The sequence below is a fragment of the Actinoplanes aureus genome, assembly GCF_015704865.1.
GTDB lineage: Bacteria > Actinomycetota > Actinomycetes > Mycobacteriales > Micromonosporaceae > Actinoplanes > Actinoplanes aureus.
The window spans coordinates 282,601-340,271 of record NZ_JADQTO010000006.1; the positions used below are offsets into that span (position 1 = coordinate 282,601).

General features: G+C 72.6%; 44 protein-coding genes (1 of these 44 running past the window's edge). 35 read left to right on the forward strand and 9 right to left on the reverse strand.

Annotation, left to right across the window (positions count from 1 at the left end; genetic code table 11):
• The first annotated feature begins 99 nt into the window (after window positions 1–99).
• From I4J89_RS15345 to araA, 4 genes are read left to right on the forward strand one after another with little or no spacing between them, the layout of a single operon-like run.
• Complete coding sequence (locus I4J89_RS15345; RefSeq protein WP_196414624.1) at window positions 100–1,626, forward strand: sugar ABC transporter ATP-binding protein; 1,527 nt, start codon at window positions 100–102, stop codon at window positions 1,624–1,626.
• On the forward strand, window positions 1,623–2,645 hold the full coding sequence (locus I4J89_RS15350; protein ID WP_196414625.1) for an ABC transporter permease: 1,023 nt from the start codon (window positions 1,623–1,625) through the stop codon (window positions 2,643–2,645). Before I4J89_RS15345 ends, I4J89_RS15350 begins: the two co-directional genes overlap by 4 nt.
• Window positions 2,642–3,670 carry a galactofuranose ABC transporter, permease protein YjfF gene (gene yjfF / locus I4J89_RS15355; RefSeq protein WP_196414626.1) on the forward strand — a complete coding sequence of 343 codons (1,029 nt, stop codon included), beginning with the start codon at window positions 2,642–2,644 and terminating at the stop codon, window positions 3,668–3,670. Before I4J89_RS15350 ends, yjfF begins: the two co-directional genes overlap by 4 nt.
• The gene (gene araA / locus I4J89_RS15360; protein WP_196414627.1) at window positions 3,667–5,151 is read left to right on the forward strand and encodes an L-arabinose isomerase; all 1,485 of its coding nucleotides are present in this window, start codon (window positions 3,667–3,669) and stop codon (window positions 5,149–5,151) included. Before yjfF ends, araA begins: the two co-directional genes overlap by 4 nt.
• A 123-nt stretch (window positions 5,152–5,274) precedes the next feature.
• Here araA and I4J89_RS15365 read toward each other — a convergent pair whose 3' ends face one another.
• Window positions 5,275–5,991: a laminin G domain-containing protein gene (locus tag I4J89_RS15365; protein ID WP_196414628.1), complete on the reverse strand. Its 717-nt coding sequence runs from the start codon at window positions 5,989–5,991 to the stop codon at window positions 5,275–5,277.
• 248 nt (window positions 5,992–6,239) lie between these two features.
• Between I4J89_RS15365 and I4J89_RS15370 the strand changes: the two genes are divergently transcribed.
• Window positions 6,240–6,944, forward strand: a complete 705-nt coding sequence (locus I4J89_RS15370) for a hypothetical protein (protein WP_196414629.1) — start codon at window positions 6,240–6,242, stop codon at window positions 6,942–6,944.
• Between the two features lie 3 nt (window positions 6,945–6,947).
• Here the strand turns inward: I4J89_RS15370 and I4J89_RS15375 are convergent, their stop codons facing one another.
• Window positions 6,948–8,588 carry an amidohydrolase gene (locus tag I4J89_RS15375; RefSeq protein WP_230858970.1) on the reverse strand — a complete coding sequence of 547 codons (1,641 nt, stop codon included), beginning with the start codon at window positions 8,586–8,588 and terminating at the stop codon, window positions 6,948–6,950.
• Window positions 8,589–8,688: 100 nt separating this feature from the next.
• Between I4J89_RS15375 and I4J89_RS15380 the strand changes: the two genes are divergently transcribed.
• From I4J89_RS15380 to I4J89_RS15395, 4 genes are all read left to right on the forward strand, one after another.
• Window positions 8,689–10,218 (forward strand): AAA domain-containing protein, encoded by a 1,530-nt coding sequence (locus tag I4J89_RS15380; RefSeq protein WP_196414631.1) that lies wholly within the window; start codon window positions 8,689–8,691, stop codon window positions 10,216–10,218.
• Window positions 10,215–10,937, forward strand: coding sequence for a helix-turn-helix domain-containing protein (locus I4J89_RS15385; protein WP_196414632.1), 723 nt, complete (start codon window positions 10,215–10,217; stop codon window positions 10,935–10,937). The genes I4J89_RS15380 and I4J89_RS15385 overlap by 4 nt, the downstream gene beginning before the upstream one ends.
• Before the next feature lie 63 nt (window positions 10,938–11,000).
• Entirely contained in the window at window positions 11,001–11,555 is a 555-nt protein-coding gene (locus I4J89_RS15390; RefSeq protein WP_196414633.1) for a TetR/AcrR family transcriptional regulator, read from the forward strand.
• A gap of 30 nt (window positions 11,556–11,585) precedes the next feature.
• On the forward strand, window positions 11,586–13,766 hold the full coding sequence (locus I4J89_RS15395; RefSeq protein WP_196414634.1) for an MMPL family transporter: 2,181 nt from the start codon (window positions 11,586–11,588) through the stop codon (window positions 13,764–13,766).
• Between the two features lie 589 nt (window positions 13,767–14,355).
• Here the strand turns inward: I4J89_RS15395 and I4J89_RS15400 are convergent.
• The 6 genes from I4J89_RS15400 to I4J89_RS15425 all read right to left on the reverse strand — a co-directional run bounded on the left by I4J89_RS15400 (window position 14,356) and on the right by I4J89_RS15425 (window position 20,820).
• Entirely contained in the window at window positions 14,356–15,447 is a 1,092-nt protein-coding gene (locus I4J89_RS15400; protein WP_196414635.1) for a glycoside hydrolase family 53 protein, read from the reverse strand.
• Window positions 15,444–16,538: a glycoside hydrolase family 53 protein gene (locus I4J89_RS15405; RefSeq protein ID WP_196414636.1), complete on the reverse strand. Its 1,095-nt coding sequence runs from the start codon at window positions 16,536–16,538 to the stop codon at window positions 15,444–15,446. Before I4J89_RS15405 ends, I4J89_RS15400 begins: the two co-directional genes overlap by 4 nt.
• 95 nt (window positions 16,539–16,633) lie before the next feature.
• Complete coding sequence (locus I4J89_RS15410; protein ID WP_196414784.1) at window positions 16,634–17,662, reverse strand: LacI family DNA-binding transcriptional regulator; 1,029 nt, start codon at window positions 17,660–17,662, stop codon at window positions 16,634–16,636.
• Window positions 17,663–17,664: 2 nt separating this feature from the next.
• Window positions 17,665–18,498, reverse strand: a complete 834-nt coding sequence (locus I4J89_RS15415; RefSeq protein ID WP_196414637.1) for a carbohydrate ABC transporter permease — start codon at window positions 18,496–18,498, stop codon at window positions 17,665–17,667.
• Window positions 18,498–19,466, reverse strand: a complete 969-nt coding sequence (locus I4J89_RS15420; RefSeq protein ID WP_196414638.1) for a carbohydrate ABC transporter permease — start codon at window positions 19,464–19,466, stop codon at window positions 18,498–18,500. Before I4J89_RS15420 ends, I4J89_RS15415 begins: the two co-directional genes overlap by 1 nt.
• A 55-nt stretch (window positions 19,467–19,521) precedes the next feature.
• Complete coding sequence (locus tag I4J89_RS15425; protein ID WP_196414639.1) at window positions 19,522–20,820, reverse strand: ABC transporter substrate-binding protein; 1,299 nt, start codon at window positions 20,818–20,820, stop codon at window positions 19,522–19,524.
• A 210-nt stretch (window positions 20,821–21,030) separates the two neighbouring features.
• Between I4J89_RS15425 and I4J89_RS15430 the strand changes: the two genes are divergently transcribed.
• The 22 genes from I4J89_RS15430 to I4J89_RS15535 all read left to right on the forward strand — a co-directional run bounded on the left by I4J89_RS15430 (window position 21,031) and on the right by I4J89_RS15535 (window position 50,607).
• A complete protein-coding gene (locus I4J89_RS15430; protein WP_230858971.1) occupies window positions 21,031–23,274 on the forward strand; it encodes a beta-galactosidase in 2,244 nt (747 codons plus the stop codon).
• 67 nt (window positions 23,275–23,341) lie between these two features.
• On the forward strand, window positions 23,342–26,119 hold the full coding sequence (locus tag I4J89_RS15435; RefSeq protein WP_196414640.1) for a helix-turn-helix transcriptional regulator: 2,778 nt from the start codon (window positions 23,342–23,344) through the stop codon (window positions 26,117–26,119).
• Between the two features lie 113 nt (window positions 26,120–26,232).
• Window positions 26,233–26,847 carry a Pvc16 family protein gene (locus I4J89_RS15440; protein ID WP_196414641.1) on the forward strand — a complete coding sequence of 205 codons (615 nt, stop codon included), beginning with the start codon at window positions 26,233–26,235 and terminating at the stop codon, window positions 26,845–26,847.
• Window positions 26,844–27,566: a carboxypeptidase-like regulatory domain-containing protein gene (locus I4J89_RS15445; protein WP_196414642.1), complete on the forward strand. Its 723-nt coding sequence runs from the start codon at window positions 26,844–26,846 to the stop codon at window positions 27,564–27,566. The genes I4J89_RS15440 and I4J89_RS15445 overlap by 4 nt, the downstream gene beginning before the upstream one ends.
• A gap of 12 nt (window positions 27,567–27,578) precedes the next feature.
• Window positions 27,579–29,867: a phage tail sheath family protein gene (locus I4J89_RS15450; RefSeq protein ID WP_196414643.1), complete on the forward strand. Its 2,289-nt coding sequence runs from the start codon at window positions 27,579–27,581 to the stop codon at window positions 29,865–29,867.
• Window positions 29,868–29,880: 13 nt separating this feature from the next.
• On the forward strand, window positions 29,881–30,336 hold the full coding sequence (locus I4J89_RS15455; RefSeq protein ID WP_196414644.1) for a phage tail protein: 456 nt from the start codon (window positions 29,881–29,883) through the stop codon (window positions 30,334–30,336).
• 10 nt (window positions 30,337–30,346) lie between these two features.
• Window positions 30,347–31,969 carry a phage tail sheath subtilisin-like domain-containing protein gene (locus I4J89_RS15460; protein WP_196414645.1) on the forward strand — a complete coding sequence of 541 codons (1,623 nt, stop codon included), beginning with the start codon at window positions 30,347–30,349 and terminating at the stop codon, window positions 31,967–31,969.
• A complete protein-coding gene (locus I4J89_RS15465; protein WP_309238331.1) occupies window positions 31,966–32,481 on the forward strand; it encodes a phage tail protein in 516 nt (171 codons plus the stop codon). The genes I4J89_RS15460 and I4J89_RS15465 overlap by 4 nt, the downstream gene beginning before the upstream one ends.
• An 11-nt stretch (window positions 32,482–32,492) precedes the next feature.
• Window positions 32,493–32,678, forward strand: a complete 186-nt coding sequence (locus tag I4J89_RS15470; protein WP_196414646.1) for a putative phage tail protein — start codon at window positions 32,493–32,495, stop codon at window positions 32,676–32,678.
• Window positions 32,675–33,343 carry a CIS tube protein gene (locus tag I4J89_RS15475; protein WP_196414647.1) on the forward strand — a complete coding sequence of 223 codons (669 nt, stop codon included), beginning with the start codon at window positions 32,675–32,677 and terminating at the stop codon, window positions 33,341–33,343. The genes I4J89_RS15470 and I4J89_RS15475 overlap by 4 nt, the downstream gene beginning before the upstream one ends.
• A 6-nt stretch (window positions 33,344–33,349) precedes the next feature.
• On the forward strand, window positions 33,350–34,573 hold the full coding sequence (locus I4J89_RS15480) for a phage late control D family protein (protein ID WP_196414648.1): 1,224 nt from the start codon (window positions 33,350–33,352) through the stop codon (window positions 34,571–34,573).
• Window positions 34,570–35,289 (forward strand): phage baseplate assembly protein V, encoded by a 720-nt coding sequence (locus I4J89_RS15485; protein ID WP_196414649.1) that lies wholly within the window; start codon window positions 34,570–34,572, stop codon window positions 35,287–35,289. Before I4J89_RS15480 ends, I4J89_RS15485 begins: the two co-directional genes overlap by 4 nt.
• 43 nt (window positions 35,290–35,332) lie before the next feature.
• Window positions 35,333–35,752 carry a GPW/gp25 family protein gene (locus I4J89_RS15490; RefSeq protein ID WP_196414650.1) on the forward strand — a complete coding sequence of 140 codons (420 nt, stop codon included), beginning with the start codon at window positions 35,333–35,335 and terminating at the stop codon, window positions 35,750–35,752.
• Complete coding sequence (locus I4J89_RS15495) at window positions 35,749–37,863, forward strand: putative baseplate assembly protein (protein ID WP_196414651.1); 2,115 nt, start codon at window positions 35,749–35,751, stop codon at window positions 37,861–37,863. The genes I4J89_RS15490 and I4J89_RS15495 overlap by 4 nt, the downstream gene beginning before the upstream one ends.
• Entirely contained in the window at window positions 37,857–39,887 is a 2,031-nt protein-coding gene (locus tag I4J89_RS15500; RefSeq protein ID WP_196414652.1) for a putative baseplate assembly protein, read from the forward strand. The genes I4J89_RS15495 and I4J89_RS15500 overlap by 7 nt, the downstream gene beginning before the upstream one ends.
• Window positions 39,884–41,827, forward strand: a complete 1,944-nt coding sequence (locus I4J89_RS15505) for a phage tail protein (RefSeq protein WP_196414653.1) — start codon at window positions 39,884–39,886, stop codon at window positions 41,825–41,827. Before I4J89_RS15500 ends, I4J89_RS15505 begins: the two co-directional genes overlap by 4 nt.
• Before the next feature lie 22 nt (window positions 41,828–41,849).
• On the forward strand, window positions 41,850–43,118 hold the full coding sequence (locus I4J89_RS15510; RefSeq protein ID WP_196414654.1) for a hypothetical protein: 1,269 nt from the start codon (window positions 41,850–41,852) through the stop codon (window positions 43,116–43,118).
• Window positions 43,115–44,761, forward strand: coding sequence for a hypothetical protein (locus I4J89_RS15515; protein ID WP_196414655.1), 1,647 nt, complete (start codon window positions 43,115–43,117; stop codon window positions 44,759–44,761). The genes I4J89_RS15510 and I4J89_RS15515 overlap by 4 nt, the downstream gene beginning before the upstream one ends.
• Complete coding sequence (locus I4J89_RS15520; RefSeq protein ID WP_196414656.1) at window positions 44,761–45,912, forward strand: hypothetical protein; 1,152 nt, start codon at window positions 44,761–44,763, stop codon at window positions 45,910–45,912. Before I4J89_RS15515 ends, I4J89_RS15520 begins: the two co-directional genes overlap by 1 nt.
• 5 nt (window positions 45,913–45,917) lie before the next feature.
• Window positions 45,918–46,511 (forward strand): hypothetical protein, encoded by a 594-nt coding sequence (locus I4J89_RS15525; protein ID WP_196414657.1) that lies wholly within the window; start codon window positions 45,918–45,920, stop codon window positions 46,509–46,511.
• The gene (locus I4J89_RS15530; RefSeq protein WP_196414658.1) at window positions 46,511–48,448 is read left to right on the forward strand and encodes a hypothetical protein; all 1,938 of its coding nucleotides are present in this window, start codon (window positions 46,511–46,513) and stop codon (window positions 48,446–48,448) included. Before I4J89_RS15525 ends, I4J89_RS15530 begins: the two co-directional genes overlap by 1 nt.
• Before the next feature lie 2 nt (window positions 48,449–48,450).
• Complete coding sequence (locus tag I4J89_RS15535) at window positions 48,451–50,607, forward strand: ATP-binding protein (protein WP_196414659.1); 2,157 nt, start codon at window positions 48,451–48,453, stop codon at window positions 50,605–50,607.
• A 410-nt stretch (window positions 50,608–51,017) separates the two neighbouring features.
• On the opposite strand, the gene I4J89_RS15540 is transcribed toward I4J89_RS15535, so the two are convergent.
• Window positions 51,018–51,248: a hypothetical protein gene (locus I4J89_RS15540; protein ID WP_196414660.1), complete on the reverse strand. Its 231-nt coding sequence runs from the start codon at window positions 51,246–51,248 to the stop codon at window positions 51,018–51,020.
• On the opposite strand from I4J89_RS15540, the gene I4J89_RS15545 reads away from it, so the two are divergent.
• The 4 genes from I4J89_RS15545 to I4J89_RS15560 form a co-directional block, all read left to right on the forward strand.
• Complete coding sequence (locus tag I4J89_RS15545) at window positions 51,238–54,327, forward strand: phage tail protein (protein ID WP_196414661.1); 3,090 nt, start codon at window positions 51,238–51,240, stop codon at window positions 54,325–54,327. The two genes, I4J89_RS15540 and I4J89_RS15545, sit on opposite strands and share 11 nt — an antisense overlap.
• 6 nt (window positions 54,328–54,333) lie before the next feature.
• Window positions 54,334–54,951: a hypothetical protein gene (locus I4J89_RS15550; protein ID WP_196414662.1), complete on the forward strand. Its 618-nt coding sequence runs from the start codon at window positions 54,334–54,336 to the stop codon at window positions 54,949–54,951.
• Between the two features lie 150 nt (window positions 54,952–55,101).
• Window positions 55,102–56,697 (forward strand): methyl-accepting chemotaxis protein, encoded by a 1,596-nt coding sequence (locus tag I4J89_RS15555; RefSeq protein WP_196414663.1) that lies wholly within the window; start codon window positions 55,102–55,104, stop codon window positions 56,695–56,697.
• Between the two features lie 16 nt (window positions 56,698–56,713).
• Window positions 56,714–57,671, forward strand: partial view of an NACHT domain-containing protein gene (locus I4J89_RS15560; protein WP_196414664.1) — the 5' end (the start) only. 2,243 nt of this gene lie beyond the right edge of the window; the window shows 958 of its 3,201 coding nt (coding positions 1–958); its start codon is at window positions 56,714–56,716; its stop codon lies off the right edge, out of view.

The window sequence follows — 57,671 nt, forward strand, 5'->3', positions numbered from 1 at the left end:
CCCCCCCCCCCCCCCCTGTGGCCGGGGGGCGGGCGGGGGGGGGGGCGCCCCCGCCCCCCCCCCCCCCCCCCCCCGCGGCAGCGCGAAACGGAGCACGAATTGGGCGCGCAGTCACCGGTCCTCGAGATGACCGGGATTAGAAAAGTCTTTCCCGGCGTCGTCGCTCTCGACGGCGTCGATTTCCGCCTGTTCCCCGGCGAGATCCACGCTCTGATGGGCGAGAACGGCGCCGGCAAGTCAACCCTGATCAAGGTGCTGACCGGCGTCTACGAGATCGACGGCGGCGACATCAAGCTCGCCGGCGAGCCGGTGCGGATCTCCGGACCGCTGCAGGCCCAGCAGGTCGGGGTCAGCACGGTCTATCAGGAGGTCAACCTCTGCACCAACCTGTCGGTGGCGGAGAACATCTTCATCGGGCGCGAGCCGCGCCGGTTCGGCCGGATCCAGTGGGGCGTGATGCGGCGGCGTGCCGCGGAACTGCTCGGCCGCCTCGATCTGAACCTCGACGTGTCGGCGCCGCTGAGCACCTACTCGCTCGCGATTCAGCAGATGGTCGCGATCGCGCGCGCGGTCGACGTCTCGGCCCGCGTTCTCATCCTGGACGAGCCCACCTCCAGTCTGGACTCCTCCGAGGTCGAGCAGCTGTTCGCGGTCATGCGCCGGCTCAAGGCCGACGGGGTGGCGATCCTGTTCGTCTCGCACTTCCTGGACCAGATCTACGAGGTCTCGGACCGGCTGACGGTGCTGCGCAACGGCCAGCTCATCGGGGAGTACCGCACGGCCGAACTGCCGCAGGTGCAACTCGTCGAGAAGATGATCGGCAAGGAGCTCGCCGCGCTGGAGGACCTGGAGGACAAGGCGCAGCGGACCCGGGAGAAGGCCGCCGAGGCCAAGCCGGTCATCGAGGCCAGGGGACTCGGGCGGACCGGCGCGATCGCACCGTACGACCTGACCATCCACGAGGGTGAGGTGGTCGGGCTGGCCGGGCTGCTCGGCTCCGGGCGTACCGAACTGGCCCGGCTTCTCTTCGGCGCCGACAAGGCGGACGAGGGTGAGCTGCGCGTCGCCGGCAAACCGGTCAATCTGCGCAGCCCGCAGCTGGCGATGAAGCGTGGCATCGCCTTCTCCTCGGAGAACCGCCGCACCGAGGGCATCATCGGCGACCTGAGCGTCCGGGAGAACATCATCCTGGCGTTGCAGGCATCCCGGGGCTGGACCCGGCCGATCCCGCGCAAGCGGCAGGACGAGATCGTCGAGAAGTACATCAAGGCGCTTCAGATCCGGCCGGCCGACCCGGAGCGCCCGGTCCGCAACCTCAGCGGCGGCAACCAGCAGAAGGTGCTGCTCGCCCGCTGGCTGATCACCGAGCCGAAACTGCTCATCATCGACGAGCCGACCCGCGGCATCGACGTCGGCGCCAAGGCGGAGATCCAGAAGCTGGTCGCCGAGCTGTCCGACGGCGGCATGGCGGTGCTGTTCGTCAGCGCCGAGCTGGAGGAGGTCCTCCGGCTCAGTCACAAGATCGAGGTGCTGCGGGACCGGCGGCTGGTCGAGGAGCTGGAGAACACCTCCGACGTCGACGCGGACCGCATCATGCGGACGATTGCCAGTGGAGCAACCTCATGACCGCCATCCTGAAGAACCGGTTGTTCTGGCCCGCCGCCATTCTGGTGGTGCTGCTGGTCGTCAACATGTTCACCTCCAACCAGTTCGTCACCGTCCGGGACGGTCACCTCTTCGGCACCTTCATCGACATCCTCCGCGGCAGCGCGCCGCTGGTCCTGGTCGCGCTCGGCATGACGCTGGTCATCGCCACCGGCGGCATCGACCTGTCGGTGGGCTCGGTGATGGCGATCTCCGGTGCTGTCGCCTGTCTGCTGATCAGCGACCTGGGCAATCAGAACAGCGTGGGGTCGGTGTTGCTGATCATCGGCATCGCGATCCTGGTGTCGCTGGTGCTGGGCCTGTGGAACGGCGCTCTGGTCGCGGTGATCGGCATCCAGCCCATCATCGCCACGCTGATCCTCATGGTGGCCGGCCGCGGTATCGCCCAGCTGATCACCGACGGTCAGATCATCAACGTCCAGTCCGGACCGTACGCGACGATCGCCTCGGGCTTCTTCCTCGCGCTGCCGGTGGCGTTCCTGATCGCCGCCGCCGCGGTCGCGTTGATCACCCTGCTGACCCGGCGTACCGCGCTGGGCCTGCTGCTGGAGTCGGTCGGCGGCAGCCCGACCGCGAGCCGGCTGGCCGGCATCGGCGCCCGGCGGATCACGATCATGGTGTACGTCGTCTCCGGCGGGTTCGCCGGTCTGGCCGGCCTGATCTACAGCGCCAACATCAAGAGCGCCGACAGCATCTCGGCCGGCAACCTGATCGAGCTCGACGCCATCCTCGCCGTGGTGATCGGCGGTACCGCGCTGATCGGTGGCCGGTTCTCCATCGCCGGCACGGTCCTCGGCGCGATCCTCATCCAGACCCTGGGCGTCACCGTGGTCGCGGTCGGTGTTCCGGCCAAGGCCACGCTGCTGTTCAAGGCCATCGTGGTGGTCGCGCTCTGTCTGTCCCAGTCCCCGACCTTCCGGCAGAAGGTGTTCGGGCGCTTCAAGCCGCGTCCCGCCGTCCGAGCGGAGGTTCCCGCGTGACCACCATCGACGTCACTCCGGAGACCGGCAAGAAGCCCGAGTCACCGGCCAACCCACGCCGCCGGGTCTACCGGCCGAACACCAAGTACATCCCGATTCTCGCCACCCTCGCCCTGCTGGTGATCATGTACACCAGCGGCGTCGTGAACTACGAGAACTTCGGGCAGCCGAGCGTCCTGGTCAACCTGTTCCGCGACAACGCGGTCCTGCTGGTGGTCGCGGTCGGCATGACCTTCGTGATCCTGACCGGCGGCATCGACCTGTCGGTGGGCGCGGTCATCTCGATGACCACCACGCTGACCGCGACGCTGCTGCAGGGCGGCTGGCCGCCGCTGGTCGTACTGGTTCTGGTGCTGCTGCTCGGCTCGCTGCTCGGCGCCGGTCAGGGCGCGGTGATCCACTACTTCAAGGTGGAGCCGTTCATCGCCACCCTGGCCGGCCTGTTCCTGGCCCGGGGCATCGCGCTGTTCATCAACCAGAGCTCGATCCCGATCCGGGACGAGACGTGGAAAGCGATCTCGGAGTACCGGATCGAGATCGCCGACGGGGTCGTCACCAAGCCGATCGCCATCGTGGCGCTGGCCGCGGTGCTGATCGCCGCCGCGGTGCTGGCCTGGACGCGGTTCGGCCGCAACGTCTACGCGATCGGCGGCAACGCCGACTCGGCGCTGCTGATGGGCCTGCCGGTCGGCCGGACCCGGATCGCCGTCTACACCCTGAGCGGTTTCTGCGCGGCCCTCGGCGGCGTGCTGTTCAGCATCAACTCCACCTCCGGCTGGGCCTTGCAGGGCAACGGCCTGGAGCTGGACGCGATCGCCGCGTGCGTCATCGGTGGCGTCCTGCTGACCGGCGGCTCGGGTTACGTGTTCGGCACCCTGCTCGGCGTGATGGTCACCGGTCTGATCCAGACGATCATCATCTTCCAGGGTGACCTGAACTCGGCCTGGACCCGGATCATCGTCGGCGTCCTGCTCTTCGCGTTCATCGTCATGCAGCGGCTTGTCACCAGAAAGGTGAAGCAATGAGCAACGGGGAAGTCTGGTTCCTCACCGGCAGCCAGGGACTTTACGGCCCGGAGACCCTGGAGCAGGTCGCTTCGCAGTCCCAGGAGATCGCCCGCGCCCTGGACGGTCAGCTGGACGCCGACGTGGTCTGGCAGCCGGTGCTGACCACGGCGGAGCAGATCCTGGACGTCTGCCGGCGGGCCTCCTCGACCCCCGGCGTGCTCGGTGTGATCACCTGGATGCACACGTTCTCCCCGGCCAAGATGTGGATCGCCGGGCTGGACGCGCTGCGCGCCCCGCTGCTGCACCTGCACACCCAGCACAACGTGGCGCTGCCGTGGGAGTCCATCGACATGGACTTCATGAACCTCAACCAGGCCGCGCACGGCGACCGGGAGTTCGGGTTCATCGAGAGCCGGCTCGGCGTACCCCGCAAGACGGTGGCCGGGCACGTCAGCAACCCGGCAGTGGTCGCCCGGATCTCCACCTGGGTGAAGGCCGCCCGCGGCTATGCCGCGATGCGCGGCCTGAAGCTGGCCCGCTTCGGTGACAACATGCGCGACGTCGCGGTCACCGAGGGTGACAAGGTCGAGGCGCAGCTGCGCTTCGGTGTCTCGGTCAACACGTACGGCGTGAACGACCTCGTCGCGGTCGTGGACCAGGTGCTGGACACGGAGATCGACAAGCTGGTCGCGGAGTACCAGGACACCTATGAGGTGGTCCCGGAGCTGCTCGGCGAGCGGAACGACTCACTGCGCTACGCGGCCCGCATCGAGCTGGGCCTGCGGCAGTTCCTCACCGAGGGCGGGTTCCGGGCGTTCACCACCAACTTCGAGGACCTGGGCGGGCTGCGCCAGCTGCCCGGCCTGGCCGTGCAGCGGCTGATGGCCGACGGGTACGGCTTCGGTGGCGAGGGCGACTGGAAGACGTCGGTGCTGGTGCACACGCTCAAGGCGATGGCACCGGGCGGGGCAACGTCCTTCATGGAGGACTACACCTATGACCTGACGCCGGGCAACGAGGTCATCCTCGGCGCGCACATGCTCGAGGTGTGCCCGACCATCGCCGCCGGCACCCCGCGGCTCGAGATCCACCCGCTCGGGATCGGCGGCCGCGAGGACCCGGTCCGGATGGTCTTCGACGCCGCGCCCGGCCCCGCCGTCGTGCTCGGTCTGGCCGACCTGGGCGAGCGGTTCCGGCTGGTCGCCAACGAGATCGAGGTGGTACCGCCGACCGAGCCGCTGCCCAAGCTCCCGGTCGCCCGGGCGGTGTGGAAGCCGGCGCCGTCGCTGTCCACGTCGGCGGAGTGCTGGCTGACCGCCGGCGGCCCGCACCACACCGTGCTCTCCTCGGCGGTGGGCGCGGAGGAACTGGCGGATCTCGCCGAGATGGCCGGCACCGAGCTGCTGGTGATCGACCAGGCGACCACGACCCGGTCCTTCGTCAAGGAAGTGCGGTGGAACCAGGCCTACCACCGCCTGGCGCGCGGCTTCGGCCGCTAGAAAACCCCAGTGGGGTACGCGTGAGGGCCGTCCCGCCGAACCGGGACAGTCCCGCCGTGCCACGCGATCTCGCTGCCTGGTCCCGGCCCCGGCGCGGCCGCCGGGACCGGCAGCGGGACAGCCTCAGGCGGCCTCGACGATGACGTAGTCGAGGTCGCCGGCGTAGTAGTCGCAGCCGACCTCGACCTGGTCGCAGTCCATCTTGCCGCCGATGGAGACCGGCCAGGTGTTGGCGATCGGGCCGGTCCAGCCGGCCCGGGAGTCGACCTGCTGCCCGTCGATCAGTAGAACCACGCCGCCCCGGAGGCGGGCGCACTTGACCACGTGCCAGTAGCCGTCGTTGATCCGGTTCGGGGCGACCAGCTCGATGGTGCCCGCCGAGCCCCGGAACATGCAGTCCACCCGGCCGTTGGGAATCTGCAGCTTGAAGCTGCCGCCGGCGACGGTGGCCTGGCCCTTCTGGATGATGTTGCCGAACTTGCCGGTGGTGCGCAGCCGCAGCGTCACCGCGAAGTCCCGGCTCTCCGGGTTGAGGGCCGCGTGGTGCGGTACGACGACCAGGTGGCCCGGACGAGCCGGCGGGGTGTCCGGTTCGAGGCGCTCGAAGCGGTAGCCGCCGTCGGCCTCGGCGGACATCCCGGTGCCGACCTCGTCACCGATGCGGCCGTGCATCCCGTGGCCGCTGCTGTCCAGCATGCGGGTGGCACCTCTGGGCTCGTTCATCCCCCAGACCGCGACCTCGTAGGGCGAGACGACGGTGGCGCCGGCCGGCACCGTCCCGCCGGTCATGAGGACGGTCAGGGCGGCGGTCAGCAGGACCAGTGAACGGCGGCATCCCATGGCGCGTCCTCAAGGGGTGTGGGGTTAGAACGTATCGAGCCTAATGGGGTTCATGTACTTTTTGTCCCCGATCGCCAAAACGGCTCCGCAGCGTAGGCATCCGGTCACCGAAGCTCTCTCGCAAACGCCCGGTTCGGCTTGGTAGCATCCGCCGATCATGGTCAGCGCCCCGGCCGGGAATTCCGGGGCGGCGCCGGTCGCCACCGGCGCTTTCGCAAGGCTGACCAGCAGAGAAGGATCGTGTCGAAGTGCTGCTCAATGGGACGAACGGTGAGACCTCGGAGCACGCGGTGATCGGACCCACCCCCGGCCTGCCGAACCAGGCGCTGCAGGTGCTGGCCCTCGCCCAGCGCACCGCCGAGGAGCACGTCGCTAGTGCACAGCACCACGCGGACAAGATCCGTACGGACGCCCTCGCGGCCGCCGAGCAGATCGCCCGCGACGCGCAGAACCACGCCAACAACGTGCGCCGCGAGGCGGACCGGGTGCTGGCCGAGGCTCGTGCCGCCGCCGAGCAGATCGCCCGCGACGCGCAGGCCCACGCCGAGGAGGCCCGCCGCACCGCCGAGCGGATCGTGGCGGACGCCCGGTCCCGGGCCGAGACCATCGGCGCGGACGCGGTGGCCGGCGCGGAGCAGCTGCGCCACCAGGCCCAGCAGCGCTACGACGACGTCGTCGGCAGCCTCGGTGCCAAGCGGGAGTCCCTCCAGCAGCAGATCGAGGCCCTCGAGGACTTCGACCGCGAGTACCGCAGCCGGCTCACCGCCTTCATGCAGGGCCAGCTGCGCGCCCTCTGGATGGACGCGCCGCAGGTCACCGGCGAGATCCTGGAGGAGGAGCCGATCGCCGAGGAGCTCGAGGCCGGCCCGGCGCACGCGCGGCACGCCCAGCCGGCCCGCGTGCTGGACGACGAGGACGAGCTCGACGAGGACGACGAGCCCGCCAAGAAGTAGGCGTCAGGCGTCCCGGGCCGCGTACACCCGTCGTCCGTCGACGTAGGTGAGCGCGACCCGGGTCTCGCCGATCTCGGCGGCCGGTGCGGCGAACGGGTCGCGGTCCAGCACGACCAGGTCGGCCCGGTTGCCCGGGCGCAGCGTGCCGGTGTCGTCGAGCCGGTTCACGTACGCCGACCCGGCCGTGTACGCCGTCAGCGCGGTCCCGAGATCCAGCGCCTGCTCGCCGAGGAACGCCTCGTAGCCGCCGCCGTGATGCGCCCGGTTCACCGCCACGTGGATCGCCTGCACCGGGTCGGGCGTGGTGACCGGCCAGTCGCTGCCCGCCGCCAGATGCGCACCGGCCCGCAGCAGATCGCCGAACGGGTACTGCCGCCGCACCAGCGACGGATCCAGGAACGGAATGGTCAGATCGTCCATCTGCGGTTCATGCGACGCCCAGTACGCCTGCAGGTTCGCCGTCGCACCCAGCGCCCGGAACCGCGGCACGTCGCGCGGATGCACCACCTGCAGGTGCGCCAGGTGCGGGCGGGTGTCGCGGAACCCGTTCGCCGCCCGGGCCGCCGCCACCGCGTCCAGCGCGTCCCGGACCGCCCGGTCGCCGAGCGCGTGGAAATGCGTCTGGAAGCCGAGCGCGTCCAGCTCGGTCACGTAGCCGGGCAGCGCCGCCGGGTCGATGAACGACAGCCCCCGGTTCGTGGTGGCGCACCCGCACCCGTCCCGGTACGGCTCGGTCATCGCCGCGGTGAAGTTCTCCGCCACCCCGTCCAGCATCAGCTTCACGCTGTCGCTGCGCAGCCGCCCGACCGTGAACCGGTCCCGCTTCGCGACCAGATCCGGGATCTGCTCGGCGCCGAAGTCCCGGTCCCACCACAGCGCGCCGACCACGCTCGCGGTCAGCAACCCGTCCACGGCCGCCGTCCGGTACGCGTCGGACACGTCCGGATAGCCGTTGGTCCCGCACATCATGGCGTCCTGCCAGGCCGTCACTCCGAGCGAGTGCAGCAGCTCCTGCGCCCGGAGCAGCCCGGCCAGCCGTTCGCCCGGGGTCACCTCCGGCAGCAGCGCCGCGACCAGCTGCATGGCCCCTTCCTGGAGCCCGCCGGCCGGGCTGCCGTCGGGCGCCCGGTCGATCCGGCCGTCCGCCGGATCGGTGGTTTCCGCGGTGATCCCGGCCATCGACAGGGCCCGGCTGTTCACCCAGGCGCCGTGATGATCCCGGTTGATCAGGTAGACCGGCCGGTCGGGAACGACCCGGTCCAGCAGCTCACGATCCGGTACGCCACCCGGGAAGCTCTCCATGGACCAGCCGCCGCCCGCGATCCACTCGGACTCGGGGTGCCGGTCCGCGTACTGCCTGACCCGCCGCAGGTACTCGTCCGGATCGGTGGTGCCGGACAGATCGCACTGATTGAGCTCGACCCCGCCCATCACCGCGTGCACGTGGGCGTCCTGGAACCCCGGGAGCAGCAGCCGGCCGCCCAGGTCGACGGTCTCGGTGCCGGGGCCGGCCAGGTCGCGTACCTCGTCGGTGCCCACGGCGAGGATCCGGCCGTCGCGGACGGCGAGCGTGGTGGCGTGCCCGCGTGCCGGGTCGGCGGTGAACACCGGCCCGCCGGTGAAGATCAGGTCAGCATGCTTCATGGTCATAGCCTGCCCGATCGGGCTTCGGCCCGGCATCGGCGCCGGGCCACGTCGAAAGGTCATCTTTGGCCCGGGTCGGCGGCGCAACTATGGTGGGCGGATGGCGTCGACCTCTGTCGATCTAGAACGCGACGAGAACGACGGCTTCTGCGCGGCCCTGGAGGTCGCCCTGGCCGCGCAGGCCGGTGCCGAGCGGGTCCCGGCCCAGCGTGACGCCGGTCTTGGCGAGCGGATCCAGCGCGACGCGATCGTCCGGCTGCGTGCCGGTGCCACCGCCAACCCGGGCCTGCTGGCGCTGCTGGCCGCCGCCCGGTACGCGCCGGTGCCGCCCGGTGGTCAGGAGGATGACGTGGTGCGGCGCGCGCTCGCCGTACCGGATCTGCTCTGCCTGCACGCGCCGCCGGGCGTGGCCCGGACGGTCACCGTCCTGGAGATCGTGCGAGCCGCCGCGGAGCGCGGCGAGCGGGTGCTGGTCACCGCGCCCACCTCGGCGGCGCTCGACGTCCTGGCGGCCCGGCTGCCGACCGAGCCGACCGTGGTCCGTACCGATCAGCGCCGCAACGGGCACGGCACGCCGTCGGCCGAGCTGACCGTGGTCCGTACCGATCAGCGCGGCAACGGGCATGGCACGCTGGCGGACGCGGCGGCCGAGACGCAGCGCCGGATCCTGGCCCGCACGCAGGCCGCCGCGCACGGTCTCGAACCCTGGCTGGGCGACCCCGCGCCGGCGACCGGCTGGCTGCGGCGGCTGACCACCGCGCTCGACGAGGCGGCGCAGGCGCGTGAGCAGGCCGACCAGGCGATCGCCGAGCGCGACGCCACCGCCGCCGCGGCCCGGGACCGGCTCGGCGGGGCGATCCGTGAGGAGCGGCGGGCGGTCGAGGTGGCCGAACGTGGCGTCACGCTCGCGGCCGAGTCGGTGGACCGGCTCGGCGACGCGCTGCGCCGGGCCGAGAGTTACCGGTTCGGCCGGTGGCGGGCCGAGCGGCTGCGCGGGCGGCTGGCCCAGGCCGTCCCGGCGGCGGCCGCCGCGCGGATGGCGCTGCGGCGGGCCCGGGAGGAGTACGCGGACCGCGAGTCCGGCCTGGAGAAAGAGGTGGAGCAGGACGGCGCGGTACGGGCGGCGGCCGACCGGGCGGCCTTCGCGGACCTGGCCGCGCACCGCGCCCTCGAGTCCGCCGAGCGTGCGGCCCACCAGCTGACCCGGCTGCTCGCCGCGGTGCTCCCGGCGCCGGAGTGGACCGCCGACGCCGCCGGGCTCACCGCCTTCGCCGGCCGCTGCCGGGAGCTGGAGCCGGTGCTGCGCGGCCGGGCCGTCCTGATCCGCGAGTGGCGGCAGCGGGCCGCCCGGCCCAGCCGGCAGCTGTACCACGAGTTGCTGCGGTACGCGGACGTGGTGGCCGCGACCTGCCTGGACGTCGGCCGCCCGGAGTACGGCGAGCTCGAGTTCGACCTGGTCGTGATCGAGGACGCCGGCCGGGTTCCGGTGCCGGCCGCGCTCGTGCCGCTGGTCCGGTCCCGCCGGGCGATCCTGGCCGGCGCGGTCAGCCACCGGGGTGCGCCCGCCGGCAGCGTCCTCGACCTGCTCGACGCCCGCGCGCCCGAGGCCAACCGGATCCGTCTCCGATGACCCTCCCGCTGCGGGAGGTGGCCCGGCGGGTGGACGCCCTGCCCGGTGTCCGACCGCGCCGGATCGTCCCGCTGCTGCTGCCGATGTGGGCCGCCGAGGTCACCGCGACCGTACGCGAGAACCACCCCTACGACGTCCTGGACCGTTACCTGTCCCGGGCGATCGCCGAGGGCGGCCTGTCGGACACCGCCGGGCTGGCCGGCTTCCTCGGCGTGGAGCCCGCCCTGGTGTCCCGGGCGGTGCGCTTCCTCGCCGGGATCGGGCATCTGCGGCGCGACGGTGACACGGTGACGCTGACCGAGCTTGGCCGGCAGTCGGTCGCCGAGGGGCGGCGTTACCAGCTCGCCCACGGCCGCCGGCTGTTGCTGCGGTTCGACGGGTTCGCCGGTGCGCCGGTGCCGTACGCCTGCGTGACCGGCTCCATCTGGTTGAGCGAACCGGAGCTGACCCTGCCCGACGGCACCCGGTTCCGGCCGGTTCCCGGCGCCGCCGCGCTGCCGGAGTCCGCCGTCGCCGAGCTGCTGAGCCGCCCGGACGTCGCCGACTTCACCGGCCCGGTGGTGCCGGTGGCGGTGGAGCAGACCGGTATCCGCCCGGACTGGCTGCCGGTGTACCTGGTCGAGTGCGAGGACGAGCCGCTGGTCTTCGGCGCGGCGATGGACGGGCCGGATCCGTACCTCGCCGGGTTTATCCCTTTCGTGGAGGGGAAACCTCTCTAAGGTGTGGGGACCGCCACGGTCCCTGACGGACCAGGTTGGTCCAGTACGGTCTACGGTGGTCCTATGCCGCGCCCGACAAAGCAGCAGATCGACGACGAGATCCTGGACGCCGCCGCGAGCCTGTTCGCCCGGCACGGGTTCAAGGAGACGTCGGTGCAGCGCATCGCCGACACGGTCGGCTATTCGAAGACCGGCCTGCTGCACCGCTTCCCCACCAAGGAGGCGCTGCAGGAGGCGGTCATCACGCGCTGCGTGGGCCAGATCCGCGACACCGCCGCCGGGGTGGCGGACCTGCCGACCGGTCCGGAGCGGGACCGCGCCGTGATCACCGCCGTGGCGCGGCTCGCGCTCGCCCAGCGCGGTGTCGTCGCGCTCCTGCTCTCCTCCCTGCTCAGCGAGCCGGAGAGCGAGATGGGCACAGCATTGCAGGCAGTCGGGCAGGCAGTCGCGGAGGCCTTCGGCGACGACTTCCTCGGCGACCAGACCCGCGCCGTGCGGGTCACCGGGGCGCTCGGCGCGCTGGCCGTCGCCAGCGTCGCGCTCCGCGACCACTTCACCTCCGACGTGATGACCACCCTCGTCGAGGTCGGCTACGACGCGCTCGGGCACCGAGCCTAGGTTCCACACCAAACCGAAGGATTCCCGCACATGGCAACGTTGTTGCACCGTCTCGGGCTGGCGTCCGCACGGCACCGGATCGCCGTCACCATCGCGTGGCTGGTGGCCCTGGTCGCCGTCGGCGCCGGCGCGGTCACCCTCTCCGGCACCACGGCCAACACCTTCAGCATTCCCGGCCAGGAGTCGACCACCGCGCTCGACCTGATGACGGAGAAGTTCGGCGCGGCCTCGGCGGGCGCCACCGTCCAGGTGGTCTTCGAGGCGCCGGACGGCCAGAAGATCACCGACCCGCAGAACGCGGCGACGGTCGCCCAGACCGTGGCGTCCCTCGGCAAGCTTCCCGGCGTGGTCTCGGCGAGCAACCCGCTGGACCCGGCGGCGCCGACCGTCTCCCGGGATCAGGGGGCCGCGTACAGCACGGTGACCTACGGGGTGCAGCCCTCCGAGGTGACCGACGACGAGCGGGCCGCGCTCATCAGCGCGCTCGACCCGCCCCGGGCCGCGCTGCTCACCGTCGAGGCCCGGGGTGAGGCGCTCAGCAACCCCGCGGACATCGGCGGTGCCTCCGAGATCCTCGGTGTGGTGGTCGCGCTGATCGTGCTGGCCCTCACGTACGGTTCGCTGGTCGCCGCCGGGATGAACCTGCTGACCGCGATCGTCGGCGTCGGCATCGGCGCGGCCGGCATCGTCACCCTCACCGGCTTCGTCGACCTCCAGTCCACCACCCCGATCCTCGCGGTGATGCTGGGCCTCGCGGTCGGCATCGACTACGCGCTGTTCATCGTCACCCGGCACCGGCACGAACTGCGCCGCGGCCTCCCGGTCGAGGCGGCCGCCGCGATGGCCGTCGGCACCGCCGGCGCGGCCGTGGTCACCGCCGGCCTCACCGTGGTGATCGCGCTCGCCGGCCTCTCCGTCGTCGGCATCCCGTTCCTCAGCGAGATGGGTATCGCCGCGGCCGCCACCATCGTCATCGCGGTGCTGATCGCGATCACCCTGGTGCCGGCCATCCTGGGCTTCATCGGAGCCCGGGCCCTGCCGCGCAAGCTGCGTGGCGTACCGGCCGGCGAGGAGATCCCGGCCGGCAGCGGCTTCATCCAGGGCTGGGCGGCCATGGTCACCCGGCAGCGCTGGCTCAGCCTGATCGTGGCGGTCGCCGCGCTCGCGGTCATCGCCATCCCGTTCTTCTCGATGAAGACCACCCTCAACCAGCGGCCGGCCGAGGGCAGCACCCAGTACTGGGCCCAGCAGATCATCGACACCCGGTTCGGTCCCGGCGTGAGCAGCCCGCTGCTGATCCTGGTCGACGGGCCGGACGCGGTCTCCTACGCCGGCGAGGTGCAGAAGCAGGTCGCCGCCCTGCCCGACGTCGCCCTGGCCACCCCGGCCCAGCCGAGCCAGGACGGTACCGCCGCGCTGATCACGATCATCCCGGCGTCCGGTCCCGAGGACCAGAAGACCGTCGACCTGGTGCACAACATCCGCGACACGGTCGCCGACACCAGCGGCGCCGAGGTCTACGTCACCGGCAACACTGCGGTCAGCATCGACGTGTCGCAGAAGCTCAACGACGCGCTCCCGGTCTATCTCGCCCTGGTCGTCGGGCTCGCGTTCGTCCTGCTCGTGCTGGTCTTCCGGTCGATCCTGGTGCCGGTCGTCGGCGTACTCGGCTTCCTGCTCACCATCGGCGCGGCCTTCGGCGCCACGGTCGCGGTCTTCCAGTGGGGCTGGGCCGCCGACGCGGTGAACGCCGGCTCCACCGGCCCGATCCTCAGCCTCGCGCCGATCATCATCGTCGGCATCCTGTTCGGCCTCGCCATGGACTACCAGGTCTTCCTGGTCTCCCGCATGCACGAGGCACACGCCCACGGCGCCGCACCGCGCGACGCGATCACGACCGGCTTCCGCCAGGCCGCCCCGGTGGTCATCGCGGCCGCCACCATCATGTTCGCGGTCTTCGCCGCGTTCGTCCCGGAAGGCAACGACACCATCAAGCCGATCGCCTTCGCTCTCGCGGTAGGCATCGCCTTCGACGCCTTCATCGTCCGCATGATCGCCGTCCCGGCCGCCCTGGCCCTGCTCGGCCGCGCGGCCTGGTGGCTCCCGGCCTGGCTCCGCTGGCTCCCGGAGCTGGACGTGGAGGGTGCCGCCCTCGAACGCAGGCCCCCCACCATCGACCCGCCGAAGGCCTCAGCCCCCGCCACCGCCTAACCCATCCCGCCACCGCCTGACCATCCCGGCGCCGTCCCTTCAGGACGGCGCCGGCCCCTTTTCGGTACGAGTCCGGCCGTCCCGCCGAATTCCACCCGTCCCCGACCTCCCGCGCGACCTCCGCAAACCGCCCGGCCCCAGCGCGCCCGCCGGGCCCAGGCAGGCGGCCGCGGCAGCTACGGCCGGCGGGGCCGAGCCGTCGCTGGCGCACGTTTCGAGGTGTGGTGGGTGCGTGGGCTACGGCTGGCGGGCCGTCGCTTGCGCACCTTATGGAGGAGCGGGTGGGGCGTTGTGCTCGCCGGAACCGGGGGGCCGGGCACGCACTCGCGGCCGGGTTCGGCTGGCGTGCGGGTGCCGGATCGGGTTTGGGGCGGGGCCGCTGGGGGTGTGCCTTGGCCGGCGGTCGCGTTGGGGGCGGGAGTGGGCAGGTGGCCGCGTGGCAGGGCGGGACTGCCGTTGATTCGGCGGGACGGTGGATTACGCGTACCGGAAAAGGTGCCGGCCCGGTGGGATGCCGGGCCGGCGGGGAAGTGATCAGCTGGAGCGGTGTCTGGCTATGGGGTCCGGCGGAGGCCGGGGCGGTGTCTGGTCATGGGGTCCAGCGGAGGCTGGGGTTGACGTTGCCGGTCCAGTCGAAGGTGGCCATGTTGTCCCAGCCGTCGCCGGTGTCGTTGATGTTGGCCGGGTCCCAGCCGTTGCCCTTGATGGCGTACCAGGTGGGTTCCCAGTAGAAGACGCCGATGGCGCCGGCGTTGCGGGCGGTGTTCTGCACCCAGCTGAACTGCTGGGCCTGGCCGGCCCAGGTGGACGGGATGTTGTCGCAGAGGACCGTGCCGGGGATGGAGTTTCTCTCGCTGTCGGCGTCGGCGCTGGTGAACTGGTAGGCGGTCTCCGCTATGACGACCGGCTTGCCGTAGCGGGTGCGCATGTCGGTGATGACGTTGTAGAGATTGGCCAGCGTGCCGTGCCACATGCAGTAGTAGGAGAGCGCGGTGATGTCCCACTGCACGCCGGCGGCCCGGATGCCGTCGTAGAACCAGCGGGCGTTGGTGAGACTGTCGGAGTTCGCGGTGTGGATCATGACCTGGGTGGAGCCGTTGCACGCCTTGGTGGCGTTGTAGCCCTGTTTGAGCAGGGACGCGAGCGGGGCGAAGTTGCTGTTCACGACCTGGCCGCGGGGCCAGAGCATGCCGACGTTGATCTCGTTGCCGATCTGCACGCTGTCGGGGGTGGTGCCCTGCGCCTTGAGTGCGGTGCAGACGTCGTAGGTGTAGTTGTAGACGTCGGTCTGCAACTGGGTGAGGCTGTGCGAGGCCCAGGCGGCGGGCGGGTACTGCTTGCCGGGGTCGGCCCAGGTGTCCGAGTAGTGGAAGTCGATCAGGAGCTTGAGGCCCTTGGCCTTGATCGCCTTCGCCTGCTGGAGGACCTTCGCCTTGTTGTTGTAGCCGCTGGCCGGGTTGTTCCAGACGCGCAACCGCATGTAGTTGGCGCCCGCGCCCTTGAGGATGTCGTAGGGGTCGGTGGCGGTGCCGTTGCGGTAGTACCGGGCGCCGAGGTCGAGGCTGCGCTGGAGCGACGACACATCGGCGCCGAGCATGGTCAGCGGCGCGGCTTGAGCGGGGGAGGGCGTGAAGGCCAGCACGGCCGCAGCAATCAGAAATATCCGGAAAATGCGCATCATCGCTCCCAGCGGATGTACGGGTTGACCCGCCCCGAGTCGTCAAAGGTCGCCATGTTCTCCCAGGCGTTCCCGGACGTCTCGATGTCCTCGGTGTCCCAGCCGTTCCCGTCGATGGCGGTCCAGGTGGGCTCCCAGTAGAAGGCGCCGAGCGCACCGGCCTCGCGGGCCACGTCCTGAACCGCCTCGAACTGCCGCGCCTGCCCCTGCCGGGTCGCCGGGATCCCGTCGCACGGTGCCGGGGACAGGATGATGTTCTCCAGGTGGTCGAAGTTCTCGGTGGTCCACGGGTACGCCGTCTCCGCGATCACCACCGGCTTGCCGTACCTGTCCCGGGCGTCGGTGAGGACCGTGCGCAGGTTGTCCAGGCTGCCGTGCCACATGCAGTAGTAGGACAGCGCGGTGATGTCCCACTTCACGCCCTGCGCGGTGATCCCGTCGTAGAACCAGTGCGCCGCGTCGATGTTGCCGGCCAGCGCGGTGTGGATCATGACCTGGGTGGACCGGTGGCACGCCTTCGTCGCGTCGTAGCCGGCCTTGAGCAGGCCCGCCAGCGGCCCGAAGTCGCTGTTGTCGACCCGGCCCACCGGCCACAGCATGCCGACGTTGATCTCGTTGCCGATCTGCACGCTGTCCGGGGTGGTGCCCTGCCGCTTCAGGCTGGTGCAGACGTCGTAGGTGTAGTCGTAGACGTCCTTCTGGAGTTGCGCGAGGTCATGTCCCGCCCAGGCGGACGGGATGAACTGCTTGCCCGGGTCGGCCCAGGTGTCCGAGTAGTGGAAGTCGATGAGCAGCTTGTGGCCGGCCGCCTTGATCGCCCTGGCCTGGCGGAGGACCTGTGCCTTGTTGCTGTAGCCGCTGGCCGGGTCGTTCCAGATGCGCAGGCGCATGTAGTTGGCGCCGGCCTTCTTGAGGATGTCGTAGGGGTTGTCGCGCTTGCCGCGGAAGTCGTAGAACTTCGCGCCGAGTTCGAGAGCGCGCGGCAGCGTCGAGACGTCGGCGCCGCGCATGGTCAGGCCGGGTTGATGGGCGTGGGCGGGGGTCGGGGAGAGGGTCACCGCGAGGACCGCGGCGACGAGGGCGGCGAGTTTCATTACGCTCCTTTGTGGATTAAAAGGACGGAATGAGGTCGGGAACCGGCCTCGATCGAGGGGGAGAGCGAGGCCGGCCCGGGGGGCCCGAGAAGGACTCAGGCTGGGGAGGAAGAGCGGATCACCAGGCTGGTGGGCACGGTGATGGAGAGCGGGGTACGCCCGGCGATGACGTCGACGAGGAGGCGGACCATCTCCTCGCTGATGCGTTCCAGCGGATGCCGCACGGTGGTGAGCGGCGGTTCGGTGGTGGCCGCCAGACCCGAGTCGTCGAAGCCGACGACCCGCACGTCACCGGGTACGTCCCGGCCGGCCTCGCGGAGCACCGGCAGCGTGGCGGCGGCCATCGCGTCGGAGGCGGCGAAGACCGCGTCCACCTCCGGCACCCGGTCGAGCAGCGCGCGCATGCCGGCCGCGCCGCTCTGCCGGCTCCAGTCGCCGTGCACGATGTACGCCGGGTCGGCCGTGATCCCGGCCGCGGCCAGCGCGTCGGTGTAGCCGCGCAGCCGGTACACCCCGCCGAAGGTGTCCTGCGGCCCGGTGATCGTGGCGATCCGCCGCCGGCCGGCCGCGAGCAGATGCTCCACCGCCGAGCGCGCGCCACCCCAGTCGTCGGCCGACACCGAACTGATCTTGTCCTCGAAGCCCAGCACCTGGCCGCAGGCGACGATCGGCACCTGGGCCTGCACCAGTTGCTTGAGCAGCGGGTCACCGGAGTGCGGGGAGACCAGCAGTACGCCGTCGACGTGCCCGCCGTTGAGGAACGCGATGGTCCGGCTGCGCTCCTCCGGCGTCGACGCGATCATCAGGATCAGCGTCAGCTCCCGGTCGGAGAGCGCCTGTGCCACCCCGCGCAGCAGCACCGAGAAGTTCGGGTCCTCGAAGAGCAGGTGCTGCGGCTCGGTGAGCAGGAAGGCGATCGACCCGGAGCGGCCGGTGGCGAGCGACCGGGCGTGCTGGTTGGTGGTGTACCCGGTCCGGGAGATGGCGTCGCGGACCGCGCGGACCGCTTCCGGGCTGACCCAGTCGCGCCCGTTCAGGACCCGCGACACGGTCGCGTAGGACACCCCGGCCTCGCGAGCGACGTCGCGGATGGTCGGGCGTTTCCGGGACACGTTCGGGATCATAGTCATGCCTTGACACCGCCGGCGGCCAGGTCGACCTGCCAGTACCGCTGCAACGTGAGGAACAGGGCGATCAGCGGGATGATCGACAGCAGTGCCCCGGTCACCACCGACGTGTACATGGCCGGCTGGGACGCTCCCTGGTTGAGCAGGCCGCTCAGCCCGACCGTGATCGGGTAGAGCTTGTCGTCGCCGAGCATGATGTACGGCAGCATGAAGTTGTTCCAGATCGCCACGAACTGGAAGAGGAAGACGGTCACCAGCCCGGTACGCATCATCGGCAGAACCACCCTGCCGAACGTGCGCCAGTCGCCGGCGCCGTCGATGCGGGACGCCTCCAGGATCTCGGTCGGCACCGACGCGGCCGCGAAGATCCGGGCCAGGTAGATGCCGTACGGGCTGATGAAGCTGGGCAGCAGGACGGCCCAGTAGGTGTTGGTCATGCCGACCTTCGCCAGCAGCAGGTACTGCGGGATGGCCAGGATGACGCCGGGCACCAGGACACCGGCCAGGATCACGTTGAAGACGAAGCTCTTGCCGCGGAACTCGAACTTGGCCAGGGCGTACCCGGCCATCGCCGAGATGAGCGTGGAGACGCCCGCGCCGATGCCGGCGTACAGGGCGGTGTTCGCCATCCAGCGCCAGTACAGGCCGTCCCGGTAGCCGCTCAGCTCGGCGATGTTGTCGAACAGGTGGACGCTCGGGGCGAGCGTGAACGTGGAGAACAGCTCGCCGGCGCTCTTCGACGACGCGATCAGCACCCAGAGGACCGGGAGCAGGCAGTAGGCGGCGCCCAGCAGGAGAAGGGTTGTGGCGACCGGACTTCTACGAAGATTCATCAGTCCTCCTGGTTGAAGGCCCGGCGCCCGACGAGCTTCAGGAAGCCGAAGGACAGGATGAACGTGGCGAGCGCGATGATCACCGAGGTGGCGGCCGCCGCGTAGATGTCGTTGCGGACGAAGGCGTCCCGGTAGACCTTCATCAGCGGCGTCCACGTCGTGGAGATCGTGTTGCTGAGCGGCTTGAGCGTCATCGGCTCGGCGAAGACCTGGAGCGTGGCGATCAGCGAGAAGACGAACGTCATCACCAGTGACGGCATCACGATCGGGATCTTGATGCGCCAGGCGATCGACAGTTCGGAGGCGCCGTCGATGCGGGCCGACTCGTACAGGCTGGTCGGGACGGCCCGCAGCGCGGTGTAGATGACGATCATGTTGAAGCCGGTGCCGCCCCAGACCGCGATGTTCGCGACCGCCCAGAGCGTCCCGGACGAGGACAGGATGTTCGGGGCGGCGAACCCGGCCGCCTCGAACGCGTCGGCGAACGGGCTGACCCGGGGCAGGTAGAGGAAGCCCCAGAGCAGCGAGGCCACCACGGCCGGCACCGCGTACGGCAGGAAGATCGCGACCCGGGAGAACTTGCCGACCGACTCCCTGGTCCGGTTGGCGTCCAGCAGCAGCGCGAAGAGCAGGGCCAGCCCGAGCATGGTGGGCACCACGATCACGCCGTACGCCGCGACCCGCCCCACGCTGGGCAGGAAGTCCGGGTCGGACAGCGACCGGGCGTAGTTGCTCAGCCCGGCCCACACCTCGGTCCGCGACTTGGAGCCGAGGCCCAGCCCGCTGACCTTGACCTTGCGCAGACTCAGGTATCCGGCGTACCCGATCGGCGCGGCGAGGAAGAGTACGAAGAGCACCAGTGCCGGAGCGAGGAAGGCGTACGGCACGCCGCCGCGCCGGGCCTTTCTCGCCACCGCGGGCGCCGCCGGGGCGGGGGTGGAGATGCGGGTGGGGGTGATCAGCGACATCGCCGAGACTTCCTTTCGGATTCCCGGGCGGGGCGTGCCCCGCCCGGGAGTCGACTCATCCGGCGACGTTGAAGCCGCTGTTCTTCATGTCGTCGACCGTGGTCTTCTGCATGGTCGCGAGCGACTCGGTGAAGGCGGCGGCCTTCTTCGACTCGGCGGCCTTGCCGAAGGCGTCGTTGAACGCGCTGTACGCGACGTTGACGTTCGGGCCGTACGTGAACGGCTTGGTGGCCTTCGCGGCCTCGGCGGCGATCGTGTAGAAGTCCGGCTGGTCGGCGAAGAACGCCGGCGGGGAGGTGAGCACGCTGGTGGCCGCGGTCGCCGCCGGGTAGACGTTCGCCGTGGTGGCCAGCAGCTTCAGGGCCTCGGGGTCGCTGTTCAGCCAGGCCACGAACTGGGCGGCCTGCTTCTTGTGCTTGGTCTGGGTGGTCACGCTGGTGGCCGAGCCGCCCCAGGCGCCGGTGGCCGGGCCGGCGGCGTCCCACTGCGGCATGGGAGCGGCCTTCCACTTGCCCTTGGTGTCCTTGGCACTGCCCTCGAGCACGCCGGGCGCCCAGACCGCGCTGACCCAGCCGACCTGTGTGCCGTCGTTGAGGGCGGTGTTCCACTCCGGGGTGTACATCGGCTTGTTGTCGATGACGCCCTTCTCGACCAGCCCACCCCAGTACGCGGCGACCTTCTGGGTGGCCGCGTCGTTGATGTTGACGGTCCAGGAGTCGCCGTTCACGCCCCACCAGGAAGCGCCGGCCTGCTGGGCGAGACCGGTGAACAGGCCCGCGTCGGTGGCCGAGAAGGTGCCCAGGTACTGCTTCGGGTTCGCGGTGTGGATCTTCTCGGCGGCCGCGGCGTAGTCGTCCCAGGTCTTCGGTGCCTGCAGCCCGTTCTTCTCGAAGATGTCGGCGCGGTAGAAGAACATCAGCGGGCCGGAGTCCTGCGGTACGCCGTACACCGCCTCGGAACCGAGGGTGACGCCGTTCCAGGAGCCTTGCGGGAACTTGTCCTTGAGCGAGCCGGCCTCGCCGGCGATGTCGGCGATCGCGTCGGCGGAGACCAGCGTCGGGATCTTCTGGTACTCGGCCTGCATGACGTCCGGCGCGCCGCTGCCGGCCTTGATCGCGGTGAGCAGCTTGGTCACCGCCGGGTCGCCACCGTCCTGCTTGTTGACCGTGACCTGGATGTTCGGGTTCTTGGCGTTCCAGGCGGCGACGACCTTGTCCATGTTCGGCGCCCAGCTCCAGTAGGTCAGGGCGACCTTCTCGTTCGACTCGGTCGAGGTGTCGTCGTCGGAGCTGCCGCAGGCAGCGGTGACGGTGAGCAGAGTCAGGGCAGCCACGAGCGGGGCGAATTTCTTCATCGATCCTCCTTGATCGGCTTGGCCGGGGAGCGGAAAGCCGTGGACGGAAGCCGCCGGCAGGCATTCGCCTCGGTCGGTTCCTGTGACCGGTTACAGTGCTGCTGTTACGGCGATGTGTCAAGACCTTGCATCCGACCCGTTACGCCTGTGTATCGTTCGGGCTCGCCGGGCTGTGACCGGTTACAGTCAAAAACGCAAGGAGCTGATCCCATGCCGCTCTCCGTTCGCCATCAACCCTGGGCGACGCCACTGCGCCGGCCGCGGATGAGCAACGACGAGGACGTGCGGGCCGGGCTCTCGCTGACCAACCGCTACCTGATCCGGGACGGACGCCCGGTCGTCCCGGTCTCCGGCGAGCTGCACTACAGCCGGGTGCCCCGGCACCGCTGGGCGGAGCGGCTGCGGCAGATGAAGGCCGGTGGCGTCACCGTGGTGGCCACCTACGTCTTCTGGCTGCACCACAGCGAGCGCCGGGGTGCGGCCCGCTTCGACGGGAACCTCGACGTGGCCGCCTTCGTCGAGTGCGCGGTGGAAACCGGTCTCGACGTGGTGCTGCGGATCGGACCCTGGTGCCACGGCGAGTCCCGCAACGGCGGCTTCCCCGATTGGGTGCAGCAGGCGCCCGTGCGGCACCGTACCGACGACCCGGGGTATCTCGAGCTGGTCACCGAGTGGTTCCGGCAAATCGGACAGGAAGTCAAGCCGGTCATCGACAAGATCATCGGTATCCAGCTGGAGAACGAGCTCTACGACCAGCCGCGACACCTGGTCACGCTCAAGCGCCTGGCCCGCGAGGCGGGCATGTCCGCACCGCTCTGGACCGCCACCGCGTGGGGCGGCGCCGACCTGCCGGAGGCCGAGGTGCTGCCGCTCTACGGCGGCTACGGCGACGGCTTCTGGGTGGACGCCGACGCGCCGTGGGACCCGACCTTCCGGGACCATTACTTCTTCTCGCACGTCTGGGACGACGCCGGCATCGGCGCGGACGTGCGGCGCGCCCAGGCGATCGAGGCCGCGTCCGGCGGCCCGCGCACCCCGTCCGAGCTGTTCCCGGCCGCGACCTGCGAGCTCGGCGGCGGCATGGCGACCGCGTACCACCGGCGGCCGCGGCCGTCCGCGCTCGACGTCGCCGCCGTCGCGCACTGCAAGATCGGCAACGGCTCGGCCTGGCAGGGCTACTACATGTACGCGGGCGGCACCAATCCCGGCCCGGATCTGCAGGAGTCGCACGCCACCGGCTACCCGAACGACATCGCCCGCCTCGGCTACGACTTCCACGCCCCGATCGGTGAGGCCGGCACGCTCGCGCCCAGCCACGCCGAACTGCGCCGCCAGCACGCCTTCCTCGCCGCGTTCGGCGCCCAGCTCGCCGAGATGCCGTCCAGCCTTCCCGAGGTGCGCCCGTCCGGTGTCGAGGACGCGTCGACCCTGCGCTGGGCGCTGCGCAGCGACGGGCGGAGCGGGTTCCTCTTCGTCTCGTGGCACCAGCCGCACTTCCCGCTCCCGGCGTACCGGGGCGCCCGCTTCCGGGTGGTGCTGGAGGACGGCGAGCTGGAGCTGCCGTCCACACCGGTCGACGTGCCGCCGGGCACCCTGGCCCGCTGGCCGGTCAACCTCACCGCGGGTGGCGTCACGATCGCCTGGGCCACCGCGTCCGCGCTCACCCTCCTGCCGGGTGACGTCCCGACGCTGGTGCTGATCGCGGAGGCCGGCATCGAGCCGGAGATCGCCCTCGCCGGCGGCGAGATCCGCCAGGTGACTCCGGGCCTCGAGCCGGTCCGGCTGGGCGGCCTGGACGTTCTGGTCCTCCCGGCGGAGACCGCCGGATCGGTCTGGGTGGCCGAGGACGGCGGGCGGCGGCTGCTGCTGAGCGACGACGAGCTCCAGTGGGACGCTTCCGGCCGGGTGCGGGTCAAGGCCGTCAAGACTCCTTCGGTACGCGTATACGACCCGTCCTCGCAGTCCTTCATCGCAGCGTCCCTCGGCCTCGCGTCGGAGGCACTGGCCGTGGGGGTGGACGTCGAGCGGGTGCGTCCGGCGGCCGCCACGGTTCCGGTCAGCTACGGCAAGCACGACGGCCGTCCCTCGGCGCCCGCGCCCGAGGTCTTCGACGAGCTCGCCGCCGTCTACCGCCTGCGGCTGCCGGAGTGGGCGGCCGAACCGGAGCGGGACGCGCTGTTGCGGATCTCCTGGGCCGGTGACGTCGCCGAGCTGCGTGTCGACGGCCGTACCTTCACCGACCGCTACTGGGACGGCTCGCGCTGGACGGTGAACCTGGCCGACGCCGGGTACCGGCCCGGGGCCGAGGTCACGCTGCACGTGCTGCCACTCGCCGCCGGGTCGCCGGTCTACGTGCCGGCGCAGGCGCGGGACCGGCTCGCCGCGGTCGAGGACCAGCTGCTCGCGATCGACGCGGTCGAGGTGACCGGGCGGGCCACGGGTGAGCTCGTCTGATCCTTGACCCTGTGAAGAGCCCGATCAACGACAGAACCGAAGCGGACCGGTGCATACCATTCGTTCCATGCTGACCGGAGCGACGGTTCTCTATGGCCGGGACCCGGAATGCCGGAAAATCGACGAGCTGCTGGCCGGCCTCCGGGCCGGTGCCGGCGGGAGCCTGCTCTTCACCGGCGGCCCGGGGATCGGCAAGAGCGCCCTGCTCAACTACGCGGCTGATCGCGCCGGCGCCACCGACGTGCTCGTGGTGCACGGCGCGGAGGCCGAGAGCGACCTTCCGTTCGCCGGGCTGCACGCGCTGCTCGCCCCGGTACGGCACCTGCTGCCGAGCATCCCGGAGCACCAGTGCGCCGCGCTCGCGGCCGGCCTCGGCTCCGGCCCGCCTCCCGACTCCGACCCGTACGCGGTGGCCGCCGGCACGCTGAGCCTGCTCACCGCCGCCGACCGGGGCACCGGCCTGCTGCTCGTCGACGACCTGCACCTGCTCGACCAGGTCTCCCGGCGCGCGGTGCTGTTCGTGGCCCGCCGTGCCACCGGCGCCGGTGTCGGCGTGATCGCCACGATGGACGGCGGCGCCGACGGCGACCACCTGGAACAGCACCGGCTCGACCCGCTCGACGACGACGAGGCTGAGGCGCTGCTGCGGGCGACGGCCGGGACCCAGCTCTCCGCACCGATGCTGCGGCGGCTGCTGCGCGTCTGCGGCGGCCTGCCCCTCGCCCTGGTGGAAGCCCCGGCGGTGCTCGGCGCGGAGGAACTCGGCGGGGCGGTGCCGCTGCCCGACCCGCTGCCGGTCGGCCCACGAGTGCTGGAGGCGGTACGGCGCCGGGCCGCCGAGCTCACCGCGGAGCACTGGGCGGCGCTGGTGGTCGTGGCCGCGGCCGGGGACGCCGGACTTCAGGCGATCCGGGCCGTGCTCACCGAGCTGGACCTGCCCGCGGAGGCCCTGGAGGCGGCCGAGGCGGCGGGCGTGCTGCGCTGCCACGGCAACGAGGTGACCTTCACCGATCCGCTCGTCCGCTGCGCCGCGTATCAGCTGGGGGAGCTGCCGTACCGGCGCCGGGTGCACGCCGCCTTCGCCGCCGTCACCACGGGCGCCCGGCGGGCCCGGCACCTCGGCGTCGCCACGCTGGGCCTGGACGAGGGCGTCGCCGGCGAGCTGGAACGGGCGGCTGCCCAGCCGTACGCGGCACATGCCATGAGCCAGGCCGCGCGGCTGCTGGAGTGCGCCGCCGAGCTGACCGGCGACGCCGCGGCGCGGGCCCGGCGCAGCATGCTGGCCGCCGAGTGCTGGCAGCTCGCGGGGTACCCGGAGCGTGCCGCCCGGATCGGCGACGAGGTCGCGCACCGCAGCGACGACGTCCGCGTCCGGGCCGAGACGCAGGCCCTGCTGGCCCGGGGCGAACGGGTCCGCACCGGCCCCGAACCGGCCCGTCGCACGCTGCGCCGGGAGGCGGTCCGGGTCCGCGCGCTCGACCCGGACCGGGCGGCCGTCATGCTGCTCGCGACCGCCGACGCCGAGGCGCTCGCCGGCGATCCGGGAGGCGCCCTCGCTGCGGTCTCGCAGGCCGCGGGCCTGCGCCGCTCGCCGGCCGGGCCGCCGGCGGAGGTGCTCACCGGCCGGCGGGCCGCGGCGGTGGCGGCCACCGGCGAGCTGGTGATCGCCCGCGAGCTCTGGTCCGGCTGCCGGTCCGGGATCGAGACGCTCACCTCCGACGGCGCGCTCCCGGTCGGCTGGCGCGGCGACCTCTGGCTCTGGTACCCGGTCCTGCTGCTGCGCCTCGGCGAGCTCGCGATCGTCACCCCGATCCTGGAGGAGCTGGTCTTCGAGGCGCGCCGGCGCGAGATCGACGGCCTGCTGGCCGGGCTGCTGGCAGTCCAGGCGGAGCTGCACGCGCGCACCGGTTCCTGGGATGACGCCCAGGCCGAGGCGGCGGAGGCGGTGCGGCGGGCGGGGCGGACGGGCCAGGGCGCGTACGAGGCGGCGGCCCGGCTCTGCCAGGCGCGGCTCGCCGCGGCCCGGGGCCACGGCGAGGAGTGCCGGGAGCAGCTCGGCCGGATCCGCCGGCTCGCGACCGGCCTGCGGCTGGGCAGCCTGGTGGTGCCGGCGGAGGCGACCGAGGGGCTGCTCGCGCTCAGCCTGGGTGAGGACGAGGCGGCGTACGCCCGGCTGGAAGGCGCCGCGCGGCTGGCCGAGGTCCGTGGGTCGCCGGACTTCGGGCGGATCCCGTGGGTGGGCGATCTGACCGAGGCGGCGGTCCGGTCCGGCCGCTCGGAGGAGGCCCGCGGTGCGATCGCCGGGGTGGCGGCGCGGGGGATGGGGTCGGTGCCGTTGCGGGCGGTGCTCAACCGCTGCGAGGGGCTGGTGAACCCGGAGCGGGCCACCGAGCTGTTCCGGGCCGCGGCGGGCAGCGGGGAGCCGTTCGAGGCGGCCCGGGCCCGGCTGCTCCTAGGGGAAACCCTGGCCTCCCAGGGGTGTGCGGCGGAGGCGGAGCGGGCGTTGCGGCAGGCTCGCGACACGTTCGTCCGGCTGGCGGCGCGTCCGTGGGCGGATCGGGCGCGGCAGGCGCTGTCCCGCGAGCCCGGCACGACTGCCGCTCCGACTTACCCTTCCCCTTCCTCTTCCTCCTCCGCTTCGCCGCCACGGTGGCGGGTCGCGGGCCTGACCACTCAGGAGTTGCGGGTCGCCGATCTCGTGGGGCGGGGCGCCACCAACCGGGAGACGGCCAAGGAGCTCTTCCTCAGCCCCAAGACGGTCGAGTTCCACCTGCGCAGCATCTACCGCAAGCTCGGCCTGCGGTCCCGGGCCGAGCTGGCCCACATCGTCGGCCGGGACCGGTGAAATCCCCGGCCCGTCGTGATCCAGGGTGCCCACCGGGGTTCTCATCGGCGCTTCCCGGGCTCCTGCCGGCCTAGCTTTCGTCCGTCGGGCGTGGGCGGGCGGGAGGAGGGCCGGTGGGCGATCACAACGTCATCGCCGAGGTCTCCGAGATCCTCGTCGCGGTGCTCGACGAGGCGGTCCGCGACCTCGACGTCGGCGGCGTCGAGCGACCACGGGCCATCCTCGACGACCTCTCCGGGACCGTGGCGAACAGCCCGCCGAAGCTCACCCTCTTCCTCTACGAGATCGCCGAGGACGCGGCCTCGCGCAACCGGGGGACCATCCGCGTGGAACCGGCCACCACGAACGGTCCGGTGACGGTCCGCAAGCCGCCGATGGCCCTGGTGCTGCGCTACCTGATCACCGCCTGGGGCGGCGACCAGCCCACTCAGCAGCGGATGCTCGGCCGGGCCCTCGAGGCGCTCTACAACGACGCCATCATCGACGGTGCCCAGCTCACCGGCAGTCCGCCGGGAAGCCTGGCCGGCAGCACCGACGCTCTGCACCTGACACTCACCCCGCTGACCCTGGACCAGAAGTCGTACGTCTGGTTCGCCCTGCAGAAGCCGTACCGGCTCTCCCTGAACTACGAGGTCCGGGTGGTCAACCTGGACGCACTGGACCGGCCCGCGGCGCCGGCCGTGACGTCCCGCGCCACCGACGCCCAGCGGATCGGGAGCCGGCGATGATCTCGGTCAGCGGCGGATGGTTCGTGCTCTGGGACGAGTTCCACCGGGAGCGCTACACCGGACCGATCGGGGTGACCCTGGACCGCTGGGCGGGCGACGAGTGGGTACCGGACGAGAGCCGGCCATTGATCACCCTGGGCCGGGTGCTCACCTACCCGGGCCTGGGCCGGCGCCGCCGGCCGTGGACGGCGCCGGACACCATGTACCGCATCCGGGTCGAGGCGCCCGGCCGGCGGGCGCTCTACCCGCGGGACCGGCCGGAGTACGAGACGAACTTCGACGCCACCGACGACGCGCGCGAGTTCGTCGTCCCGCACTACGACGATCGGACCCGGCCGGCTCCCGGGGAGGGTCCGGACATCCTGCGTCTCGTGCCGGGGGTGACGTTCGCGTACCCGCCGGGGACCCGGGTGATCCGCGGCGTCGTCCGGCTGCCGGACGGGGCCGGCATCCCCGGCGCGCTGGTCGTCGCGCGTACCCCGAAGGTCGCCGACTACGGCGACTGGGCCGAACGCACCCTCACCGACGCGAACGGCGAGTTCCGGCTGTCGCTGCGCTGGCGGGGCACGGTCGAGGAGCCCGACTCGCCGCGTCCGCAGCCCGAGACCTTCACCGTCGGGGCGTACCGGGCGCTGGGCCGCTCCGGGACGGTCGAGGTCCGCTGGGACCCGGAACACCCGGCCGAGCCCACCACCTACGTGATCCAGATCGGCGATTAGAGGAGCAGCGGAATGCCCGAGTATCTGAGCCCCGGCGTGTTCATCGAGGAGATCGACGCCGGACCGCGCCCGATCGCGGGCGTCAGCACCAGCACCGCCGGCATGGTCGGGGTCACCCGGCGCGGGCCGGAGGACGGCAAGCCCCGCCTGGTCACCAGCTACCTCGAGTTCCAGCGGACCTTCGGCGGCCTGCTGCCCGACCCGGTCGCCACGGTGCGCAGCCGCTGGACCAACAGCGCCGGCGAAGGCGGCCAGTGGTGGAAGTTCCCCCTCGCGGTGCGCGGCTTCTTCGAGAACGGTGGACAGCGGCTCTTCGTCAAGCGGGTGTTCAGCCTAGGCGCCACGCCGGCCACGGCCACCCTCAAGAGCGGCCTGACCAGCGAGATCACCAAGGACGCCGCCGTCGGTGAGCAGGACATCGAGGTGCGGCACCTGCTCGGCTTCGCGGGCAAGGACCAGCAGGTCTCGATCCGCCGGGGCGACACCGGCGAGGAGCTGGAGCAGGCCGACGTGGACTCCTACGTCATCGGCCCGCAGAGCACCGTGCGGCTGAAGGCGCCCCTGACCAAGGGCGTGCGGGCGGCGCGTGGCGACCACCTCGCCGTGGTGCCGCAGAATCCCCGGCCGGACAGCATCACCTTCACCGCGAGCAGCCGGGGCAGCTGGGGGAAGCAGGTCCAGGTCCGGCTGCGCCCGGTGGCCGCCGCCCAGCTTCCCGTGCTGCCCGACCCCGGCCAGGGCGGCATCTTCATCACCCAGCTCTCCGAGGACGTCAAGACCAAGGACGACCCGGTCCTGGTGCCCCGGGCCGATCTGGGCGATCCGGTCCCCGACCCGCTCTGGGTCCTGATCGACGGCCGCCGGTACCTGGCCACCCTCGGGGCCGACGTCGGCACCGACGTCACGCTCGACCTGGACCCGGCCAGGCCGGAGAAGCCGGGCTGGACCGGCGGGGCGACCGTGGTGCAGCGGATCCGGCAGGCCAACGCCGCCGACACCGACCGGATCCGGCTGGGCGGCGCCGCCCAGCTGTACCGGAACGCGCTGCTGCAGTTCGACGACGCCGCGACCGGCGCGCTGGTCATCCGGACGGTGAAGGAGGCACCGGTCGACGACCTGGTGACCCTGGACTCGGCCCTGACCGGCCGGTACTTCGAGAACGACCGGGTGTACCTGATCGAGGCCGAGACCGCGGTCCGGTTCACCGACGAGGGCGGCGAGGTCACCGAGGAGACGATCGGCGGCCTGCACTGGCTGGCGGCCAGCGACGGCGACCCGGACGCGGTGGCCGCGGCCGTCTCCGCCCGCTCGCAGCTGGTCCGGGCAACCGGGGTCGGCGACCTCTTCACGTCCCGGCCGTGGTTCGCCGGCGGGGAGCGGGCGTGGACGCCGCTGGCGAGCGGCGGCGACGACAACTACGGAGGGCTGAAACCGGGCGACTTCGTCGGGGTGGACGGCGGCAGCGGACGCCGTACCGGGATCGTGGCGCTGGAGGACATCGACGAGGTGGCGATCTGCGCGGTCCCCGGCGTCTGGTCGCAGACCGTGCAGCAGGCCCTGATCGGCCACTGCGAGGACCTGAAGGACCGGTTCGCCATCCTGGACCCGCGCAACGGCCTGACCATCGACCAGATCCAGGACTTCCGGGCGCCCTACAGCACCAAGTACGCGGCCCTCTACTACCCGTGGGTGGTGCTCAATCACCCGGTGACCGGGCTGCCGACCGACCTGCCGCCGTCCGGGCACATGGCCGGGATCTACGCACGCACCGATGTGGAGCGCGGTGTGCACAAGGCGCCCGCGAACGCCGTCGTCCGTGGCATCAACCTGCGCGACGGCCTCGCCGCCGACCTGACCCGGCGGCACCAGGACCTGCTCAACCCGAAGGGGATCAACGCGTTGCGCTACTTCCCCGGGATGGGCAACCGGGTGTGGGGCGCCCGCACCCTCTCCTCGGACAGCGCGTGGCGGTACGTCAACGTACGCCGGCTCTTCATCTTCCTGGAGGAGTCGATCGAGGAGGGCACCCAGTGGGTGGTGTTCGAGCCGAACGCCGAAGCCCTCTGGGCGCTGGTCAAGCAGACCGTGGAGAACTTCCTGGGCACCGTGTGGCGCTCCGGGGCGCTGGCCGGGACCACCCCGGACGAGGCGTACTTCGTGGCCTGCGACCGCACCACGATGACCGAGGACGATCTGCAGAACGGCCGCCTGATCTGCGTGATCGGTGTGGCGCCGGTCTTCCCGGCCGAGTTCGTCATCTTCCGCATCCAGCAGAAGACCCGCGAGACCCAGCCCGTGTGAGGGGAGCCCGCAGATGCCGCCCGTGTTCCGTGCCGATCCGTACGCCGTCTACAACTTCCAGGTCATCGTCACCAACGTGAGCGACGACGGTGTCGCCGTCGGTGGCGCCTTCAACGAGGTGTCCGGGCTCGAGATCGAGGTGGCGCCGATCGAGTACCGGACCGGCGCCGAGGACATCACCGTCCGCAAGGTCCCCGGCCTGAAGAAGTTCACCAACATCACGCTGAAGCGCGGCATCACCGGCGACGTCGCGTTCTGGAACTGGATCGTCGAGGCGCTCAACGGCAAGGTCCGGCGTACCGCCGGGTCGGTGATCCTGCTCGACGAGAACCGTCAGGAGGTCATGCGGTGGAACTTCGACCGCGCCTGGCCGACCAAGTACACCGGACCGTCACTCGGGGCCGGCAAGAACGAGATCGCCTTCGAGACCCTGGTCCTGGCCGTCGAGCGTCTCGCCATCGCGGTCTAGGGGACGGCCGATGACCACCGAGCTGCTTCCCGGCCTGCGGGTGTCGGTGACGACGCCGGAGCCCGAGCCGGACCCGGCGCGCACCGACGTGGCGGCGCTGCTGGGCGGCTTCCGGCGGGGCCCGGTCGGCACCGCCTGCCGGGTGCGCAGCTGGACCGAGGCGCAGCAGCTCTTCGGGTCGATCGACGGGCGGCACCGTACGCCGTACGCGGTCCGCGGCTTCTTCGCCAACGGCGGCCGGACCGCCTGGCTGATCCGGATCGGCGGGGCGGGCGCGGCCACGGCGTCGGCGACCTGGACCGTGGCGGCCCGGGGAGCGGACGGCGAGTGGCCCGCGGACACGCCGGCCCGGGGCGGCTTCCGGCACAGCGCGTACCGGATCGAGGCGACCAGCCCCGGCGCCTGGGCCAACCAGACGCGGGTGTCGATCACCTTCCGGGCCAGCAGCGTGGCCGGCCCGCCGGTGGTGAGCCTGCGGGTGCTCACGCCGGGCGAGCCCGCCGAGACGTTCGCCGAGGTACCGCCCGCCGACGTGGTGGAGCGGCTCACCGCCTCCCGGCTGATCCGGCTCGTGCCCGCACCGGGCTCGGAGTCGCCCGGGCAGCGGCAGACCGGCCCGCTGACCCGGCGGTGGGACCTCACGCTCGGCGCCACCCGGGAGACGGCGGGGGCCGACCCGGTGCCGGCCGAGCCCGCCTACCGCGAGGCCTTCGCCGTGCAGTCCGCGCTGCCCGAGCCGGCCCTGGTCGCGATACCGGACCTGGGCGCCCACTTCACCGGTGCGGAGCAGCGCCGCACGCTGGTCCGCGACCTGCTCGCCGAGATCGCGCCGCTGAACGACCGGCTCGCCGTCCTCGACGTCACCGCCGGGGAACCGGCCTCCGCCGACGGGATCCGCGCCTGGCTGGCCGGGCTTACCAGCGCCGGCGAGCGCGACCTGCGGCGCTCGGCCGCCGTCTACCACCCCGAGGTCCGGGTGCCGGATCCGGCCGATCCGCTCGGCGGGCTGCGCTCGGTGCCGGCCAGCGGACACGTGACCGGGCTGATCGCCCGGCTCGACGCCGAGCGGGGCGCGCACCACACCCCGGCGAACGCGGCTCTGCTCGAGGTCGTGGATCTGGCCGTGGTTCACCCGGAGGAGCAGGAGGCGCTGCTCTTCGGCGCCGGCGTGAATCTGCTGCGGGCACCGGCCGGACGGGGTCCGCTCGTCTGGGGCGGCCGCACCCTGGCGGTCCGGCCGCCGGCCGGCGGCGATCCGGACGGCACGGTTCCGGACGACGCCGTGCCGGGCGTCCGGTTCATCGCGCACCGGCGGCTCGTGCACCTGCTGGTCCGCGCCGCCCGGCGGGTCGCCGAGCCGCTGATCTTCGAGGTGAACGGCCCGGAACTGCGGTTCGCCCTGGTCCGCGGGATCACCTCGGTGCTGCTGGCCGCGTACCGCTCGGGCGCGCTCGCCGGTAACCGTCCCGAGGAGGCGTTCGCCGTGGTCTGCGACGAGCGCAACAACCCGCCGGACGCCGATCCGGCCACGGTGGTCTGCGACATCGGGGTGGCGCCGGCGAACCCGATGGAGTTCATCGACATCCGGCTGGTGCTCGGCCAGGACCGCGCGCTGGAGGTGATCGAGCAGTGACCGCCCCGATCGACGTGGTACGCCCCGACCCGCTCGCCAAGCACCGGTTCCTGGTGACTCTCGACCCCGGGGACGCGTACCTGCCGCCGGCCCAGGCGGCCCTGCTGCCGCTGCTCGCGGCGGGCGCCTTCCAGGAGGTCACCGGGCTCGGCGGCCAGCTCGAGGTGGTGTCGTACGCCGAGGGCGGCCACAACGAATCGGTGCACCAGCTGCCCCTGCGCTACAGCTGGAACCGACTCACCCTCAAGCGCGGCGTGGCCCGCGGCCCCGGCCTCTGGTCCTGGTACGTGGCCGGGCTCGGCGACTCGCTCGGCGCCCGCCGGGACGGCGCCGTGGTGCTGCTCGGCGCCGACGGGCAGCCCGCCGCCGCATGGTCCTTCCGCGCCGGCCTGGCCGCGAAGTGGACCGGCCCGGACCTGAACGCGGAACAGAACGCGGTGGCTGTCGAGCAGCTGGAGATCGCCCACGAGGGGCTGAGCCAGGCCGGCCTCGACGCGGTGCTGCGGACCTGAGAGGAGCAGGGATGGCTTCGGTGACGATCCACATGATGGAGGTCCACTTCCAGGTGGAGGGGGACGACGACGCGGTCTTCGCCCGGCTCTTCGAGCGGCACATCAACGCGTGGAGCCGGGCCTACGCCCGGGAGTGCGAGCGCCGGGCCCGCACCGACCAGGAGCGCGCCATCGGCGACCGGCAGGCCCGGCGATGACCGCCCCGGTTCCGGCCGCCGGGCAGATGCTGGCGCGCGCACACCTGCAGATCGTCCGGCCGCGGGCGGCCGACTTCGTGACCAGCCTGATCCCCCTGCGGTTCAACCCCACCGACTTCAAGATCAGCAAGTCCAACACCTTCTCCGAGATCGGCATCCCGGGCCTGGAGACGCCGCCGATCCAGTACGTGCGCGGCGGCAGCGAGACGCTCACCCTGGAGGCGCTCGTCGACACCTCGGACACCCTGCTGGACGTACGGGTGGTCTACGTGCAGCGGCTGCGGGCGCTGATGACGCCGGACGACCGCGAGCACGCCCCGCCGATCGTGCGCTTCGTCTGGGGGCCGACCGTCTTCCTCGGTGTGCTGGAGAAGCTGGACGTGACGTACCAGCTCTTCCGGCCGGACGGCGTGCCGCTGCGCGCCAAGCTGGACCTCGGCCTGAAGGAATACCGCGAGGTCAAGCGCCAGGTCATGGACCCGCCCCGGTCCTCGTCGACCGAGGCGAAGAGCTACCCGGTACGCCGTGGTGACACCCTCGCCGGCATCGCCGCCAAGCTCTACCGGGACCCCGGCGCGTGGCGGGTGCTGGCCCGCGCCAACGGCATCGACGACCCTCGTGACCTGCGGCCCGGCCGCCTGCTCACGGTGCCCAGGCTGAGGTGAGCGCGGATGGCACCGAGCATTCGCGAGATCGCCCCGGCCGACCGGTACGCGCCGGCCTTCACCGTCCGGATCGCCGGTGTGGACGCGGACCCGGAGACCAAGGGCGACGTCATCGACCTCAAGGTGCGCCGCGAACTGGAGGAGATGTCCGGCTTCGACCTGACCTTGAACAACTGGGACGACAAGGCCCTCACCTTCAAGCACAGCGACACCTTCCCGATCGGCGGCAAGATCGAGATCAAGATGGGGTACGCCGAGACCGAGCTCCTCGTCTTCACCGGCATGGTCAACACGATGAACCCGTCGTTCCCGGACGGGGCCTCGCCGACCATCGCGATCAGCGGCGTCGACTACCTGAACAAGCTCCGCGACAACAAGCCCACCGAGTCCGACCCGGTCTTCTACCCGCAGATGACCGACTGGCAGATCGCCGAGAAGGTGGCGCGCCGGCACGGCTTCGCGTTCTCACCCACCCGCGACGGCCCCAAGCACGAGCTGGTGGTCCAGAAGAACCAGGACGACGTGGAGTTCCTGATGGAGCGCGCCAAGCGGATCGACTTCAACCTGTACGTGCTGCCGGGCGACGACTTCGGCGACCCGGACGTGCTGCACTTCGACCGGCCGTCGGACGGCCGGGACGCCGCCCCGGTCCGGGTCTTCCAGTTCGGCTACGGTCCCGGCCTCTCCGCCGGCGCGCGGCGCGAGCGCGGCCGCACCGGCCCGCCGGCGCTGGGCGTGGTGAGCCAGCCGGCCGGGCTGGTCCCCAACCTGATCAGCTTCACGCCGGCGATCACGCTGTCCAAACAGGTCGGCAAGCTGACCGTGCGGGGCTGGAACCCGCGCACCAAGAAGCCGATCAGCTACCGGGCGGAGCTCAAGGACCTGCCCGGCGGGCTGGACGGCCGCAACGGCGAGACCGGCCCGGGCGCCGCGCAGGAGAGCCTGGAGAGCCGCCAGGACGTGGTGATCGACGCGCCGGTCGCCACCGACGAGGAGGCGCGACAGCTGGCGATCAGCCTGCTGCGCGAGCGCGCCTACGAGTTCATCACCGCGACCGGCCGGGTGGCCGGCCTCCCGGAGCTGCGCCCCGGCGACAACGTGGAGATCTTCGGGGTGGGCGCCCGCTTCTCCGGTTCCTATTTCGTACGGCGAGTGGAGCACTCCTTGAGCAGCAGCGGCTTCTTCACCGAGTTCGCCGGCCGGCGGGTCTGGTCGGGTGACCGGTCATGAGCACCGTTCCCCGCTCGCGCAGCACCGACCAGCGCTTCTTCGGCGTCGCCTCGGCGATCGTCGAGGAGATCGAGGGCGACGACGAGTGCCGGGTCAAGCTGAGTCTGCCCTGGTTCGACCCGGGCACGATCACCGACTGGGTCCCGGTCGTCCAGCCGTACGCCGGCGGCGGCTACGGGTTCACCTTCGTGCCGGAGAAGGGCGACGAGGTGCTCGTCGCGTTCGTCCACGGCGACCTGCGCTTCCCGATCGTCCTCGGCGGCCTCTACAACGGCGTCGACAAGCCGCCGACCGCCCGTACGGACGGCCGCGACCAGAAGCTGATCCGCACCAAGCACGGACACCAGGTACTCCTCGACGACCAGCAGTCGCAGGCCGCCGTCCGGGTCACCTCGGCCGCCGGGCACGTCGTCGAGCTCGACGACAAGGGCAAGGCGATCCGGATCAAGGCGGCCGCCGGGGCGAGCGTCTCGGTCACCGCGGACGAACGGATCACGATCGAGTCCAAGCAGGGCGTGACGCTCAAGGCGCCGCAGGTCGCGATCGACGCGCCGAGCGTGACGGTCGGCGAGGGCGCCACCCACCCGGTGCCGTTCGGCGACTCGCTGCTCACCACGTTCAACACGCACACCCACGGCTCGGCGGTCGGCCCGACGTCGCCACCGGTCACGCCGATGCTGCCGACGGTGAACTCGACGAAGGTGAGGACCGGATGAGCGGCGACCGTACGAGCCCGCCGGTCCGGGCGGAGGTGACGCCGTGAGCGAGGACTTCACCGGCACCGGGTGGCGGTTCCCGATCGTCCCGGACGAGGCGGGGCGGCTGCCGTACGTCTCCGGCGAGGAGAGCATCCGCTCCTGCCTGCTCGCGCTGCTCCAGACCGGACTGGGTGAGCGGGTGATGCGGCCCGGCCTCGGCACCCGCGCGCCCGAGCTGGTCTTCGCCCCGGACAGCACCCGGAACCTGCGCGACCTGGAGGACTCGATCCGGGAGGCGGTGCTGGACTTCGAGCCGCGGATCGAGCTGGACGAGGTGGCCGCCGAGCGGATCGGGGAGAGCCGCGTCGAGGTGCGGGTCGAGTACCGGGTGCGGCACACGAACACCCGCGCCAACCTGGTGTTCCCGTACTACCTGGGCGCCGACGCCGCCGGCGGCCTAGAGACCGGGGCGCTGCCATGAGCCTGCCGCCGCTGGTCCTCGACGACCTCACCTGGGAGACGCTCACCGACGCGGCGCGGCGGCGTATCCCGGCCGCCTCCGACGGGCGGTGGACGCTGCACGCGCCGGTCGACCCCGGCATCACCCTGCTCGAACTGCTCGCCTACCTGCTGGAGCAGCGCCTCTACTGGCTCGACCAGATCCCCGCCGACCTGGTGCTCGGCATCCTGGACCTGCTCGGGGTGGACGGTCCTCGCCCGGCCCGCCCGGCCGGCACCGTGCTGCGGTTCGCGGCCGAGGCGGATCCGGGCAACGAGAAGGCCGTCGAGGCGGTGGCCCGGGGCGTCGCGATCGAGGCGGGATCGGTGCTCTCCCGCGACCCGTTGCGGGAGGCGTTCTTCACGACCGGCCGGAAGGTCACCGTCCTGCCGCTCGCGCCGGACCCGGAGCAGCTGATCACCGGAGGCCGGGACCACACCGCCGACCTGCGGGCGGGCCGCGGGATCCCGGTGTTCGGCGCGGACGGCGAGCCGGCCGAGGTGCGCCTGGTCCTCAGGCGGACCGGCACCGATCAGCGGCCGGAGGCCGGCACCGAGCTCACCCTGCTGCTCGACCTCGACGTGCCGGCCGGCAGCCCGCCCTCCTGGCATCCCGGAGCCGTAACGGACGTCCCGGTGCCGGCCGGGCTGACCTGGCACTGGTACGAGCCGGGCGGCGATCGCGAGTGGCCGGTCGCCGAGGTGTCGGACGGTACGGCCGGGCTGCGCCGCTCCGGGGTGGTCGCCCTGCGGCTCCCGGCCGAGTGGTGCGGCGCGGGCACCTCGCCGGAACGGTACGGCCTGCGGATCCACACCACGGCCGCCACCTGGTCGCAGCCGCCGGTGCTGCGCCGGGCCACGCCGAACGTGGCACCGGCCGAGCACGCCCGGCGGATCTCCGGCCTGGACCTCACCGACCGGATCACGGCGTGGCGCCGCCTGCCCGGCCAGCGGATCGAGCTGCCCGGCGCCCGGGGCACGCTCCTGGCCCCGCCCCTCCCGATGCGCCCGCCCGGCGACGGGACTAGCGGCGGCCCGGATCCGGAGCGGCACGCGCCGCGGGTGACGATCACCCGTGGCGGAGTCGAGCAGGAGTGGAGCGCCGTCGCGTCGTTCGCGTTCAGCGGGCCGGGCGACCGGGTCTTCACCGTCGACCGGCAGGCCGGAACGCTGGTCTTCGGGGACGGGTTGACCGGGGCGATCCCGGTACCGGACCCGGCGGGTGGCGCGGTCGACTACAGCATCGGCGGCGGCACGACGGGCAACGGTGGTCTGACCGACCGCTGGTTGCTCGCCGAGCCGTCCGTGCCGGATGCGGCGTCCGCTCGGGTGCCGATGGAGAGCGGCGTGCTGGTGACCGCGGCGAACGTGGTGCCGGCCGAGGGCGGCCGTGACCCCGAGACCGTGGCGGAGGCGCGCTCGCGGGCCGCCGTCGACCTGGGGGAGGTACGCCGCGCGGTGACCGCTGCGGACTTCGCCGCGCTGGCCCGCGGCACCCCGGGAGTGGCCGTGGCCCGGTGCCACGTCGCGATCGGGGTACACCCCGGCTATCCCTGCTCCGAGGTTCCGGGCGCGGTGAGCGTACGCGTCCTGCCGCTGGTGCGGCGTGACGATCGGGTCCTGGGTGACCCGTCGGTCCCGGCGGCCGTGCGACCGGATCCCGGGCTGCTCGCCGCGGTACGCGCCCGGCTGGACCGCGCCCGGCTGCTCGGCACCGAGGTCTTCGTGGACGGTCCTCGCTATCGGACCGTACGGCTGCGGGTGGACCTGCGCGGCCGGCCCGCCGACCCGTCCACGGTGCGCGCGGCCCTGCGTCTCGCGCTGCGCCGCTACCTGGACCCGATCGCCGGCGGCGACGACGGGACCGGCTGGCCGTTCGGGGCGCCGCTGCGGCCGACCGCGCTGGTCCGGGTCGCGCAGGCCGCGGCCGGCGACGCCGCCGAGGTGGTCGCGGTCGCCGTCGGCCTGGACGGTGCCGAGCCCGCCGACGACTGCACGGACACCGAGCTGCGCGACGGTGACCTGCCCGCGCTCGATCACACCGCCCTGCGGGTGCTCCTGGTCGATGACGGACGGACGGGAGGCGGATGGTGACCGAGGCGGCGTGGTGGGGCAAGGCGGCCGGCGGCGAGACGCCCCGGCTGGTGCCCGGCGCGGGACCGGCCGGCCGGCAGCCGGAGCTGGTCGACGCCGGCCGCGCGGCCATCCGGGACCGGGTACGCGACCGGGTGCCGGCCTACACCCCGGACTGGAGCAGCATCGATCCGGCCGACGCGGGCAGCGCCCTGATCCAGCTCTTCGCGGTCACCGCCGCGCCGGTGCTGGAGCGGCTCAACCGGCTGCCGGAGAAGCTGCTCACCGAGGCGCTGCGCGTCTCCGGCGCCGGGTTGACCGGTCCGGCACCGGCCGCCGCCGTCCTGCAGTTCACGGTGACCCCGTCGGACGGTGCGTCGGTGCTGATCCCGGCCGGGTTCCAGGCCGGCGCGACGCCCGCCGACGGCAGCGACGACCAGGTGGTCTTCGAGACCGAGCGGGACCTGTGGGCCACCCCGGCGACGCTGGCCTCGGTGCTCAGCGGCACGGCGGGCCGGCTCGACGCGGTTCGCCCGGACCGGCGGTTCGCCCCGTTCGGCCCGCGCCCGCAGCCCGGCGACGTGCTCTGGCTCGGGCTCGCCGGACCGGCCGCGCCGTACCCGATGCTCACCGTCGAGGCGGTGGCGGCGCCGGGCGGCGTGCCCGAGCCGGTGACCGTGGGCGGCGACACCCTCGGTAACGGCGTGGAGCCGCTGCTGACCTGGTCGCTGCTGGACGGCAACCGGTACCGCCCGGTCGAGGTGGTCCGCGACGGCACCGCCGGCTTCCGCGTCTCCGGCACGATCGACCTGCGCCTGCCGTCCGGCTGGCGGCCGGGCCGTCCGCCCTCGTCGAGGCCGCTGCCGGAGCTGCGCTGGCTGCGGGTGGTCCTCACGCACGGCGCCTACCCGCGGGCACCGGAGCTGGCGTCGGTACGCCTCAACATGGTCGCCTCCGCCGCGGTCCGCACGGTCCGCGACGAGGCCCTGTCACCGCTTCCGGGCGGGCCGGACGACGGGCGTACCCGGATGCGGCTGAGCGAGACGCCGAGCGTGCCGGGAAGCGTGGTGATCGAGGTCGACGACGACCTGACCGGCGACCCGCCCGGCGCGGCGCGCTGGCAGGAGGTGCCGTCCCTCGCGGGGCAGGCGCCGGACGCACGGGTGTTCACCGTCGACCACGCCACCGGGGAGGTCACCTTCGGCGACGGGCGGCAGGGTGCCCGGGTGCCGCCGGGCTTCCGCAACGTCCGGGCCACCCGCTACCGGGTCGGCGGCGGGCGGGCCGGGGCGGTCGCGGCCGGGGCGATCAACGCCACGGTCAGCTCACTGCCGTTCGTCACCGGGGTGACGAACCCGGCGCCCGCCTCCGGGGGCACCGACGCCGAACCGGTCGCGCGGACCCTCCGGCACGGGCCGGGGCGGTTGCGGGCCGGCGGGCGGGCGGTCACCGTGGCGGATTACGCGTACCTGGCCGAGCGGGCCCCGGGTGTGCTGGTGGCCCGGGCGCACGGGGTGGCCGGGGCCGACCCGGCGCGGCCCGGGGTGCTGTCGCCGGGGGTGGTCGCCGTCTTCGTCGTGCCGGTGCTGCCCGAGGACGGGACGCCGCCGGTACCGGAGAGCGCGACGCTCGACGCGGTGGCCCGCTATCTGTCCACCGCCGTGGCGCCGGCCGGCGTCCGGGTGGTCGTGGCGAGCCCGCGGTACCAGCGGGTACGTGTCGAGGCCCGGCTCGCCGCCGACCCGCGGCGCGACCGCGCGGAGGTTTTCCAGGCGGCCGGCGACGCGTTGCTGACCTATCTGCACCCGGTCCGCGGCGGTGCGGACGGGGACGGATGGCCGCTTGGGGCGCCGCTGCCGTACGTGGCCCTCGTCCGGTGGCTCCTCGCGGTGCCGGGCGTGCTGGCCGTGCCGTCGTTGCGAGTCGTCGTGGACGGCCGCCCCGCGCCGCCCTGCGCCGACGCGCCGCTACGGCCGTACGCGCTGCCCTGGGCCGACCGGCCGGTGCTCATCCCGGCCGCCGAGACCTCCCGGGAGCGGTCATGACGTTCCGGCTGCTGGACGCCTACGTCGGCTGGGACCGCGCCGAGCCGGGGCCGGACGCGCTCCCGGAACTGGTCGCCCTCGACGACGTGGCCGGGGTGCGGCTGCCCCGGACCGGTGCCGCGCCGGACGGGCCGGGCCGCGCCGAACTGCTGCCCTGGTTCCCGGACCGGCGGCTGGCCCCGGACTGGTACCTGCTCGCCGGCGACCGGGTGTTGCGGCGCGACGGCTGCGGGACCGGGTTCACCGCGATCGACCTCGCCGGGCCGGAGCTGGGCGAACCCGTCACGGTGGCGGCGCGTGGGCACTGGCTGGCGGTCGGCGGGCCGGACCGGCTGCTCGTCTGGTGGCGAGAGGGTGAGCAGCTCACCGGGGTGGCGACCGGTGAACCGGTGGCCCGGCTCGCCGTCGGCCGGGACGGGACCGTCGTCGCCGCGGCACAGTCGGGGACCGAGCTTCGCGCGTACTCCCCGGATGGTTGCCGGCGCCGCGGCTGGGTGACCGGACTGCCGGGCCGCGTCGAAGGTCTCCGGATCGGCCGTCAGGCCGCCGTCTGGATCCTCACCGCCGAGCAGCGGTCCGGTGACGAGCGGCTGCGGATCTGGGAGGCCGAGCGGTTCGGGGCGACGCCGCGGGAACGCCGGCTTCCGGATCTGGCCGCGGCGCTGACCGCGAGTGATCTTGCCGCGGTCGCGGACGAACCGGGCGGCTTCTGCCTGCGCCGGCCCGAGACGCTCGACGCGGACGCCGGGCTGGAGTGCTTCGACTGGAACGGACGGCCGATGGCGACGCCGCCCGTCCCGCCCGCCGGCGAGTTCGTCGCGGCCGGCCGGCTGGAGACCACGGCGATCGACAGTGGGCTGTCCCGGTGCCGGTGGCATCGGGTGCGGGTGGACGCGGACGTGCCGGAGGGCACCACCGTCCAGGTCTCGGTGGCGGTCACCGAGGAACCCGGCGACGCCGGCCGGCCGGTCGAGACCGACTGGCAGGCGCTGCCGGCGGGCGCCACCGACGCGCTCGTCGACCAGCCGCCCGGCCGCTATCTCTACCTGCGGCTGCGGCTCGACTCGGACGGCCGGGACACCCCGCGGGTCCGGCGGGTACGCCTCGACTTCCCCCGCGAGACCAGCGCCGAGTTGCTGCCGGCGGCGTTCCGGGACGACCCGGCCGCGGACGACTTCGCCGAGCGGTTCCTGTCGCTGTTCGACGCCTCGATCGGCGAGATCGACCGGGTCGTCGAGCGTTATCCGGCGCTGCTGGACGGCCGGTCGCTGCCGGGCGAGGCGCTGCCGTGGCTGGGCGGGCTGCTCGGGCTGGCGTTCGAGGCCGGCTGGGGCGACGACGTCCGGCGGGATCTGATCGCGGCCGCGCCCGAGCTGTTCCGGGCCCGGGGTACGCCGGCCGGGGTGGCACGGGCGGTGCGGATCGTCTTCGGGGCCGACCCGGTGATCCACGAGCTGGCCGCCGAGCGCGACTGGCTGCGGATCGGCACCGACGGGCGGCTCGGCGTGGCCCACCTGTTCGGCCGGGCCAGTGCCCGGCTGCGGGTCGGCGCGCCGCTGGGCCGGGCACCGCTGCGCGGCCAGGGCGATCCGTACGGGGATCCGCTGCGCGAGCACGCGTACCGGCTACGGGTCTCGGTGCCGGCGATCCCGGGACGCGGCCCGGACCTGGGCGCGCTCGCCCGGCTGGTCCGCGCGCAGGCGCCGGCGCACACCGCGGCCGAGGTGCACGGCGGCGGCGCGGGATGGGTCGTCGGGGTGCGCTCGGTGGTCGGTGTGGACACCGCGCTGGTGCCGCTGCCGCCGGCGGTGCTCAGCAAAGGCGATACACCGGTGCGGCTGGGCCGGCAGAGCGTGCTGGCGGCGAGCCGCAAGGGCGAGCGGAAGGGATTCGCCGTGGGTGAGCGGGCCACGGTGGGCGTGACAACTGTCGTGTGGTGAGGACCGAATCGAGGGATGAGAGATGACGGAGACCGCGTTCGACGCGCCTGCCCGGCGCCTGCGGTACTTCCACGGTCGGCTGCTGAACGCGCCCGACCTCCGCGAGGATCAGGAGCAGCAGCAGGCGAGGATCCGGCGCCAGCTGCGCTGCCTTCTCGGGTACGGGGTGGCGCACGGCCTGCATGTCCGCGGTGAACCGGAGTACAACACGTCCTCGGAAGACGTCGCCGAGGAGACGCCGGAAGAGGTCCCGGAGGAGTCTTCGGAGGAAGAGGCGGAAGACGCCGGGGAGCTGCACGGTCCGCCGCGCGCCAAGGTCTGGATCACCCCCGGGCTCGGCATCGACGCCCTGGGCAACCAGATCGTGGTGCCCGGCGCCTGCGAGGTCGACCTCTGGCAGCGGCTGCCCGCCGAGGAACGCACCTCCGGCAACCCGCCGAAGCGGGTCTGGGTCGGCGTGTCCTTCCACGAGGAGGACGAGTCACCGACCCGTTCGGTCTTCGTCTCCGACTGCGGCGACACCTCGGACTGCGAGTACGGCTGGACGCGCGAGACGTACCGGGTCCGGGTCACCTCGAAGCCGCCCGACCTCGATCGCCGCTGCGACACCTGTGGCCCGCTCGGCGACCACCTGCCGGCCGGTGAGCGGTACCCGGTGCTCTGGCTGGCCCGCATCGACGTGGACTGGCGTCGCCCGGTCCACCCGGGGAGGATCCACATGAACATCCGGCGGCTCTTCGGGCTGCGCGTGCCGACCGTCATCACCGGGATCAACTGGACGCACGGCGCCACGTACTCGGTCGAGGAGACCAGGCAGCTGCTCGGCACCACCGACCGCAACGGTGGCCTGCGGGTGCGGTTCTCCGACGACATCCACGTCGAGGGCCTCAAGCGCGGCGTGATCGACATCCAGGTGATCGAGGGCGGGGCCGGCAAGAACGCCTCCTCCTGGTTCATGGGAGGCCAGTTCGAGGACCTGCCCGCCGACCGGTTCACCCGCGAGCTGCGCTACCGGCAGACCACCCGGGAGACGTTGCAGGAGGACGACCGGGTGCTGATCACCATCCGTACGGCCTTCCTGCTGGACCGCTGCTGCCGGCCGGTCGACGGCACCCACGTCGGCGGCCGGGTGCCGCTGCTCGACGACCGGCCGGGCGCCGGCGGGGAGAAACCGGAGCGTTCCCGCTGGTGCCGCCGGCCGCCCTCCGGGGTGGGCCGGTGGACCTCGGGCAGCGGCGCGGGCGGCGACGTATTCGAGAGCTGGTTCTTCGTGGCCGGGAGCGCGGGATGACCGCCACGGCGACCACCGGCTGCGGATGCGGCTGCTCCGCCGGCTCGCCGCCGGTCCGCAGCAGCGGCGCCGGGCTGACCCGGCCGGTCTTCTTCTCCGGGCAGCTGCTCACCGAGGACGACATGACCAGCCTGACCGGCTACATCACCGCGAAGGCCCGCCTGCACAACCGGATGCTCTTCGGCGCCGGCGTGGTCTGCGGCTTCGACGTGGTCTGCGACCCGTGCGGGCGCGGCAGCGTGCTGGTCCGCCCCGGGTACGGCCTGGACTGCTGCGGCCACGACGTGGTGGTCGAGGCGGAGACCCGGCTCGACGTCGCCGCCCTGCTGCGCGACCTGCGGCACCGGTCGCTCGGCGTGGACTGCGGGGACCCCTGCACGACGCCGGGCGCCGATCCGGACGACCGCGACTACGGGCTCTACGTGCGTTACCTGGAGGAGCGGGTCGAGCCGGTCGCCGCGTACCCGGCCGGGGACGTCTGCGCGGGCGGGGACTGCCAGCCGTCGCGGATCCGGGAGACGTACGGGTTCCTGCTCAAGTCGATCGACGACCACGCACACGGCGTCGGGCCGGGCGCACCGCTGGCCCGCTTCCTGGGCAAACGCCGGGACTTCTCCGAGATCTGGGCGCTCGCCTACCGGCTGGACCAGTACGCCGCGACGCTGGCCCGGGTGGGCGCCGAGCCGGACAAGGCCGTGACCTTCGAGGAAGCGGACTCCGAACTCCTGCTGATGGCCTGGACGGACGTGCAGGCGAAGCTGCCGGCGGAGGGCGAGACGCTGCCCGGGGAGGCCGCGCAGGAGGTGGCCGAGCTGGTCCGCCGCCTTGCCGCCTACGTCGCCCGGTACGACGCGGCCAAGGCGAAGGTCGCCGAGGTGGACGCGGTGCTGGACTCGGTCCGGCAAGGGCTGGTGACCGCCGTGGACCACCTGTGGCCACTGCTGACCGACAACTGGTGGCCGTACCCGGTCCAGCTCTCCACCGCCCAGGCGGCGCTGGCCGAGCTGGTGGAGCGCTGCGGGCCGGAGGCGAAGCCGGATCCCGAGAAGCCGGAGACCTGGAAGCTGGAGCGCCGGATGCTGGTGTTCGGTCTGCCGCTGAGTCCCGCGTTCCGCGCCAGGTTGTACGCGGACCTGCGCCAGATCCGGGACTGGCTGCACATCCGGCTGGAGAAGATCGCCGACCGTGGCGACTGCGCCCTGCCGGCCGACGTGGGCAAGCCGCTGCCCGAGCCGGGCGGCGTGACAGGCCCGGCTGAGGCACCCCGCCTGGTGCAGCTCGCCGGGGCCGCGGCCCGGATCGTCGGTTGCCTGCGGCGGCTGGTCGCCGACTGCGCCGGCCGCAGCCTGCTGCCGCCCTGCCCGGACTGCCCGGACTCCGACGTGCTGCTGGCCCGGATCACCCTGCGCGACTGCGCGGTGCTGCGGATCTGCACCGTGGCACGGCCACAGGTGCACCTCGCCGGCTCCTGGAGCCCGGACCGGGCCAGAGCGTGGGAGCTGGCCCGCCGGGTCTGCCGCTGGCCGGCCGGACCCACGGACCCGTTGGCGATCGAGTACGTGGAGCGCCTGCTCCTCGAGCCGGACACCTCGTCCGACCACGACCAGCTGCTGGAACTGCTCTGGCCACCGGAGGATGACTGATGACCGCCGTACTGCGGCCCACCTACGCGGAGGGCCAGATCCTCGCGGCCGCCGATCTCGAGGCGGGGGTCGGACATCCGCGGAACCAGGCCGCCCGGCACGCCCGCTACCTGCACCAGTGGGGGATCGCCGAGGGCCTGCGGCTCGTCGCGGAGCCGGTCGAGGATCCGGCCGGCGGTGACCCGTACGTCGAGGTGACCCTCACCGCCGGCGTGGCGGTCGACGGCACCGGGCGGGAGATCGTCGTACCGGAGCCGGTGGTGCTCTCCGAGTCGGCCTTCGACGACGCGAACGGCGCCGACACGAGCGCCACCGAGGAGGACGGGTACCCGGTCTTCCTCGCCGGGCTCGACGAGGAGCAGGTGCCGGTCTCGTTCACCGCGGACCGGTGCGGGTCCGGGCAGCCGCCGACCCGGGTCGCCGAGACGTACCAGATCATCTTCGGCAAGCTCGGCGACCAGCTCGAGACCGACGAGGAGCCGGCGGTCGGCGACGGGCCCGGCGACGGCGACCGGTGGCGGGTCCTGCTCGGCTACGTGCACTGGAACGGCGATCACTTCGTCAAGGTCAGCGAGGAGGACCCGCAGGGCAACGCGCCGCCCCGGGCCGGTGTCCGGGCCGCCGTGGTCGCCGCCCCGGCCGGCGGGCTGGTCCTGCGCACCCGTCCGGTCAGCCAGGCGGGCACGGTCACCGTGCTGCGCCTGGACGAGAAGGACGGCCTGTTCTTCGGCACCGTCGGGGCCGGTGGGGGCGAGGAGGCGCTGCTCGCCGTCTCCGCCCGCGGCGATCTGGAGGTGCGCGGCGCCATCGCGGACCTGCCTCGCCGCGGTGACGTGCTGGTGACCTCCGGGGTGATCAGCGACGGACTCCGGTTGCCGCTACCGGCCGGGGTGACCGAGGAGCAGGTCACCGACGAGAACGTGGTGCTGCACGTCTGGTTGCGGCCGTACCGTCCGGTGGCGCCGCCGGCCGACGAGGTCGCGATCGAGACGACCCTGGAGTGCCGGGTCGACGACGAGCGCCGGGTGCACTCCCGGATCCGCAAGATCAGTTTCAAGGGCGTACCGCCGGGTTCGCCGCTGTCCACCGAGTTCCCGGTGCCGGCGGAGTTTCTGCTGCTCGCGGTGGCCTCGTCCGGGGCGGGAGGCTGAGCGCGATGGGTCTCACGGTGGTACACGTGCAACGGACCGGGCACATCCTCGGCGCGGCCGACCTGACCGGCCCACCCGGCCCGCCGGTGCCGGTGGAACAGCTGGCCGGGACCGCCCTGCCGCTGCGCTGGAGCCCGGTGCCGGGTCAGCCCGACGGCGGTGACAAGCAGCCGTCCCGGGCCCTGATCCGGGCCGAACACCTCGCCACGGCGGCCGCCGAGCGGGTGCCGCGGCTGCTGGAGAACCCGCTGGAGTTCGCCGTCGGCGGCGGCCGTACGCCGGTCCCGCTCACCCCCTGGGACGCGAACAGCAAACCGGTCGAGCTCAAGACGAACGGCATCACCCTCACCCTGGACCACACCTCCGCGGGCCAGCCGACCGCGGTGCTGGTGGTTCTCGCCGGGAAGGGCGTCGACCTGGCGTTCGCCGCGAGCGCCGAGGACGGGACGGAGGGCGAGGTGTTCACCCTCGCCGGCCAGGTCTTCGCCGGCCGCAAGATGACCAAGATCGGCGTCGCGCTGGAGCAGGACGCCTGGTACACGGTGCTCACCCTGGCCGAGGGCTGGCACGGCCGTCTCGAAGCGGTGCGGGTGACGTAGTGACCGAGCCGGACGTCATCGTCGAGCGCTGTGTCGTGCGCGTGGTGCGCCGCGGCGGCTGGAGCTGGGGGCCGAGTCCCCGGGACCTGCCGCCGGGGCTGGTGCGGGCGCTCGCCGACCTGATCGCCGCCCGGTACGCACGGCTTGCCGAGGACGGCACGGACGTGGTGGTCACCGAGCCGGTGCGGTTGGTGGTTCCGGTCCGGGCCGACGCGCTGCGGGGCTCGCCGGACCGGTGGCGGGTGCTCGCGGAGTCTGTTGTGGAGGTCTCCGGGCCGGTCACCGCGGTGCCGGCGGTCGGTTCCCGGCACCAGGAATCCACCGCTCAGGCCGACCACTCGGTGCCGCGGCCGGGGCACCGGCCGGCCCCGGCTTCGGAGAACCATGCGGGCCGGGTGCTTCCGCAACCGGCGGCGGACCTCGCGGAGCAAGCGGCGGACCTCGCCATGCCGGTGAGTGGCGCCGCGAGCAGGAGGATCACCGAGAGTGAGATGGGCGCGGCGAAGGCCGGGAGCCTGGAGAGCACGGCCGTCCCGGCGCCAGTTGCGCTGGCCCGCCTGCTCGGCGCCATCGGCGCCGAGGGACGCCTCTCCGAGTTGCTCGCGCTTCTTCCCCAGGAGACTTTGCGACGGTACGCCCAAGCGCTCGGCCCTGCCGAGGAGGCGGGTTCGACCGGCCCCCGCAGCACGTCAGCCCCCCGCCTCGATCCCGCCGCACCCGGGTCCCAGGTGGCCGCCGGCTCCGAGCCGAGCCCCGCCCGCCTTCCCGGCCCGCCCGAGGACTCCCCGGCGACCACACGGCACCGCCTGATCGCCGCCGCTGAGCTGGCGCTGACCGCGAGCGACGAGCCCGCCCTGGCCGCCGCGCTCGCCGGGCACTACGGGGTGCCGCCCACCGGCTCACCGACCTCTCCCCGCGTCCCGGCGAGCCGTCACGGCAGCGTCGAGGTCCGGTCCGCCCTGCCCTTCCTGGTCGCGGCGGCGCTGGAGCGGATCGGCGTCCTCGACCGTGCCGGTGACGCCCTCGCCGGGGCCGGGCTCGACGACGAAGCCCCGATCTTCGCGACGGCGCTCGCCTATCAGTGCCTCGGCCCGCTGGCCCGGGGCTGGCGGCGCCCGGACACCGACCACCACGACGCGGCGGCCTTCACCGGACGCCCGGAGGACGAGCCGGAGCCGGACCTGGTCGCCTTCGCCCGCCGGGCCGCGACCGCGTTACCGCTCGTGGACGCGGTTCTCGGGCTCGCCGTCGCGGCCGGTCACGAGCCGGGGCGGGCGCTGGCCGTCACCCGCGTCGCCGGCGATCACGGGGGCGGGCTGCTGCTCGCCGAGGTGGACGGCGCGTTCCCGGTCGCCTGGGCGGAGAACGTGGACGGCCTGCTGCCGTGCTGGCGGGCGGCCGGGGAACCGGTGACCGTGCTCGTGGGGGAGCCGGTGGGATCCGCCGCGGTCCGTGAGATGTGTGCTTCGGGCGTACCCCTGCTTGCCGCCTTTCCACCCACCCGGGGTGAGCGATGGCAGCGGCTGCCCGGCCGGCAGCGGCTCTGGGCGAGCGAACCCGCCGCCGTGCCGCCGGCCGGGTTCGACCCGGAGCCGATCGCCGAAGCCCTGGACCGGCAGATGGCCGACGCCGCGCAGCGGGCGGCCGTGCCTCTGGACGGTGGGCGGGCGCTGCAGCGCACCGTCACGCTCGCCGCCGGCATCGGCCTGGCCACCATCGCCTGGCAGCTGTGGCGCGATCGTGAGCCCACCGACGGGCCGCTCGCCGCGGAACGCTTCGGCGACCTCAGCGCGGTGGTCACCCACACGCCGGACGAGGTACGCGTCCGGCTGCCTCTCGGCCGGCGGCACGCCGACCTCGACCGGAGCGGCCTGCTCGCCGACGTGCCAGGCGTGTTCTGGCTGGGCGGCCGCACACTGCGCTTCAGCGGAGGGTGACCATGCCCGAGCGTCCCGGCACCATTCACGTCGACGTCTCCGCGCGGGTGGACCGCGCCTCGCTGGCTCTCGCGCATCTGCGGCTGCGGCTGGCGCCGCTGCAACGCGCGCTGCGTGCCGCCGCCGAGCGCCGCACGGAACGCAACGCCAGGTTGACCCGTCCGGATCTGACCCCGTTCTGCGTCACGGACGAGCAGGTGGCGGCCCTCCTCGACGACGTCGCCGCAAGCCTCGTTCCGGATCCGGGCGACGGCGGGGCCGCTCCGACGGCGATCGAGGGCGAACAGGAGCGGGAACTGCGCCGGCTGGCCTCCGCCGCCGGGCTTCCGCTTCCGCTCGACGAGCTCGCGGCCCGGCTGCGGCTGCGCCGCGCCGAGCAGGACGTGCTCACTCTGATCGCGATGCCCGATCTGGATGCGGGGTACGAGCGGATCTTCGCGTACGTGGTGGACGACCTGAATCGTCGCGTGCCCGGCGTGGAACTGCTCACCGAGACGCTCGGCGGCGGGCCGGCCGTCTCCCGGATGCTCACCGAGTCCGCGCCATTACGCCGCTACGGCCTCGTCCGCGCGCTGCCCGGTGACACGTCCCGGACCAGCCAGGAGTTCCGCCTCGGTGACGGCGTGCTGGAGGTGCTGCTCGGCTGGTCGGGCGAGGCCGGGCTGGTGGCCCGCGACCCCGGCGAGGTGACCGCGCCGCCCGGCTGGCGCCCACCGGCGAACCTCGACCCGGACGTGCCCGCACGGATCGGCCCGGCTCTCTCGTCCGGCCGCCTGGACCTGTTCGGCGTCTGGGGCGCGGCCGCTGCCCACCGGGACGCCGCGCTCGCCGTCGCGGCCGCCGCCGATCGCCCGCTGCGCGTCCTGTCCGGCGGACCGGCACCCGACGAGCTCACCTCCGCCGTACGGATCGCGGCCGATCTGGGTGCGATCCTCTGGATCCCCGCCGACGAGGTGCGTGGCGGGCCGGCCGAGCGCGCGATCGTCGAACTGCTCGGGCGCACCCGGCTGCCCGTCGTCGTCACCGGGACCGCGCCGTGGCGGCCGGTGCCGCTGCTCGCCCACCGCGCGTACGCCGAGGTCACGCTCCCCGCACCGGATCACCGGCAGCGGCGGGCGGCCTGGTCCGCCGCCCTGCCGCAGCTCACCGACGAGGTCGTCACCGACCTGGCGGCCCGCTTCCGGATGAGCGGTGACGACCTGCGCGCGGTCGCCGCCGTCGCCGAGACCGGCGCGCGCTTCGCCGGCAACGGGCAGCCGGACCGGATCGAGAACCATCTGCCGGGCGCGCTGGCGGCGGTCACCCGTGGTCACAATTCCGCGTACGCGCGAACGGTCGCACCGCGCCACACCCTCGACGACCTCGTGCTGCCGCCCGAACAGCACCGCCGGGTGCTGGAGATCGCGGCGGCGTTCCGGGCCTGGCCGCGGGTGGCCGAGGCGTGGGGCTTCAGCCGGCGAGCCGGTGACTCCGGTGTGAAGGTGCTCTTCACCGGCGAGCCGGGGACCGGGAAGACGCTGACCGCCGAGATCATCGCCGGGCGGCTCGGGCTCGACCTGCTCAAGGTCGATCTCTCCCAGCTGGTCTCCAAGTGGGTCGGCGAGACCGAGAAGAACCTCGAGCTGGTCTTCCGGCAGGCCGAGGAGAGCCAGGCGGTGATGTTCTTCGACGAGGCCGACTCACTCTTCGGCAAGCGCGGCGACGTCCGCCACGGCACCGACCGGTACGCCAACCTCGAGGTCGGCTACCTCCTGCAGCGCCTGGAGAGCAGCGACGCGCTGATCATCCTGGCCAGCAACCTGCGGGAGAACATCGACGTCGGCTTCACCCGGCGGTTCCACTTCGTCGTCAACTTCGTGCGACCCGGCCAGGCGGAACGCCTGCGGCTGTGGCGGGCCGTGTTCCCGCCGGAGGCGCCCCTGGAGGCGGACGTGGACATGGCCGCCCTGGCCCGGCTCGACATGACCGGCGCGGGCATCGCCTCGGCGGCCCGCAGCGCCGCGCTGATCGCCGCGGACGCCGGCCGGGCGATCGCGATGCGGGACGTGGTCGCCGGCGTGACCCGGCAGTACCAGCGTGAGGCGCGACTGCTGCGGGCGGCGGACCTCGGCGGGTACGCGAGCCTGCTGGACGGCCCGGCCCGGCCGGACAAGGGGTGACCGGTGCCGCCCCCGGCGAAGGCGCGGATGCCCGGACCTCGTCCGGCGGTCCCGCCCGCACCGGCTCGTAAGCCGGCGCGGGCCCGGCAGGACGCCCGTGCTCGACCGGCCGGCTCCGCGCCGGGTGCGGCCCGGACGCCCGGCGGGCCGGGGACGGGTGGGCCGCCGGTCGCCGGGAACGCGGCGGTGGCGTCGATGCTGGGCGCGCTGCCACCGGGTGCGGCGGTCGCGGGCGCTGGGCGGCAGCTCCGGGGCGGGGCTCCGGCTGGGCGGGGGAGTGCTGCGGGCGTACCGTCGCTGGGGTTGTCGCCGGCTCAGCCGTCTGCGGGCGCAAGGGAAGCGCCGAGCGCGGCCGGTGGTTCGCCGAGCGTGGCCAGTGGTGCGCCGGGCGCGGCCGGTGGTTCGGCGGCTCAATCGCTGATGAGTGCGAGCGCGCCTGCTGGTTCGGTGGCGGTGCAGCCCGTGACGGCCGCGAGCAGAGCGCCCAGCGCGCCTGCCGGTGCGCCGCCGGTGCAATCGGCGGCGGTCGCGGGTGGAGCGCCGAGCGCGCCCGCCGCCGGGGGCGCCGCTCCGGTCGGCAGGCGGGGTGGTCCCGGGTCGGATCCGAAGTTCCAGGCGCTCGCGAAGGACGTGACGGCCAAGAAGCGCCACATCGGTGCCAGCCACCCGCCGGCGAAGGCCGAGGCGGCGGCCGCCGGCGCAGCCGCCAAGCAGCCCGCCGACCACCGGGTCGCCGAGGGCAAGGCGGCCCAGGCGGAGAACATGAACGAGGCGAAGCCGCGCGAGTTCGACAAGGGCGCGTTCGTCCAGGCCGTCGAGAAGGCGATCGCCGAGCGGGCGCCGAAGAACCTGGAAGAGGCCGACGAGTTCGCCGGCTCCGGCAAGGCCGCCGAGGTCAAGGACCAGGTTCAAGGCCAGGTGGAGGCCGGCAAAGCCACGTCGGCCGGGGAGATCGCGGCGACCACGGCCGCCGGGCCGGACACCTCCGGAGTCGTGGACAAGCAGGTCGTACCCCTGGAGGCGGACCGCCCGCCGGGCGTGCCCGCCCGGCCCGACCCGCGCCTCGCCGTGCCCGACAAGGCGCCGCCCGCGGCGACCGACTTCTCCGCCGGGCCCCGGCAGATCGACCGGCAGATGGCCGATGCCCAGGTCACCGAGCAGCAGCTGGCGAAGTCGAACGAACCGCGGTTCACCGGTGCCCTGGACCAGCGCAAGACCGCCGGGGAACACTCCGCCGACGCACCCGGCAAGATCCGCGCCGACGAGCACGCCGTCCTCGCCGAGGGCAAGGCCGCGGCCGGCAAGGAAGGCGCCGAGGGCATGGCCGCCCTGGCCGCCGACCGCCGCACCGCCGGACAGCAGGTCGCCGCGGGCAAGTCCAAAGCGCAGTCCGCGGACGAGCAGAAGCAGGCCGCGGTCACCGCCGTGCTGCAGAGCGTCTTCGACGTCACCAAGAAGGACGTCGAGGCGATCCTGACCGGTCTCGATCAGAAGGTGGACGCCCAGTTCACCGAGAAGGAGAAGACCGCCCGGGACGCCTTCACCGCCGAGCACCGGCGCGAGATGGACGCCTACAAGGAGCGGCGCTACAGCGGCGGGCTCGGGTGGTACCGCTGGGGCCGGGACAAGCTACTGGGCCTGCCGAAGGAAGCGGACGACATCTTCGTGCGCGCCCGCGAGGGCTACGTGCGCCGGATGCGCCAGGTCATCTCGGACATCGCCGACCTGATCGGCGCCGAACTGAACCGCGCCAAGCAGCGCATCGCCCGGGGCCGCGACGAACTGAAGGCGGCGATCGACAAGCTGCCCGCCGACCAGAAGGCGATCGCCCGCGAGGCCGCGTCCGAGTTCTCCGGCCGCTTCGACGACCTGGAGCAGTCGGTGGACGACAAGGGCACCGAACTGGTCGACACCCTCGCCACGAAGTACACCGACGCGCTCAAGGCGGTCGACGACGAGATCGCCGCCGAGAAGGAGAAGAACAAGGGCCTGGTCGCCAAGGCCGTGGACGCGGTCAAGGGCGTCATCAAGACCATCCTGGAACTCAAGAACCTGCTGCTCGGCGTGCTCGCGAAGGCCGCACAGGCGGTCATGCTGATCCTGAAGGACCCGATCGGCTTCCTGCGCAACCTGGTGTCGGCGGTCGGCGCGGGCCTCCGCCTCTTCCTCGCCAACATCGGCACGCACCTGTTGCAGGGCATGCTCGGCTGGCTGCTGGGCGCGGCCGCCCGAGCCGGCATCCAGCTGCCGCAGAAGCTGGACGCCAAGGGCCTGCTGCTGATGCTGGCGAGCATGCTCGGCCTGACCGCCGCCGCGATCAAGGCCCGGATCATGAAGAAGCTGCCACCACCGGCCCGGCAGGCGACCGGCGAACTCGAACGCGCGGCACCGATTCTGGTCAGGATCGGCAAGGAGGGCCCCGGTGCGATCTGGGAGGATCTGAAGGCCCGGGTCGGCGACCTCAAGAAACAGCTCTTCGACAACATCGCCGACTTCATCATCCCGACGGTGATCCAGGCCGGGATCATGTGGGTGCTGTCGCTGCTCAACCCGGCGTCCGCGTTCATCCGCGCCTGCAAGCTGATCATCGACATCGTCCGGTTCATCGTCGAGCGCGGGCGGCAGATCATCGAGTTCGTCAACGCCGTGCTGGACGCGGTGATCGCGATAGCCCGCGGTGGAGCCGGCGGGGTGGCGGCGCTGATCGAGAGGGCGCTGGCCAGGTCGATCCCGATCCTGATCGGGGTGCTGGCGGCGATCCTCGGGCTGGGCGGGATTCCGGGGCGGGTGCGCAAGTTCGTCGAGAAGCTGGCGAAGCAGGTCGGGCGAGCTGTGGACTGGGTGATCGACAAGATCGTGGCGTTGCTCAAGAAGGCCTGGGAGAAGCTCAAGAGCCTGCTGGCCCGGCGCGCGTCCAGGCCGAAGCCCGGCAAGAAGGAGACCCGCTCCGAGAAGCAGAAGCTCCAGGCGATCGCCGCCGCGTTGCGCAAGGTCGAGGGGATCGTCGCGGGCGGCGGCGACCGGAAGAAGGTCGAAAAGGCGATCCCGCGCATCAAGCGGCGCTACGGATTGACCGAGCTGGTCCTCATCGATCGGGCGCCGGGCGTCTTCCGGGCGCGGGCCAGCATCAATCCGACCGGGGAGAGCGAGAACCTGGAGAGCCCGGAGAAGATCAGTGTCACGAAGGAGGACCTCTACGCCACGCCCGGAAAGCTCTCGGCGAAGAGCTGGGACGTCGAGCTGATGGTCAACCTGCCTGGCGGGTCCGCACTCTGGGGACTGGCGAGCGTTCCGATGCGGGCGGACGGGACACCTGATCCCAAGGGCCCGACCATGGGGCTGTACAAGAATTCCGTCAGCCACCAAGGCAAAACGTACTCCCTGGCGATCAAGGGAATCACCTCGATCGCCCTGGATCTCGTCAACGCGAGGTACCGCGAGACGTTCGGCCGAGACCCCGAGACGTTGGGAGGATCCCTTCAGGAGGACAATTTGAAGCACTTCCAAAAGGAGTGGTACAAGGCTCAACTCGCCATGCCCGGGGCGGGAAGCGAGGCTTGGGCGCAGGTGGCGATCCGCAAGGTGTCATTCGGTAGCCACCGGGAGGCTGTCGGTTATGCGAATTTCACGATCGAGCTGGGCGGTTTGGAGAGCGTCGATGTGGAGGGCTTCGGCAAGCAGTTGGTGCCGGGAAGCGTCTCCGCGACTGCCCGGAAGTGAGGCGGGATGGTCGTCGAGGACCTGAATCGGATGGCGCCCGAGCTGATCGATGAGATGCGAACGATGCAGCCCGCGCAGCGCCAGATGTTCTTCTGGCGTGTGGTTTCGCCGGAGAATCGCGCCTACGCCACGAAGTTCATATCCGACGTGGTGGACGGCGGTGTCCCGGCCGAGGATTGGGCGCGCGGCTGTGTCGTGGTTCCTGAGCTGCCGGTTCGCGAACTCCTCGGCCTCTCCGCCGAGCAGATTCTCGAGCCGCTCTCCGTTACCGGCGACGCGGTCCGCGCGAGAGTGGCTTTCGCCGGCTCCGCGCAGGCGCCCAGCCCGTACGGTGGCGCCCCGGCGGCCGAATTCGCCGAGGCCGACTACCGGTGGTCGCCGCCTCGGCGCGGGGCGATCAAGATTGCGACCGGGGCCGTCGAACTCCTGCCCATTACCCGGCCGGACGTGGCGGTTCGTCGCTGGGTCACGTACCGGTTCGCCGTTGCCTTTGCTGGTGAGCCTCAGCCGGAGGGGTTGTCTTCGGATGGCCGGAAGGTCCTTTCGGCTCTCGCACGCGAGGCCGAAGAATTCGGAGGCGAAGGGGTGCCGGGCTTCCGTGGCCCGGATGAGTGGTTCGAGTGACGCGGCGCTGCCGGAGGTAGGCGCCGTCCTGATTGCGCTGATGTCGGCCCTCAAGGCACCTCCCGTGTCACTGAAGAGGCTCAGCCACCGCGCCCGCTCACCGATTAGACGATGGGGAGGAGCGGCTGCTTAGGAAAGGGCTGATTCCGCATGTCTCGCTCGCCGCGGCAGCGTCTTGCCGATCTGCCGCTGGCTGTCAAGATGCTCACCTCGGTGGTAGCCGTCGCGCTCGCCTGCGCCTCGGTCATTCTGATCGCGGTCGGCGGGCTCCGGCTCGTCGAGACCCGGTCGAACGCCGTCTACCAGAACGGCGTCACCCCGATCCAGCATCTCGCCAGCCTGCACCAGGACGTGCTGCGGACGCGGATGCTGACGCTGAACTACTACATGTCCGGTGCCGAGTTCCGGCGGAAGATCAGCGCCCAGATGGATGAGCTGGACCAGCGCGTCACCACGGTCTGGTCGCAGTACGCGCCACACGCCGCCGACCAGCGGCTCGCCTCCAGCCTCGAGGAGAACTACGCGGAGTTCCTCCGGCTGCGCGACGAGGTGATGATGCCGGCCGCGGCCCAGAACGATTTGCCCGGCTTCTGGGCCGGGTGGAATCCCGCCACCGCGGTGTTCACCGAGGTGGACGAGCAGTTCACCACCCTGGAGCAGGCGCACGCCGATGAGGCGGTCGCCGCCAACCGCGAGGTCTCCGAGGCCAAGCGGACCGTCACCACCCAGGTGCTGGTCATCGGCGTCCTCGGCCTCCTGGTCGGGCTGGCGGTGGCGCTGCTCGCGGTGCGTGCCGTCGTCGGGCCGGTGCGGCGGGTCACCGACGTGCTCAAGGCGGTGGCGGCCGGTGATCTCACCCGCGACCCCGAGGTCCGCAGCCGGGACGAGGTGGGCCAGATGGCCGAGGCGCTCCGCCAGGCCACCGCGAGCATGCGGGACGCGGTCACCGTGATCAACAGCAGTGCGGCGACCGTGCTGGACTCCTCCCGCAACCTGAACGTCGTCAACGACAGCCTCGCCACCGGCGCGGACACCGCGGCCGGCCGGGCGGCCGCCGCACAGCAGGCCGCCGAGGACGTGGCCCGGCACGTGCACACGCTCAGCGCCGCGGCCGAGGAGATGGGCGTGTCGATCCGGGAGATCGCGACGAACGCCTCGGACGCGGCCGGCGTGGCCACCGAGGCGGTCACGGTGGCCCAGGAGACCAGCGGGATCGTCGGCAAGCTGGGCGAGTCGTCGAACGAGATCGGCAACATCATCAAGGTGATCAACTCGATCGCCGAGCAGACCAACCTGCTCGCCCTGAACGCCACCATCGAGGCGGCCCGCGCCGGCGAACTCGGCAAGGGTTTCGCGGTGGTGGCGGGCGAGGTCAAGGAGCTGGCCCAGGAGACCGCGAAGGCGACCGAGACGATCGGCCAGCGGGTCCAGATGATCCAGACGGACACGGCCGGCGCGGTCGCGGCGATCGAGCGGATCTCCGGGGTGATCATGCGGATCAGCGACTACCAGACCACCATCGCCTCGGCCGTCGAGGAGCAAACCGCCACCGCCGGCGAGATCACTCGCAGCGTCACCGAGGCGGCCACCGGTGCCGAGGAGATCGCCCGCAGTGTCAGCGAGGTGGCCGGCGCCGCCGCGGCGACCACCTCCGGCCTGAACAGTTCCCGCGCGGCGGCCCATCATCTGGCCGGCATGGCCGACGAACTGACCGGCGCGGTGCGCCGCTTCGAAATCAGTCGATAGGTGCCACGATGGATGGGTGCCGAAAGCCCTCAGCTACGCCGACGCGGTACGCATCCTCGGGCAGGGCCCGGATGACGAGTGGGTACGCCGGCTCAACGACGTGACCGGGGGACTGCTGCTCGGCGCGACGATCACCACCACCGGTGTGCTCGGCTGGTTCGACGCGCACGCGCAGTTCGCGAAGCTCTCGCAGCAGGTCGTCAAGATCTTCTCGCAGCGGCTGACCGGTGCGCACCGGCTCAGCCGGACCGAACGCGTCGCCGCCGCGCACACGGTCGTCGTCATCGCCGCCTTCTTCGAACGGCTGGCCGAGGACGTGCCGTTCAAACTGGCCGAGGCGGCACTGTCCGAGGAGGATCAGCTACGGCTGGCCACCCGGGAGGCGAGCCATGCGCAGAGCCTTGCCCACCGGGCCCTGCGAGCCGCGGTCCGCCTACCCGAGCCGCACGGCTTCCGGGACGCCTACCTGAGCGACCTGGCCGCCTACTACCGGCAGCTCGCCCTCAGCGCCGAGGCCTTCCTGCACGGGCTGGCCCTCTGGGACCGCCTCGGTCCCGGCCGGGAGGAGGCGGCCAGGCGCGCGCTCAACCGGCTTCCGGACCGCGCGGTCCAGCGATACGAGGAACTGCTTCTCGACCTGCGGATCGACTGCCCCGAGGTGGATCTCTGGCTGCGCGACGAGCAGGCGAGCGCTCTGCTCTTCTCGGTACGGGAGAACCATGAGCTGATGCGCCGCCTCGCCGGTCCGGCGGCCACGCCGACCGGCGTCGCCTACGTGCTGACCCGCGCGTACCGGGCCCTGCTCGAGCGGCCGGTCGTGGAAACCGGCGACCTGCCGGCCGGACTGGACGTGCCCAGCCTGCGAGCGGCGTACCTGCCGTCGCTGTTCCGGATCACCGAGGCGGGCCCGGACTTCGCGGCGAGTGACGAGCGGGTCTGGCAGGACGTGCCGGTCCGCTCCGATCTGCACCAGA

Bases quoted from the DNA above. Each gene is read 5' to 3' on its own strand.
- I4J89_RS15350 (WP_196414625.1), top strand. From the start codon at position 1,623: ATGACCGCCATCCTGAAGAACCGGTTGTTCTGGCCCGCCGCCATTCTG.
- araA (WP_196414627.1), top strand. From the start codon at position 3,667: ATGAGCAACGGGGAAGTCTGGTTCCTCACCGGCAGCCAGGGACTTTAC.
- I4J89_RS15365 (WP_196414628.1), bottom strand. From the start codon at position 5,991: ATGGGATGCCGCCGTTCACTGGTCCTGCTGACCGCCGCCCTGACCGTC.
- I4J89_RS15375 (WP_230858970.1), bottom strand. From the start codon at position 8,588: ATGAAGCATGCTGACCTGATCTTCACCGGCGGGCCGGTGTTCACCGCC.
- I4J89_RS15380 (WP_196414631.1), top strand. From the start codon at position 8,689: ATGGCGTCGACCTCTGTCGATCTAGAACGCGACGAGAACGACGGCTTC.
- I4J89_RS15385 (WP_196414632.1), top strand. From the start codon at position 10,215: ATGACCCTCCCGCTGCGGGAGGTGGCCCGGCGGGTGGACGCCCTGCCC.
- I4J89_RS15390 (WP_196414633.1), top strand. From the start codon at position 11,001: ATGCCGCGCCCGACAAAGCAGCAGATCGACGACGAGATCCTGGACGCC.
- I4J89_RS15395 (WP_196414634.1), top strand. From the start codon at position 11,586: ATGGCAACGTTGTTGCACCGTCTCGGGCTGGCGTCCGCACGGCACCGG.
- I4J89_RS15400 (WP_196414635.1), bottom strand. From the start codon at position 15,447: ATGATGCGCATTTTCCGGATATTTCTGATTGCTGCGGCCGTGCTGGCC.
- I4J89_RS15405 (WP_196414636.1), bottom strand. From the start codon at position 16,538: ATGAAACTCGCCGCCCTCGTCGCCGCGGTCCTCGCGGTGACCCTCTCC.
- I4J89_RS15410 (WP_196414784.1), bottom strand. From the start codon at position 17,662: ATGATCCCGAACGTGTCCCGGAAACGCCCGACCATCCGCGACGTCGCT.
- I4J89_RS15415 (WP_196414637.1), bottom strand. From the start codon at position 18,498: ATGAATCTTCGTAGAAGTCCGGTCGCCACAACCCTTCTCCTGCTGGGC.
- I4J89_RS15420 (WP_196414638.1), bottom strand. From the start codon at position 19,466: ATGTCGCTGATCACCCCCACCCGCATCTCCACCCCCGCCCCGGCGGCG.
- I4J89_RS15425 (WP_196414639.1), bottom strand. From the start codon at position 20,820: ATGAAGAAATTCGCCCCGCTCGTGGCTGCCCTGACTCTGCTCACCGTC.
- I4J89_RS15430 (WP_230858971.1), top strand. From the start codon at position 21,031: ATGCCGCTCTCCGTTCGCCATCAACCCTGGGCGACGCCACTGCGCCGG.
- I4J89_RS15435 (WP_196414640.1), top strand. From the start codon at position 23,342: ATGCTGACCGGAGCGACGGTTCTCTATGGCCGGGACCCGGAATGCCGG.
- I4J89_RS15445 (WP_196414642.1), top strand. From the start codon at position 26,844: ATGATCTCGGTCAGCGGCGGATGGTTCGTGCTCTGGGACGAGTTCCAC.
- I4J89_RS15450 (WP_196414643.1), top strand. From the start codon at position 27,579: ATGCCCGAGTATCTGAGCCCCGGCGTGTTCATCGAGGAGATCGACGCC.
- I4J89_RS15455 (WP_196414644.1), top strand. From the start codon at position 29,881: ATGCCGCCCGTGTTCCGTGCCGATCCGTACGCCGTCTACAACTTCCAG.
- I4J89_RS15460 (WP_196414645.1), top strand. From the start codon at position 30,347: ATGACCACCGAGCTGCTTCCCGGCCTGCGGGTGTCGGTGACGACGCCG.
- I4J89_RS15470 (WP_196414646.1), top strand. From the start codon at position 32,493: ATGGCTTCGGTGACGATCCACATGATGGAGGTCCACTTCCAGGTGGAG.
- I4J89_RS15475 (WP_196414647.1), top strand. From the start codon at position 32,675: ATGACCGCCCCGGTTCCGGCCGCCGGGCAGATGCTGGCGCGCGCACAC.
- I4J89_RS15480 (WP_196414648.1), top strand. From the start codon at position 33,350: ATGGCACCGAGCATTCGCGAGATCGCCCCGGCCGACCGGTACGCGCCG.
- I4J89_RS15485 (WP_196414649.1), top strand. From the start codon at position 34,570: ATGAGCACCGTTCCCCGCTCGCGCAGCACCGACCAGCGCTTCTTCGGC.
- I4J89_RS15495 (WP_196414651.1), top strand. From the start codon at position 35,749: ATGAGCCTGCCGCCGCTGGTCCTCGACGACCTCACCTGGGAGACGCTC.
- I4J89_RS15500 (WP_196414652.1), top strand. From the start codon at position 37,857: ATGGTGACCGAGGCGGCGTGGTGGGGCAAGGCGGCCGGCGGCGAGACG.
- I4J89_RS15505 (WP_196414653.1), top strand. From the start codon at position 39,884: ATGACGTTCCGGCTGCTGGACGCCTACGTCGGCTGGGACCGCGCCGAG.
- I4J89_RS15510 (WP_196414654.1), top strand. From the start codon at position 41,850: ATGACGGAGACCGCGTTCGACGCGCCTGCCCGGCGCCTGCGGTACTTC.
- I4J89_RS15515 (WP_196414655.1), top strand. From the start codon at position 43,115: ATGACCGCCACGGCGACCACCGGCTGCGGATGCGGCTGCTCCGCCGGC.
- I4J89_RS15520 (WP_196414656.1), top strand. From the start codon at position 44,761: ATGACCGCCGTACTGCGGCCCACCTACGCGGAGGGCCAGATCCTCGCG.
- I4J89_RS15525 (WP_196414657.1), top strand. From the start codon at position 45,918: ATGGGTCTCACGGTGGTACACGTGCAACGGACCGGGCACATCCTCGGC.
- I4J89_RS15535 (WP_196414659.1), top strand. From the start codon at position 48,451: ATGCCCGAGCGTCCCGGCACCATTCACGTCGACGTCTCCGCGCGGGTG.
- I4J89_RS15550 (WP_196414662.1), top strand. From the start codon at position 54,334: ATGGTCGTCGAGGACCTGAATCGGATGGCGCCCGAGCTGATCGATGAG.
- I4J89_RS15555 (WP_196414663.1), top strand. From the start codon at position 55,102: ATGTCTCGCTCGCCGCGGCAGCGTCTTGCCGATCTGCCGCTGGCTGTC.